Raw genomic sequence first — 42,392 nt, 5'->3', positions numbered from 1 at the left:
ATAATTATGATGTGTGGCAATTAAATCCACTGCTTCTCTAACCTGATTGCCCATGCCGACTTGCAGTAAAGTAAGCCCATAGCGACAATCAAGACAGTTTTAAATGTTGCAGGCAATGCATAAATATCAATCTGGCGTAATAAATCATTTTGTGAGCGGGCAATGACATAGATTAATAAGGCGACAATAACAGCGCGAGTAGCATATGTGCCGTGATCATCAACGGTGCAGATGGGTTTTTACCACGATGGAACCCAGCCAGCCCTGAAAGCCCACTAACAGAAATACAGTCAGGGATAAATAAAACACTGCTTTATCTGTTTTCAGGTAGGCGCGTGATGCCCAGAGTGTTAAGAAAATTAAAAAACCGATTGTCACCCCGGTAAGGCGGTCAGGTATTCAGTCCAGGTTTTGATGACATTAAAATCGGTATTGGTATAGCCAACAGCATAGATTTCATGATAATTGGCGGGCAGCTGAGCTTCGCTAGTTGGCGGGATTAGCTGTCCAAAACAGGTAGGCCAGTCAGGCAGCCCATGCCGGCTCCAGATGCACGGACAATACCGCCTACTAAAATAACAAAATAGACGGCGAAAATTGTCAGTGTACCTAAGCGCCTAAAGCGTCGTGCAATGTCAGGGTTCATTTGTATTGTGCGGCTTTCATTATGATGTTAATTCAGAGTAATTTTATCGCAGGATTGATTAGCAAGTTGGAGATTTACATCATTAACTGCCTGATCATGCAGTACCACTAATAGCTGAGTTATATTGTCTTGCACTGCAACTAATACGACCATGCCCCGTACCTTAGACTCATTATCAGTAACTGAACAGCCAGGGCTAATTTCAGCAGCCGTAGCACAGCGTGCTTGATACATGGTGCGCTTATTCTTGCCTAAATAGTGTGTGCGAGCTACGATTTCCTGGCCGGTGTAGCAGCCTTTTTCAAAGCTGATCGCACCCAGTTTATCCAGGTTAAGCATTTGTGGCACAAATTCTTCACTAGTCCGTGTATATAGCCAGGGAATCCCCGCCTGAATATCCAGGCCTAACCAGGCGCTAGAGCTGATTAAGCTTATGTCTAGCTGCTGGCTTAGCTCTAACCAGAATAAGCGGCTTTGTTCGGGGGCGCCGATAAACAGAAAGCTGTTTTTCTAGTTGCGGGTATGGGTATAACAGCTCTTGTGGATTCAGTTTGATATTTGCAATACCACTAATACATAAGTCATCACTATGATCTGTCATTTTTACGTCAGAACGTAACACATACATTTGCAGCTTTTTTCTAACCGATTCGAGTAACTCGTGCGTAAGGATGAGCTGAAATGAATCTTGATGCCGGATAATGATAAAGCTACTGATTGTACGACCTTTGGCATTGCAATATGCACCCAAAACAGGCTGCGCATCAAGCAATGCTTTAATATCACATGTTGTTTGACCTTGTAAAAAATCTGCCGCATCTTTCCCCGAAACCGTTAATATGCCTAAATGCGTAAGTGGCGCTAAGATTGCCTGCTTATCGGTTGGTACAAAGCTTAATAGTTTTTGTGTAGCCAGGTAGTCTATCCAGTCAGCATGCATAATAGTGTTCTAGGAATTCTTAATAAGTTCATAATAGAGGTCAATATTATAACGGGATATGCTTTTTATTGCCGCGAATTCCTGGCCGTGTAGTCACATAATAATCGAACAAGCAGGAGTAAAAAACTTTAGATTTTTTACTCTGGGTTATTATTAAGAAAAATACGCTTAACTGAAGTTTCCCAATAATTATTTATGGTAAAATTGAAACTATGCTACAACTATATCATCAGTGTTCCCCTATCAATTGATGCCGTGAGACTAACCTCGCCACAAGAGAGCTCATAAAGCACTGTAAAGACATTCCTGTTATTATTGCGTTTTGAACTGCCCGAATGGTATACGAGCTGATACGAGATATTCTTGCCTGGAAAAATAATGGATTCACAAAACGATCTCGTTTTTGAGCCTGTTGCTGCCTTATCTCCAGAGCCTCGCTATATTTTTTATCCGATGGATGAATCAATTCTGGCTGTTGTGTTTTTGAACTCTCTTCAAACACGCGCATTAAATTATAGCTCATTGCAGTCAGGCGCATTTGATTTTCAAGTGAGCGGGTATTGGAAGACCAAGCTTTAGTTTCCTTGAAATTACTTTTAGTGTTATTGAATGTCTTTTCAATCGTCCATCGCTTGAAATACAGCATGGCAATGGTTCCAGGGTTAATAGTCATTGGCAAGGTTGTCACAAACCGGTGAAGTTTTCCGGTTTCTGGATCACGGTAATCCACCACGTTAAATTTGATGCCCTTGTTTTCGTACACACTGTATGCTTCAACCCCTGTATTGATCTCATGGCGGGAGTCAAAAGGGATAGACTCAACGAGAGTCGCAATTGAATTTTCTTTTAGCATTGAAATCATGTAATTAGCATGTCGTTTCTGCCGATCCCACCAGACAAAGTCGGTGACGGCTTTATCGTAGACATAGAGATGTTTCTGAGAGCTGTTATTTCCCTTGTTTTGCTTTTCAATATGATCTCGTAACACAGGTATTTCTTGATGCCTCTGAGTTCCGTTTGTCACCAGACAAAGAAATCTGAGCAACCCACTTCTGAGATTCAACGCGTAAATCCCCCCAGCCGCATAAACTTTCCCCTTGCTGTTTTTTTCAGTATGGCAGGCATGATCAATAAAATGTCCATCCGCTGCTTCTATGGTGTATTCGTCAAGTTCCGGGAATGCTTTAAGATAATCAATGCCTTGCGACAGCAGTGTTTCAGCGTGAAGATGATAGCTCTGCTGTTCAAATGCCTCAAGCATACTTGTTCGTCTATGCGACTTCAGTGATTTAAAATACGTTGAGTGGGGAAGCAGCTGGCCATAAATCTGTTCATTGGTTTGGAGGAAATGGCGACCACTATCGACTACACTGATACAGCGTAATAACCCAAGGCGAATAAAGTCGATATCCTTCAACTCTGGGCATGAACGAGCCCACAAAGGATGACGCTCTGCTAACAGGGAACGTTCCATACTTTCATTGCAGTGTTGGTGAATATGTTCAGAGAGTGGTAGGTCTTTAAGCATGGGTGATATCCGTTTATGAGGTGATTAAAACGGAAATTTTTAGAAAAATTTTTTCGGCAATTGCAAGCTTTATTTGAAATTATTTGTTGTTTTTTTTACGGTGCCTACAGAGTGTCTATTTGCTGTTATAAGTGATTAAAATCAAAAAGATGGAAATATTCGAGTGGTGCTACCTTCAGGTAGGTTATAGGCTGCTTTGTTTAGGTACTTCTTCTTTCAATGGGAACACTGATGACTATGAAAAAATAGTCTTTTCATTCGTTTCAAATGCTATTGCCTAAGGGGAATTAAGTAGGGGTTTGCTATAAACATGGCAAAACCACCTAAAATAAACCTCGATACACCAGCATTGTGTATTTCAGCTACTCAATAATTGGGAAACTTCAGCCCTTAAAAACAATTCAGGCAAAAAAAGAAACCGCCACGATAAGAGGGGAAGTCGTTCCTTTCCAGACCAAGATGACTCAGGCGGCTCAAATGCTGATTGCAATTGCAGAACATTTTTCCACCGCTCCGATATTGACAGTCACTGATAGCTGGTTTGGCAACAATGGCCTATGGAAGCCTGTTTACAACATCAGTGTTCCCATTGAAAGAAGAAGTACCTAAACAAAGCAGCCTATAACCTACCTGAATGTAGCACCACTCGAATATTTCCATCTTTTTGATTTTAATCACTTATCACAGCAAATAGACACTCTGTAGGCACCGTAAAAAAACAACAAATAATTTCAAATAAAGCTTGCAATTGCCGAAGAAATTTTTCTAAAAATTTCCGTTTTAATCACCTCATAAACGGATATCACCCATGCTTAAAGACCTACCACTCTCTGAACATATTCACCAACACTGCAATGAAAGTATGGAACGTGCCCTGTTAGCAGAGCGTCATCCTTTGTGGGCTCGTTCATGCCCAGAGTTGAAGGATATCGACTTTATTCTCCTTGGGTTATTACGCTGTATCAGTGTAGTCGATAGCGGTGTTTTTCAAGATAGTTTTCGCCTAAATTATTTAAGCCGCCTCCGCTGAAAATCCTGGAAACGGAGCTTTAGCGAAGTGAAGATTTTTAGTCCGCGATAGCCGTAGGGCCGTTGTTTTGTCGGAGTCTGAGCGTTAGCGAAGGTGGAGACAAAATAAAAGGCCATCCGACACGGCGTCAAGTCATTTGGAGCCTATGTTCCGACCCCTTGTTGGGTCGGGGACGAGGTGACGAGGACGAATCGGGGCCGCCGGAGGCATAAGTGGTCGCGTTAAGTTTTTGCTGCTTGCTTGGGCTGGGATGCCCAAAACAAGCTTTCGCAAAAATAGCGACTCCCCATGTTTCCTTTAATAGGCTACGCTCAAGTAGTGTAGCGGCATCTTCGCCACTTTCTTGTTCATACACTTCAGCCCGACTATTTTTCGGCTATAAATGTCCTCTATCATATATAAATAGTAGAACTGACCCACGATGGGTGTTGGCATGTAGCTGATATCCCACGTCCATACCTGGTTCGCTTTTTCTGCGATATAACTCGTTGGCTTGGAGGTGTTTTTGCGCTCTCGCTGAAAATCATGGAAACGTAGCTTAGCGAAGTGGTGATTTTTAGTCCCTGATAGGCGACAGGGCAATTCGCTGATTCGACGTGTGCTAGCAGCACGCGAGAGGAGCAAGAATTGCATTCCGAATAGCCGTCCAGCCAGTGAGGTAGTAATGACGAAGCGGCTTTTGTGCGTAGTTGTTGCGGACGCAGGGCGTTCAGGGCATCTCCCATCCGCTGCGTAGGTGAACGAATTATGGCGACAGGAGTCCCGGAACTTCGTGAGGTAGCATGGCGCGCCTGTTAGCCCGCCCTCTATCGCTGAAAATCAGGGAAACGGAGCCTAAGCGAAGTGATGATTTTTAGTCCGCGATAGCCGTAGGGCCGTTGTTTTGTCGGAGTCTGAGCGTTAGCGAAGGTGGAGACAAAATAAAAGGCCATCCGACACGGCGTCAAGTCATTTGGAGCCTATGTTCCGACCCCTTGTTGGGTCGGGACGAGGTGACGAGGACGAATCGGGGCCGCCGGAGGCATAAGTGGTCGCGTTAAGTTTTTGCTGCTTGCTTGGGCTGGGATGCCCAAAACAAGCTTTCGCAAAAATAGCGACTCCCCGAGTGTGACTTGTTCTGCTTTATGCAACACTCGATAAAATGATGATTCGGAGGCAATGTAGATGCCTTTGTCTGCCAGGATAGGGACGATTTGACTCGGTGGTAAATTGGCATACTCGTCCTCATTACACTCGATGTTCAAGTTTTCAGCTATAACTGGGCTAAGAAAAGTAAATTTTTCCGGCTTTGTTTTATAAGTGATTGATTTACAATGATGTTGATGCTTTCTTTGTCAGTAAAATTATCAATAAAATCAATCAGTTAAAAAACTTGAACATCGAGTTACAGGTCATTAAAATAGCGAGTTGCTCATATTCGCTTAATTTATTATTACTCGATGTTCAAGTTTTTCCATCCCATTGCCATCAAACTCTTACCTTCACCCAGCAGAACAATGACGCAACGACTACGCACAAAAGCCGCTTCGTCATTACTACCTCACTGGCTGGACGGCTATTCGGAATGCAATTCTTGCTCCTCTCGCGTGCTGCTAGCACACGTCGAATCAGCGAATTGCCCTGTCGCCTATCAGGGACTAAAAATCAACACTTCGCTAAGCTACGTTTCCATGATTTTCAGCGGTAGCAACCAGTCCCAGGGTATACTTGCTTTACGAAACACCCAGGATAATGCGGCTACTTTGCAATCTCCAAGGCTTGCTCGCTCAAACTTAGCCCAGCAAACAGAGTTCATTAGCAGTATGCCCGTTAAACAAGCGCCCAACCAAGCGGCTTGAATCCGTGTCAAAGCGGCTCCGGGTTTTAGCTGATTGAGCGCATTATTTAAATCGTCAATATAGCTTTGGATAAAGGTGGCTGGGGCATTCATTAACATGGGCTTACACCGATAAAATTACAACAACCTCAGACGCTGTCAGCCCCGGACGGGCTGATAGTCTCCAGAAGGCGCAGGGAAATTTGCCAATCCGAAGTGCGCGATAGCGCGCGAGGGAGGCTAAAATTTTATCCCGAATAGCCGTAGAGCCATTTGTGGTAGCCATGACTGAGCTGCTTTGTGCTCAGTCTGTGGCGGACGCAGGGCGGCTGGAGCATCTCCTATTCGCTGCGTAGGTGAACGAATTACGGCGACAGGAGTCCCGGAATTTCGTGAGGTAGCATGGCGCGCCTGATACCTGATTTTACCTTCTCAATATCAAAAACTTGAACATCGAGTTTTAGGAGATGGGCGTATGGCATCCGACCTTCTATCGGCCTCTACTCCTCCGTTAACTTGCCAGTTTTGTAAGGTACGAATGCTGATACCAACAATATCACAGGCTTTGCCCTTTCTGGCACCTTGTCCAATGGCTTCATTGATCCATGTGACATAATTTACGCGCTCTGAGTGAGGAATTAAGCGTCCTCGTTTTCCTCCCAGAGCGCATCCAGCTTTTTTCTAAGCACCAATAAGGCCGCTGTTTCTGCAAGTGCTTTCTCTTTGCGATTAAGCTCTTTCTTTAATTTTTTGTTTTCACTACGTAATTGTTTTAATACGTTTCTATCTGTTTTTTCTTGCGTCACGTTTTGCTCTGATCCTTTAATAAAATGGGTCTTCCAGGACTCAAGTTCAGCTTTATAAAGCCCGCGTGTACGACAATATTCAGTACCTCTTGCTCGCTCAGGGTACTGTGTCGTATCAGCTGGAAGTGGAGACAAATAGAGGCCATCCGAACGGCGTCAAGTCATTTGGAGTCCCTATGTTCCGACCCCTTGTTGGGTCGGAACGAGGTGACGAGGACGAATCGGGGCAGCCGGAGGCAGAGTGGTCGCGTTAAGTATTTTGCTGTTGCTGGGCGGATGCCGCAAAACAGCTTTGATGCGATAATGTAATGACGAAGCTGTCTTTTTTTCTGCGTCACGTTTTGCTCTGATCCTTTAATAAATGGGTCTTCCAGGACTCAAGTTCAGCTTTGATAAAGCCGCGCGTGTACGACATATTCATGACACTCTTGCTCGCTCAGGGTAGCTGTCGCTTGAATGGCTGATAATTTTTTCTCGGTTGTCCACTGTATAGGAGAATGGCTTGTGTTTTTAGTGTTTTTAGTGTTTTTGCACTCGCTGAAAATCAGGGAAACGTAGCCTAAGCGAAGTGAAGATTTTTAGTCCGCGATAGCCGTAGGGCCTTTTATTTTGTCTCCACCTTCGCTAACGCTCAGACTCCGACAAAAACAACGGCCCTACGGCTATCGCGGACTAAAAATCTTCACTTCGCTAAAGCTCCGTTTCCAGGATTTTCAGCGGGTGTGTATAGCTCATTTGTAGCCTCTGTAAATTGTTTGGTACTCGATGTTCAAGTTTTCAGTTATAACTGGGCTAAGAAAAGTAAATTTTTCCGGCTTTGTTTTATAAGTGATTGATTTACAATGATGTTGATGCTTTCTTTGTCAGTAGAATTATCAATAAAATCAATCAGTTAAAAAACTTGAACATCGAGTGGTACAGGCGCGCCATGCTACCTCACGAAATTCCGGGACTCCTGTCACCGTAATTCGTTCACCTACGCAGCGAATAGGAGATGCTCCAGCCGCCCTGCGTCCGCCACAGACTGAGCACAAAGCAGCTCAGTCATGGCTACCACAAATGGCTCTACGGCTATTCGGGATAAAATTTTAGCCTCCCTCGCGCGCTATCGCGCACTTCGGATTGGCAAATTTCCCTGCGCCTTCTGGAGACTATCAGCCCGTCCGGGGCTGACAGCGGCTGTTTACTTTACACCTATGTCTTGTCTTAATTCAACAGGTGTTAGTCTAGCCAATACTTGCAGAGGGTTATGCACTTATTATACGAATTCAGGCATAAATAATTATTGGGAAACTTCAGTTTATCTACTGACCTTTATAATTTATTCAATCCAGATTTTGCTCCTTTAATAGCGCCATCAGTACCACCATCAACAATAGATCCAGTTACTGCACCGCTTATCGCGCCGTCAACACCACCTGACGCACTTTCAGTTGCTACGTCTTTAGCCATATCGGTGACCGACTTTCCGTCTACCTTTGCTGCTTGCTCAGAGACCTGACCTGCTGTATCAGCAGCTGCATTTGCACTGTTTGCAGCGTTATTGACGTCCTCTAGACCCAATGCCATTGCATTTTGTGTGCTAAAGATGAAAAGACTCGCGAAGATTATTTTTTTAAACATGGTATTTCCTTAAGTTAATGAACAGTTATATCTGGCAGCGAACTGCCAGGTTGGTAAATAAAAATTAATATAAACTGCAGGGTAAATATTTCAATTCCTGGTTTTTGGCAGGACAAGGAATCAACAATGAGTACAACATCCCTTAAAGTTGAAAAACTATGAAACCAGTTAACTGAATGGTAAGCGTAGTTAATTTTATTTAGTGGGCGCCGTATGAATATTAATTAATATTATTTCTTACAAAGCAGTTTTGATGCCAAGAAATATTTTATGTCTGGTTTTGTGAAATTTCACCAACAAATCAAGGGAGTGGGGTGTTTCAATCAGCGGCAAGGTAATTCTAATAATTTTTTGTTAAGTAGCCAATTATTATTTTAAATTTTTGCGTCGTGATATAGCGAATGTTTGTGAGGGTTAAGCCCAGTGATTCAGTGCAATATTGCACTGTGAGCGAGGTTTTATTATGCAGATGACCGCTATAACTATACCATAGAATCACAACTAGTCACCCTAATTAAGAGTCGTCTGTTAGCGACATAAGTGAGTATGGATGAAAAAACCTGATAAAAATTCTGGGCTGTCATATTCCTTTAACAAACGACATGCATGATAAGCATTTTACAAAGTGAAAATATCGATGCATGCAAGCTATTATTTACAAAAGTTAGTCATGGGAAAACAGTCGAATGATGATGAATACCTTGGAGTGGATGCTGAAATAAGCCAGGATGTTATTGATTTAATCAGTTTAAAGTCAGAGCCCTTTGCCTGCCAGAAAACATATCGACCAGAACCTTATCTGATGCAGCTGGATGAATATGAGTTAGCTATGGCGAGCTGAATCGGGTGCTGTTAGCGTGGGAATATTGATAGGGGTGGAGCAATTCTTCTACTGAAGTTTCCCAATAATTATTTATGGTAAAATTATTGGGAAACTTCAGTTGGTAAGTATGTTTATCAAAGCATTTATGCTCATACAGAGAGAGCTGGATGTGAAGTTATCGAATTAAATGTACAAAGGGGTTTTGCTGAGAACGGCCTTTTAGGTCGAATTTAAACCACGTTTTATAAGCGTGGTAGTTAATTTCATTCTGGTGATGACAGTGATAAGATAATAAACTTAAAAATAATAATGAAAAAGAGGTGAAAAACTATGAAATTTAATGTGTTCTTTTTATTTGCTTTACTATTCGTTTTTTCCGGTCAACTATTCGCAGCGAGTGAAGGTCGTGAAGGGGATTGGGTGAAGAAAACTGTTACTGGAGACATCAAAGCAACAGCGGGCTGTAAAGACAAAGCTAAAGCAGAAAAACAGACTATTCCAGGGAGTTATCGCTTTAAAAAATATACCAAAATAATGTGCCAGAATATTGCTTATGGCTGGGGTCGGGATAAGGTTCTGGATGATGGGGAATTAGTTTGTGAAGCTTGTGAGGGCGAATACGAAGGTAAGGAAAAATACCGTTGCTATATGGCGAATGTAAAAGTTCAGTGCAAGATCGTTAAGCGCGGCTTTTAAATCACACTTCCATTAGCGAATTAACTACCAGTTTTTAATGCAACTGGTAGTTATATTTCCGCTTACAGAGTGGGTCACCCCCCCCCTTGCCTTCTTAATGCACATTTTATCCATTTGCGTGCGTCATTGGTATTAGCATAGACGTCCGTCCGACCATAATATCTACGGCCTTGCGTAATCTCTTAAATACCGAATCCTGACGATACGGTATGCCATGTTTTTTACATACCTCGACAACTTTTGGTTGTACATATTGATACTGGTTTAAAGGAATATCCGGCCATAAGTGATGCTCTATCTGGTAATTTAACCAGCCATAAAAAAAGTCATTAAAGTCTGACCCAGTAGGGTAATTCACTGAACCGAGAATTTGACGCAGAAAGAATTCCCCGCGCCCTTTGCCTTTGTCTTCAAACATCATCACATCATCACCAGCGTGGTTAGGGACAATAACCAGGAATGAATGCATATTGGTAAAGGCCTCCGCTAACAACGATGTTAGTAAGACGCTGCTTGCTGCAAAAGTACCTAGCGGTAAAAATAACAAGGGCAACAAAATAAAGCGAAAACCAATATATGGCAAAATACTTTCTAGCCATAATGCACGGCCTTGTTGACTAAATGGGCTCCATGCCTGTATCCGGGTCATTGCCGGTAACACTTCTCGCTTTTTCCTAGCCTGACTAATACGTAATTCTTTATGTGTGCGGGGTGTGTAATACAGGATTTTCCAACTCGTCGTAAACAAGGCAACGATGGCATAACGTAAGCCCATAGGAGTATTAGACTGTCTTAACCATTGCATATTGTGTTGTAAATGGTCAGGGTCGCGTTTTTCACCAAGATTATAATGATGCAGGATGTCGTGCTCTTGATGCCAGCCTGCAGGGGTGATCCAGTCTGGCCAATCAATAAAGCGCCGCCATCCCTGGGCAAATTTCGTACTGGTATAACTGGCGGGAATATTGGCAATTTTATCATAGCCTTTATGCACGATGGGATGCGTCATTTGTGTCCAGCGGGTAAAGCTGCCCTGGCTGATTAATAACGCTGAAATAGGATTAGGGAAAATCCAGGCCGTGCCGTAGCCCAGTAGCGAACATAGCTGTCCCCATCGCTCCATCTTTTTTAAATGCTTAAAGTCCTGCTCACAAACGCGGGCTAATACTTCTTTATGAATCTCATCTAGATCTTTAGCAAGTGCTTCTCTGTCTACGTTTTGGTAACTTTTTAAACTCATATTTTTATGTGTTCTGCTCAGCTAAGGGCTAGCCAGAAAAAAGGTATCACTCCATTATCATTATGCAAGAATAACTTAAACAACTGGCTTGTCTCGTTATCCGTCTTCTGTATTGTAGTCACTTTACCAGGCGCGCCATGCTACCTCACGAAATTCCGGGACTCCTGTCGCCATAATTCGTTCACCTACGCAGCGGATGGGAGATGCCCTGAACGCCCTGCGTCCGCAACGACTACGCACAAAAGCCGCTTCGTCATTACTACCTCACTGGCTGGACGGCTATTCGGAATGCAATTCTTGCTCCTCTCGCGTGCTGCTAGCACACGTCGAATCAGCGAATTGCCCTGTCGCCTATCAGGGACTAAAAATCACCACTTCGCTAAGCTCCGTTTCCATGATTTTCAGCGATAGCTGGCTATGCGCCAGTTTCTACGCCTTGAATACGAATAAAAACCTGCACCTGAGTGGCGGTGTGCTCAATTCATTCAGAGCGCGTTGCTTTGCGTAACTATAATGAAGAAGTGCCTGATTACCCATAACCCTCAGCCATATTCAAATACGCTCGCCATTCCTGCATGTTGTTAGCAGGAATCTATAGGACTAAGCAATAGATTCCCGATAAAAGACTTCGGGAATGACGAGCATGTTTTTATAAAGTAGTGATATTAAATATTTTAGTCATGTTGGCTGAGCCTTGTACGTAATCAGGAAGAAGTATTAGGCAGCCGTTGAACGATAATATTCGATTGCTGCAGCAACTCCGCTACCGGGAACAAGGTCAAAGCCATTATCCAGTAATGCCATTTCCACGCCGGCAATAGCGCCTAGCATAGAGACGTCATTCATATCACCGATATGGCCAATACGGAATACTTTGCCCATAACTTCTGTTAAGCCCGCGCCTAAGGAAATATCGTACTTATCAAAGGCGGTGGCAATCACGTCGCGGGCATCTTTATCTTCAGGTACAACGATAGCTGACACAGTATCTGATTCAAAGCCAGGCTGTGCACAAAGCTTTAAACCCCAGGCTGCAATTGCTTTACGCGTACCCTCGGCTAAACGATGGTGGCGCGCATAAACATTTTCCATGCCTTCTTCTAGTAGTAAATCCAGTGCAGCACGTAGGCCGTGAATCATCGGAGTAGAAGGGGTGTATGGAGTATACCCCAATGCATTTTGCGCCATTTGGTCTTTAAGGTCCAGGAAGCAGCGAGGGAAAGTGGCTGTTTCGGTCAGCGCCAGCGCTTTTTGACTAAACGCAAGAATTGCTAGGCCTGCAGGTAACATAAAGCCTTTTTGTGAGCCGCTGATTGCGCCATCTATGCCCCATTCATCCATACGGAAATCAAGGCTTGCAATTGAACTTACGCCATCAACAAATAATAGCGCAGGGTGATTTGCAGCGTCCATTGCTTTACGTACGCCTGCAATATCACTGGTTACACCGGTTGCTGTTTCATTATGGGTGGCCAGGACTGCTTTAATTTCGTGCGTATTATCTGCCTTTAAGCGTGCCTCTATGTCATCTAACGGAATGCCTTTGCCCCACTCAACTTCATGCATTTCAACATCCAGACCTAGACGCTGTGCCATGTTCATCCATAAATGACTGAATTGGCCAAAGCGATAGATAAGCACTTTATCGCCCGGGTTTAACGTATTGGTTAATGCAATTTCCCAGCCTGCTGTACCTGTTGCAGGGAAGATAAAAGCCTGGCCTGTTTCTGTTCTAAAAACCTTTTTTAAGTCTTCTAAAACCGGCTTAAGTAACAGCGGGAAAGTCGGTGCACGGTGATCTTCCATAGGAAGGTGCATGGCACTTAATACTTCATGTGGGGAGTTAGTTGGACCAGGAATGTATAGGTGGTTACGACCAGCCATTGCGTTGCCTCTTAAAAGGTTAAAATTATCGGAAAAATTCATCAATTATGACATAGATAATGATTAACATCAAGTGGTGAAAAATCAAAGCTGAACCGGCGGATAGAAAAAAATAAGCTGATGGGCTATATGCAGTACTTTCGTCTGCCTAATTACCGTGTTATTATTGGTTTTTTAGACAATACTGGATCATCAGTGTTCCCCTATCAATTGAGGCCGTGAAACTAACCTCGCCACCGCTGTCAGCCCCGGACGGGCTGATAGTCTCCAGAAGGCGCAGGGAAATTTGCCAATCCGAAGTGCGCGATAGCGCGCGAGGGAGGCTAAAATTTTATCCCGAATAGCCGTAGAGCCATTTGTGGTAGCCATGACTGAGCTGCTTTGTGCTCAGTCTGTGGCGGACGCAGGGCGGCTGGAGCATCTCCCGCTGAAAATCAGGGAAACGGAGCTTTAGCGAAGTGAAGATTTTTAGTCCGCGATAGCCGTAGGGCCGTTGTTTTGTCGGAGTCTGAGCGTTAGCGAAGGTGGAGACAAAATAAAAGGCCATCCGACACGGCGTCAAGTCATTTGGAGCCTATGTTCCGACCCCTTGTTGGGTCGGGACGAGGTGACGAGGACGAATCGGGGCCGCCGGAGGCATAAGTGGTCGCGTTAAGTTTTTGCTGCTTGCTTGGGCTGGGATGCCCAAAACAAGCTTTCGCAAAAATAGCGACTCCCCGAGCGTAGGTGAACGAATTACGGCGACAGGAGTCCCGGAATTTCGTGAGGTAGCATGGCGCGCCTGTTAAATAATCCCGCCTATTATCAGGGTAAAAATAGGGCGACCACATATAAATAATTTCGGCTTCATTCGCTGAAAATCAGGGAAACGGAGCCTAAGCGAAGTGATGATTTTTAGTCCGCGATAGCCGTAGGGCCGTTATTTTGTCGGAGTCTGAGCGTTAGCGAAGGTGGAGACAAAATAAAAGGCCATCCGACACGGCGTCAAGTCATTTGGAGCCTATGTTCCGACCCCTTGTTGGGTCGGGACGAGGTGACGAGGACGAATCGGGGCCGCCGGAGGCATAAGTGGTCGCGTTAAGTTTTTGCTGCTTGCTTGGGCTGGGATGCCCAAAACAAGCTTTCGCAAAAATAGCGACTCCCCGATACGCCCGCGACATGTATTTTCCAGTTGTTGTATTAATTTTTATCACTTCACCCGTTTCCAGGTATTCCGGTACTTGAACCTCCATTCCGGTGGGTAAAACAGCGGCCTTTGTGCGTGCGGTAGCCGAAGAGCCTTTAATGCCCGGGGCTGTTTCCATGATTTCCAGCTCAACCGATGCCGGGAGTTCTATACCCAGGATATTACCATCCATAATCAAGGCAGTAATACCCTCTAGGCCTTCGGTAATATAACCAGTCTGTCCTTCCAGTTCATCTTCGTTGAGCATGTACTGGCTATAATCTTCTGAATCCATAAACACATAGCTGTCACCATCACTATAGGAATACTGTACTTTTACGCGAATACAGTCTGCTTCTTTCAGAAAGTCATCGCCTTTATAGGATTCATCCAGCTTTTGTCCTGTTTTAAGATTCGTGTAGCGAATCTTATACAGTGTTGAAGCGCCGCGCGATGATGGACTTCTTGAGTCTACTAGTTTTACGGCATGGGGCGTGTTATTGATTTCAATAATCATTCCACGTTTTAAATCACTGGCTTTGGGCATAATATTTCCTGGTTTTGGAGGAGGGAGGCGATTACCAATCTTCACTTCGGCTGAAAGTTTTTAAGGAACGCGCACGGAATAAGTTTGCCATACCAGTTACGCTGACATAGGATTTATGTTCGTATTCAAGGTGTTAACAGGTTAGGCAACTATTTCTACAACGCAGGGTGACGAGCATAAAGACAAGCAAGTTGTCGAAGTTATTCCGTGCACATTCTTAAGCTATTTGCTGTTGAATAAAGCTAACAATCTGGTCTAATTCAATTTCCTGATTTTCACTTGCAGTACGCGCACGATATTCAACGGTATTAGTATCCAGGCCACGGTCGCCAAGAACAATACGGTGTGGAATGCCGATCAACTCCATATCTGAAAACATAAATCCGGCACGTACTTTACGATCATCAAACAGCACTTCGATTCCAGCATCGCACAGCTCTTGATAAAGTTTATTTGCTGCAACGCGTAAGCGTTCTGATTTATGCATATTCATTGGACATAATGCCACTGTAAAAGGTGCGAGCCTAGTTGGCCAGATGATGCCATTGTCATCATGATTTTGCTCAACGGCCGCCGCAATTATGCGTGATATACCTATACCATAGCAGCCCATAGTCATGGTTTCACTTTTACCTGCTTCATTAATTACATTAGCCTTCATTGTTGCGCTGTAGGTGGTACCTAGCTGGAAGATATGACCGACTTCTATGCCGCGTACTATGGTTAAAGTACCATGACCATCCGGGCTAGGGTCACCTTCGACAACAGAGCGCAAGTCAGCAATTTCACTAGGCATAGGTAGGTCTCGTTCCCAGTTTGTTCCGGTGAAATGCTTCCCTTGCTGATTAGCACCACATACAAAGTTAGATAATACGGTGACACTGCGATCAGCAATAATCCTGATATTTAAGTTGATAGGGCCTATTGAGCCTGGTTTACATTGACAGGCATTAACCACTTCTTCATCACTTGCAAATTCAAGCGGGGTAAGAATGCCGTCAATTTTTTCCGCTTTAATTTCATTTAGATCATGATCGCCTCTTAATAACAGTGCTATCAAGCTATCATCTTCGCCACGTACAATCAGTGTTTTAAGGCATTGCCGGGCTGAAATATTTAAGAATTCAGCCAGATCTTCAATGCTGTGCTGGTTGGGGGTATCAACAAGTGTAAGGGGCAAGGTAGCCTCTGCAGCTTTTTCCGCTGGCATGATTGCTTCAGCTTTTTCTACATTAGCTGCATACTGACTAGCGGATGAAATAGCGAGGGCATCTTCGCCTGAATCTGCCAGCACATGAAACTCATGAGACACCGCGCCGCCAATAGAACCTGAATCGGCAATCACCGCGCGAAAGTCCAGCCCCAGACCCGTAAAGATATTTGTATAGGCCAGATACATGACATCGTATGTTTGTTGCAGAGATTCATTGCTGAGATGAAATGAATAGGCATCTTTCATAATAAATTCGCGAGAGCGAATAATACCGAAGCGCGGACGGATTTCATCACGAAATTTTGTTTGTACCTGGTAATAGGTAATAGGTAATTGCTTGTAACTCTTTAGCTCGTTACGCGCCAGGTCGGTAATAATTTCCTCATGCGTTGGTCCCAGACAGAAATCTCTATTGTGACGATCCTTTAAGCGCGCTAGTTCCGGACCATATTTTTCCCAGCGACCGGTTTCCTGCCATAGTTCTGCAGGTTGCAACGCTGGCATCAGTACTTCCAGCGCACCTGCTTTTTGCATTTCCTGGCGCGTAATTTGCTCAACTTTTCGCAGTACACGCAGGCCTAACGGGAGCCAGGTATACAGTCCAGAAGCCAGCTTGCGTATAAGTCCCGCTCTAATCATTAATTTATGGCTGGCGATTTCAGCATCGGCTGGTGTTTCTTTAACAGTACTAAGTGGAAATTGTGAGGTACGCATGTATCTTTATGAAAGGGTATATGGAAAAAGTGGTCATTTTACCTAGGCAAAGAATGTTTAGCTATGCCTTATAGAATTAAGTGTGCTTTTCAAGCAAAAAAACAGCAGCATATTGTAGGCTGAGGTTGAGGTACGAAACCCAGCAACAAAAAGCCGGGATGATACAAGTTCCATCCCAGCATACAGAACCAAATACACAAAAATTTTTACAGCCACATATAACTGACGTTTTAATCAGGGTATAAATATTTGTCAGCTAAAGATTTCGTTAAGAAAGTTTTTCATGCTTTGCCAGGATCGTTTATCAGCAACTTCCTTGTAAGCAGTACCTAAAGATGGGGTATTCGCTTTAGGATTGGTAAACGCATGTACGGTATTGCCATACTGGTGTAACTGCCAGTCCACTTTTGCATTAGTCATTTCCTGGCAAAAAGCTTGTACTTGATCATCTGATGCCATCGGGTCGTCATGACCATGCAGGGCTAAAACTTTTGCCAGTACGGGTTTAGTAGCCTTGTTTTGAGGCTGGATTAATAAACCATGAAAACCGACAACTCCTTTAATATCAGCGCCCATACGCGCCAGATCCAGTACACATAAACCACCAAAGCAAAAGCCGATAGCCGCAATGCTCTTATCATCAACCCAGGGTAATAATCTTACTGCATACAGTGCAGCATCAATACGTTGCTGTAGTAACAGTCGGTCATCCATAAAGGGCTGCATTAAAGCGGCATTTTCTTCCGGGCTACTGCCTAAAATTCCCTGACCATACATATCCAGGGCAAAAGCAACATAACCTAATTCGGCTAATTGCCTAGCTTTATTATATTCACAAATTCATCGCGCCCGACCCAGGTATGGGCAATTAATACGGCGGGGCGCCTACCTTCAAAGGCATCGTCATAAGCAAAAAAAGCCTGTAATAAGGTGTCACCATCCAGGTAATTGACGGTATTAGAAAATATTGCCATGACAGTCGTTAAATATTGCCGAAATTATAGACTTCGACCCGGTTAACCAGCGGCTTTAAGCGCTTGTGTAACATGTCTTTATGTTGCTGGCTTTGCATATACTTTTTAAGCGCCTGAACATTTTTAAACGTAACAGTGACAGCAATATCGAAGGTATCATTTACATTAGGCTTGTCACTGGAAATAACCGCGCTGACATGACGCGATAAAACGCCAGGTAAGGTTTTCAAAGAGCGTCTAATATTAATAAATTTTTCACGCATTTGCGCATTCCCCGGCTCTTTTAACCAGATCACAACAACATGGCTGACGCGCTGATCTTGCACGGCGTGACTAAGGTACGCAGTACAAAATAAACCCACGAATAATAAGCTTTGTAGTATTTTTTTCATTATATTTCTCATGATTTCTTTAGTTGCTCTAAAAAGCCAGTTGAGGCCTCCTCGATTAAATCCAGCACTGTTTCAAACCCATAGGTACCACCAAAATAAGGGTCGGGTACTTCAGTTGTATTCAGATGTGACGCATATTCCAGAAATAACTTGATTTTATGCTGATGCTCTTCAGGACAGGCTTCTAGCATAATGGCATGATTGTCCTGATCCATGGCTAACAAGTAATCATAGTCTTCAAAATCACCCATAACAACTTTTCGCGCGCGCAACATACTCAGGTCAACCTCGCGATCTTTTGCCGCTCTTTGCGAACGCAAGTCAGGAGCCTCTCCTATATGGTAAGCATGCGTGCCTGCTGAATCAATATCAAAGTTATTCTGTAATTGTTGTTCCTGGATTAATTTGTTAAATACACCTTCAGCACTGGGTGATCTGCAAATATTGCCCATACAGACAAACAGGACTTTTACTTTATTTTGATTACTCATATTATTTTTGGTTATCACTATTTAGGCAACTGAGGTTTCCCAATAATTATTTATGGTAAAATTGAAACTATGCTACAACTACAGGCGCGCCATGCTACCTCACGAAATTCCGGGACTCCTGTCGCCATAATTCGTTCACCTACGCAGCGGATGGGAGATGCCCTGAACGCCCTGCGTCCGCAACGACTACGCACAAAAGCCGCTTCGTCATTACTGCCTCACTGGCTGGACGGCTATTCGGAATGTAATTCTTGCTCCTCTCGCGTGCTGCTAGCACACGTCGAATCAGCGAATTGCCCTGTCGCCTATCAGGGACTAAAAATCACCACTTCGCTAAGCTCCGTTTTCATGATTTTCAGCGTATGAAAAAAATAGTCTTTTCATTCGTTTCAAATGCTATTGCCTAAGGGGAATTAAGTAGGGGTTTGCTATAAACATGGCAAAACCACCTAAAATAAACCTCGATACACCAGCATTGTGTATTTCAGCTACTCAATAATTGGGAAACTTCAGTTTAGGCAATAGACTGTATTTTATTAAATATTGGTATTACTCGATGTTCAAGTTTTTTAACTGATTGATTTTATTGATAATTTTACTGACAAAGAAAGCATCAACATCATTGTAAATCAATCACTTATAAAACAAAGCCGGAAAAATTTACTTTTCTTAGCCCAGTTATAGCTGAAAACTTGAACATCGAGTATTAGGTAACTCGCAACAAATAACCCACTCACCCGCTGAAAATCAGGGAAAGTAAACAGCTACCAAACAATTTACAGAGGCTACAAATGAGCTATACACACCTATGTCCTGAAGAAAGATATTATATAGAAATTGAATTAAAAAAGGGAACTTCACAGAATAAAATAGCAGAAGCCTTAGAACGAAGCCAAAGCAATATTTCACGCGAGATTAAACGCAATACAGGTCAAAGAGGCTACAGGTATAAACAAGCAGAAGATTTTGCCCAAGAACGACACAAAAACAAGCCTAAAGAGGTTAAATTAACGGATGAAATAAAAGGCATTGTTAATGTTCGCATTGAGGATGACTGGAGTCCTGAGCAGATTGCAGGGCGGTTAAAACAAGAAGGTATAATTAGTCTTCATCATGAAACAATCTACCAGCATATTCTGGCGGACAAAAAGGCAGGGGGTGAACTATACAAGCATCTTCGGCATCAGAACAAAACCTATCGCAAGCGGTATGGGTCAGCCCATAATAGGACAGGAATCCCTAATAGAGTCGATATAGATGAGCGTCCTGAAGAGGTCAACAACCGTAAGCGTATAGGTGATTGGGAGGCAGATACAATCATTGGGAAAAATCACAAAGGGGCGATTGTAACGTTGGATGAGCGAGTCTCTAAATTACGGTTGGCCTTCCCTTTAGCGGGGAAAAAGGCTCAATATGTATTAGACGCAACTATTTTAATGCTTGATCCTATAAAAAGCTTTGTTAAAACAATCGCTGTCAGCCCCGGACGGGCTGATAGTCTCCAGAAGGCGCAGGGAAATTTGCCAATCCGAAGTGCGCGATAGCGCGCGAGGGAGGCTAAAATTTTATCCCGAATAGCCGTAGAGCCATTTGTGGTAGCCATGACTGAGCTGCTTTGTGCTCAGTCTGTGGCGGACGCAGGGCGGCTGGAGCATCTCCTATTCGCTGCGTAGGTGAACGAATTACGGCGACAGGAGTCCCGGAATTTCGTGAGGTAGCATGGCGCGCCTGTACTTTTGATAACGGGAAAGAGTTTACCCTGCATGAAAAAATAGCAGAAGCACTAGGTTGTGATACGTATTTTGCGACTCCCTACAGCTCTTGGGAAAGAGGGCAAAATGAGAATGCTAATGGCTTATTAAGACAGTATTTCCCTAAAGTAATGGAGTTGATTGATGTTACGATAAAAGAGGTTTTTATAGCCGTTGATAAGCTAAATAGTCGCCCTAAAAAGTGTCTCAATTACAAAACACCTTATGAGGTATTTGAAGAGCTGACTGGGATAGATATGAAAAATTTATTGGGTTATGTACTTATGACTTGAATTCAGGTCTTTATCAGACAAAAAAACCTTTGCTTTTAACTCTTGCTAATCTGGTGAGTTCATCGGCTAAATCATGGTTATTCGGTAGCGCCTTGTTTTCAGATGAATCTTGTACAACTTCGGTAACAGGGGAGGGTTCACTAAAAATATTGGATAATTTAGTTTCTACTTTCTCTGCTTCGGTTGGCAGTTCTTCTGCAGTATCGGAATCAGGGCTAATAGCTGATTCTAGCAGGTCACACCAGAGCAGAAGATCTTCAGCTGAGCGAGCGAAAGAATGCGGAGATAAACGTAAATCGCCTTCACGATCATCAGTGTTCCCATTGAAAGAAGAAGTACCTAAACAAAGCAGCCTATAACCTACCTGAAGGTAGCACCACTCGAATATTTCCATCTTTTCGATTTTAATCACTTATAACAGAAAATAGACACTCTGTAGGCACCGTAAAAAAACAACAAATAATTTCAAATAAAGCTTGCAATTGCCGAAAAAAAATATTTCTAAACCGGTTTGTGACAACCTTGCCCAGGCGCGCCATGCTACCTCACGAAATTCTGGGACTCCTGTCGCCATAATTCGTTCACCTACGCAGCGGATGGGAGATGCCCTGAACGCCCTGCGTCCGCAACGACTACGCACAAAAGCCGCTTCGTCATTACTACCTCACTGGCTGGACGGCTATTCGGAATGCAATTCTTGCTCCTCTCGCGTGCTGCTAGCACACGTCGAATCAGCGAATTGCCCTGTCGCCTATCAGGGACTAAAAATCACCACTTCGCTAAGCTCCGTTTCCATGATTTTCAGCGAATGACTATTAACCCTGGAACCATTGCCATGCTGTATTTCAAGCGATGGACGATTCAATAACACTAAAAGTAATTTCAAGGAAACTAAAGCTTGGTCTTCCAATACCCGCTCACTTGAAAATCAAATGCGCCTGACTGCAATGAGCTATAATTTAATGCGCGTGTTTGAAGAGATTTCAAAAACACAACAGCCAGAATTGATTCATCCATCGGATAAAAAATATAGCGAGGCTCTGGAGATTAGGCAGCAACAGGCTCAAAAACGAGATCGTTTTGTGAATCCATTATTTTTCCAGGCAAGAATATCTCGTATCAGCTCGTATACCATTCGGGCAGTTCAAAACGCAATAATAACAGGAATGTCTTTACAGTGCTTTATGAGCTCTCTTGTGGCGAGGTTAGTTTCACGGCCTCAATTGATAGGGGAACACTGATGTTCACGATAGTAAAAATTAACTATAGACTTTCAGAAAATTAATTTCCGAACAAACAAAAACGACAGAGGGGAAACTGGCTTATAATTTTCGTCCCAACACTAACGGAAACAGTCAAAAATGGTATCCCTCACTTTTTCAAAGTCAATTGTAGACCGACTAAAAAAAAATATGGCGACAGCTCTCAAGCTAAGTAATATTTGTTTATATCGATTAACTCAAGCTCTACTCTGGTTCAGTGAATGCATGAGAATCAAAGAAATAGCACGCCTAATGTGAGTCTGTGAAAAAACCATTATAAATTGGCTGAAAACATTCATGCATAAAGGTGTCGGTTGGTTAATAGGGCAACACTATCAAGGACGTGGTCGGAAGTCAAAGTTAACTAAAGACCAGAAAAATAAATTGGTTGAGTTGATAAAGAAAGGCCCAGAAGACAATGGATTTCATTGTGGAATATGGAATACTGCGATGATTGCCGAGCTTATTTGGTTAAAATTTGAAGTTCGTTATAACTTGAACTATTTATCAAGCCTAATGAAAAAACTGGGCTTCAGTTATCAAAAAGCTCGTTTTGTGACTGATCGCCAAGAAGAAGAAAAGTACGAGCTTGAAAGAAAAACGTGGCTGGAAGAAACATTGCCTGCCATTATGGAAAAGGCGGTAGAAGAAAAGAGTGTCGTTTTATTCGGTGATGAGGTGTCATTTGCTATGTGGGGTTCATTGGCACGAACCTGGGCTCCAATATCGGGGAGTCGCTATTTTTGCGAAAGCTTGTTTTGGGCATCCCAGCCCAAGCAAGCAGCAAAAACTTAACGCGACCACTTATGCCTCCGGCGGCCCCGATTCGTCCTCGTCACCTTGTCCCGACCCAACAAGGGGTCGGAACATAGGCTCCAAATGACTTGACGCCGTGTCGGATGGCCTTTTATTTTGTCTCCACCTTCGCTAACGCTCAGACTCCGACAAAACAACGGCCCTACGGCTATCGCGGACTAAAAATCTTCACTTCGCTAAAGCTCCGTTTCCAGGATTTTCAGCGGGAGAGCAACCCACAGTGAAAACATCAGGGATTCGAAAAGGGTTGAAAATGTTTGGTACGATCGAACTCGAAGGAGGGAGTTTTCAATACCGAGAATCATTGGCTTATGAGATAAAACCAAAGTCACTTAGACTTTTAAAAGAAGCTGGGCTGCCTCAAGAATTTTTAGCTATTCTTAAAAGCTTAAAAAATGAGAAATATCCAACACAGAAGCTTTTTATGGAAGCGATATATTCTATTGCCGACAACGTCTTAATCGAGAGTTATAAGCCAATGATATTACAACACGCTGAAACATCTGGGCGTTTTAATGGTGAAAGCTATGTTGAGTTTTTAACACAATTGCTGGCTTATTATAAAGGCAAGATTATTCTAATTGAAGATGGTGCCCCGTATCATGGAAGCGGTGTTATTAAGGAATTTAAGTTAGCTAATGTAGATCGTTTGACAGTAGAACGTCTCCCTGCGTTCTCGCCGGATTTTAATCCGATTGAGAAATTATGGAAAAATACGAAACGCGATTCGACTCATATGAAGTATTTTAAAACTTTTGAAGATCTTCATGATTCAGTTGTGCAAACTTTTAACACTTATATGCATGATGCCAGTAAAGTGATTTGTGTTATGCAAAAATTGCGGGAAGATTTCGTTGTTACCGCCTAAGTTTAAGCGCTCCAAATTTGGAAATTATTTATCTGAGAAACTATAGCACTGGTTTAACTTCAGCTTCGCTAAAGATTTCCATGGAAATTCCCCGGGTTGCATCTGCTGGCAGTTTTTCATTTTCCAGATCTTGCAGTGTTGTTAATAAATTTTCTTCCGCTATATCATCAAACACTTGCTCAGGATTTTTGCTGATTTTCATTACGCAGTGCGAGTTTATTGCGACTTCAAATGCGCTTATTGCTGAAAAATCAATCTGCGACTTTTTTTGCCGTAAGAAATATATAATACAGAATTTTACTGATCGAAAATCAGCGTACATAAGCTGATTTTAGAATCATAGAGAACGCTCTCAGAAGAGCCAATTTTGTTATTGCCAGGTAATGACTTTCTGGATTTGTAAAAAAATAAGAGTGCCAGGATGATCAGCACAAATGAAATGATAAGGATGCTAAGTAACATAAGAGAGACTACGTTATTCTGAACGGAAAGCTAGTTTTTCTGGCGGTATTTTAGCAGGCAAAAAAAGCATGGTTGAGTACAGTGCATCAGTTTATCGCGCCATTAAAAGATTAATGACGCGGTAAACTGATGTGATAACAAACGCTTAATTAATACGTACTGCGATTTCGCCGCCGGCATTTGCCTTAACCGCACAGAATTTGAATTCCGGGATTTTAGCGGAGGGGTCTAGGGCTTCATTAGTAATCAAATTAGCACTGGCTTCGTTATAGCAAAAAGCCATAAACAAACTGCCTTTTTGTATACCGATATCGGCACGCGCATAAGCCGCAATCTTACCGCGACGTGACTCAATAGTCAGAATATCACCTGGTTCAATACCTAGTTTCACAATGTCTTCAGGGTGTACCATAACCACCGGGTCTGGCTCAATGGCATCCAGCGTAGTGGAGTGACGTGTCATACTCCCCGTATGCCAGTGTTCCAGTTGACGGCCAGTGATAAAGATCAGTGGGTATTCTTCATCCGGCATTTCATCTGCATGAATATACGATGCTGGTACAAAGCGGCCTTTTCCAGATTCTGTCGGGAAGCCATCGGTAAAGATAACCGGCTCTCCAGGATCACCTACGTTCTCTAAAGGATAGGTTAGTGAATCTTCATGCTTTAATCTATCCCAGGTCATTCCTGCAATACTGCCCATCGCCTGACGCATTTCATTAAATACATCTTCAGGGCCAGTATAAGTCCAGCCACAACCTAGGCGATTGGCGATTTCCTGCAGAATCCATAAATCCTGTTTTGCTTCACCTGGCGGCTTGACAGCTTTACGCCCCATTTGTACGCGTCTATCGGTATTCGAGAATGTACCGTCTTTTTCATAGAAAGCAGAGGCGGGCAGAATAACATCTGCAAAGCCAGCGGTTTCTGTCAAGAAAATATCCTGTACTACCAGGTGCTGCAAATGCGCAAATGCTTCACGCACATGATTTTGATTTGGGTCTGACATGGCAGGGTTTTCACCCTGAACAAACATACCAAATATTTCATTATCTAATATCGCATGGATCATTTCTACGGTGGTTAAACCCGACTTTGGTTCAAGCTTTACATTCCATAATTTTTCAAATTTAGCTTGATTAACCGGATCTTCAACAGGCGCATAGTCAGGGTAGACCATAGGAATCAGGCCTACATCAGATGCGCCCTGTACGTTATTTTGTCCACGCAAAGGGTGCAGGCCTGTGCCGGGCCGGCCAATTTGTCCTGTCATTAGTGCCAGGGCAATTAAACAGCGTGAATTATCTGTGCCGTGTATATGCTGTGAAATACCCATGCCCCAGAGAATCATAGAGTTATTTGATGTTGCGTACAGCCTGGCGACTTCGCGCAAGGTGTCGGCATCAATTCCACAGATAGGTGCAACTTTTTCAGGACTATAATCTTTTAGATGCTGCTGCATAAACTCGAAATCTTCGGTATGCTTTTTGATATAGTCATCATCTTGCAAGCCTTCATCCAAAATGACGTGCATGATGCCATTCAGTAGCGCAACATCGGTATCCGGGCGGAACTGTAAAACATGTGATGCATACTTGGCAATCGCGGTACGATTTGGGTCAATAAGAATAATTTTAGTACCGGTTTTGGTCGCATTTTTCATAAAAGTTGCACCAACCGGATGGTTTACCGTGGGGTTAGAACCAATGATAATAACCACATCGGCTAATTTTACATCTTCAACCGGGTTAGATACCGCGCCAGAGCCTAGGCATTCTAATAGGGCAACGACAGAAGACGCATGGCAAAGCCTTGTGCAGTGATCGACATTATTTGAACCAAAGCCGGTTCTAATCAGCTTCTGAAACAGATAAGCCTCTTCATTACTGCCTTTAGCGGAACCTAGTCCTGCCAGCGCTTTTTTTCCTTTTGCATCACGGATTTTTTTTAGTCCACCGGCTGCAAGGTCTAAAGCTTCATCCCAGCTTGCCTCGCGAAATACTTTATCCAGGTCATTTGGATCCAGTAATGCTGTAGTTTTGGCAACCCCATTACGTCTGATTAACGTCTTGGTTAATCGTAACGGGTTGTGGATATAGTTAAAGCCATAGCGTCCCTTGACGCATAGACGGAATTTATTGGTATCTCCATCCCGGCCTTCGGTGTACAGGATTTTATCGTCTTTAACATGGTATTTGATCAGACAACCTACACCACAATACGGGCAAGTTGAGTTAACTGTTTTATCCGCGATTTCCAGTCCGACATTATTAGCCGGCATCAATGCACCTGTTGGGCAGGCTTGCACGCACTCACCACAGGCAACACAGCTACTGGCAGCCATAGGATCTGCTATATCAAAGACAATTTCAGCATGCGCTCCACGATTCGCAAAGCCGATTACATCATTCATTTGCTCTTCGCGACAAGCACGCAGGCAGCGGGTACACTGGATACAGGCATCCATATTCACTGCAATGGCAGGATGCGATAAATCAGCAGCAGGTTGAACGCGAGATTCAAAGCGTGGCGCACCCACTTGTAATTTTTTAACCCATTGGTCTAATTCAGAATCTAGTTTATAGGGTGATTCCGCTTGTTTAGGCATATCAGACAAAAGCAATTCCAGTACCATTTTTTGCGATTTAACTGCACGTTCACTCTTTGCCTGTACATTCATGCCAGCACTAGGCGAGCGGCAACAAGAAGGCGCCAGGGTTCTTTCGCCCTCAATCTCAACGACACAGGCACGACAGTTACCATCGGCGCGCAAACCTTCTTTATAGCAAAGGTGCGGAATTTCCTTGTTATAGCGCTTTGCAGTCTGCAGAATTGTTTCGTCAGTAAAAGCGGAAACCTCTTCACCATCAAGAGTGAAGTTGATCATCGGTTCGTTTAATGTATCCGGGTTAGCAGTCATAGTTTTTATTCACCTGCAGTTGGGTAAAAATTATCGTCCAGAATCTGAGAGAGTGTCCAGGGGCAAGAGCTTGGGAATGTCTGTTTGTCTAATGCCGTTTCCTGTGATGCTTTGATAACAGATTTCGCATAAGCTTTTTTCAGGATAGTGTCTAGTTGCGGTTTGAGACTTGAATTTTCGTATAAGGTTTCTGAGAAGTTGATACGCTGTCCTTCAATGGTTAATTGCCAGCTACGACCCTGACGGATAGGCTGATATTGCCATTTAAGTAAATGAATTAGCAAAACTGTTAAGCGGCTATCAAGTTCGCGCCTTTCAGACCGTCCCATGGTTTCGACTTCCTCAAGTAAATTATCAATATCCAGCTCAGAGAGCCTGCCTGCTTTAAGTAAGTCAGCTTGCTCCTGTGTCCAGCCATAAAAATCAGAGTCGTAATTGTTCATCAGCGTATTGGTCTAGATTTCCTGCGGAAAGTACTTGATAGCGCAACGTAATGGGTTAGGCGCAGCCTGTCCTAAACCACAAATAGACGCGTCGACCATCACCGAGGATAGTTCTTCCAGTAAATCGGTATCGCAGTTTTCCTGTTGCATCAGTACCGCAGCTTTCGCTGTACCTACACGACAAGGAGTACATTGGCCGCATGACTCTTCTTCAAAGAATTTCATTGCATTAATGGCAAGTTCTTTGGCGCTGTCCTGGTTAGAGAAAACAACCACGGCAGCAGAACCAATAAAACAACCGTATTCGTTTAAGGTGTCAAAGTCCAGCGGAATATCAGCCATAGACTCAGGTAATATTCCACCTGAAGCACCGCCAGGAAAGTAACCATAAAATTCATGGCCTTCCTGCATACCACCACAGTACTCTGCAATCAACTCACGCATAGTGATTCCTGCTGGGGCAAGATGTACGCCGGGTTTATTGATACGGCCAGAGATAGAGAATGAACGTAAGCCTTTACGCTCATGACGGCCAAAGGAGGTAAACCACTCAGGGCCTTTTTCCACGATATCACGTACCCAGTAAACCGACTCCATATTGTGTTCCAGAGTAGGGCGGCCAAATAATCCCACTTCGGCAAGAAAAGGAGGTCGCAGGCGTGGCATACCACGTTTTCCTTCAATAGATTCAACCATGGCTGACTCTTCGCCACAAATATAGGCACCAGCACCTCGGCGTAAATGTATTGGCGGTAAACCGGCAGGCATCCTATTCTGTAGATTGGCAATTTCTTTGCTCAGGATTTCACGGCAACCTGCGTATTCATCGCGTAGATAAATATAAATCTCATCGCAACCTACACACAGAGCCGCAATTAACATACCTTCCAGAAAGCGGTGCGGGTCTGATTCCAGATAATGACGATCCTTAAATGTGCCTGGCTCGCCTTCATCGATATTTACAGCCATCAAGCGTGGACCTTCAAAACTGCTGACGATACGCCATTTTCTACCGGCCGGGAATCCAGCTCCACCCAGGCCACGTAAGCCTGAGTCTTCCATTTTCTTAATTACGATTTCGCTTGAAATAGAACCGTCCAGCACGCCTTTCAGGGTTTGATAGCCTTGATCTGCTAGATATTTCTGCATACTGATGTAATCAGTAATAGCAGCTTTAGTATCTTTATTATTGACCGCTGTGCTGACCAATTCAACGCTCGCATTATCGATAGCTTGTTGTCCAACGACTGCCACCGGTGCATGTTGACAGCGACCGACACAGGGTACTTTTTGTATTCTGACTTGCTCGGTATTTAAGCCATCTTCTAACGCCGTTAATAATTCATCCGCACCTGCCATGGCACAGGATAGTGATTCACAGACGCGAACAGTTAAAGGAGGTGGGGGCGTCTGGCCTTCTTTAACCACATCGAAGTGATGATAAAAAGAAGCGACTTCAAAGACTTCAGCGGGGGAAAGCTTCATTTCGTGTGCGAGTGCCACGAGATGTTTAGAAGATATATGCTGGTATTGATCCTGGATCTTATGCAAATGCTCTATTAATAAATCATGTTGACGAGATTCATCCGCGAGTAGCGATTGAACTTGTTCTAAAGCTACAAGGTCGACAGCATGACCCTTGGGGCCTTTGCGTTTTTTCTTGGTGATCTGATCCGGGCTTATGCTAATAACTGCCACTCGTTTTTCTCCCAACTCTTTATCGTTATTTAAAGAAAGCTATTCTTATACGCCAAAAAACTGTTCTACTAATCCGGCAAATACTGACCACTTTACCAAATCTGTCAGTTGCTATTCAAGTAATCTTTTCTTTAGTTGTACATCACAAATAATGATATTATCACTATTCGGTGTGTTTGACCGTTTTAACCTTGTTAAGGAACAGACTTTGAACCCTCAACATTTATTGACCTTTGCCCAGGCGCGCCATGCTCCCTCACGAAATTCCGGGACTCCTGTCGCCATAATTCGTTCACCTACGCAGTGGATGGGAGATGCCCTGAACGCCCTGCGTCCGCGTCGCCTATCAGGGACTAAAAATCACCACTTCGCTAAGCTCCGTTTCCATGATTTTCAGCGGTTGTTGCCAGATTAAAAAGTATCACATTAACAGCTCAGCAGTTAAATGTGGGGCAGCCTTCTGTTTCAGGCCAGTTAAAATTATTACAGACTTTTGTAGGAGAGCCACTTTATGAACGTAAAGGGAATCAAATCAAGCTGACAGCAGCAGGTGAAGGATTGTTAAGGTACGCTGACAAAATGGATAGCTGTTATAGCAAGGCGCTGGAATATGTACGTAGCTCATCAGTGTTCCCCTATCAATTGAGGCCGTGAAACTAACCTCGCCACAAGAGAGCTCATAAAGCACTGTAAAGACATTCCTGTTATTATTGCGTTTTGAACTGCCCGAATGGTATACGAGCTGATACGAGATATTCTTGCCTGGAAAAATAATGGATTCACAAAACGATCTCGTTTTTGAGCCTGTTGCTGCCTTATCTCCAGAGCCTCGCTATATTTTTTATCCGATGGATGAATCAATGCAGTCAGGCGCATTTGATTTTCAAGTGAGCGGGTATTGGAAGATCAAGCTTTAGTTTCCTTGAAATTACTTTTACTCGATGTTCAAGTTTTTTAACTGATTGATTTTATTGATAATTTTACTGACAAAGAAAGCATCAACATCATTGTAAATCAATCACTTATAAAACAAAGCCGGAAAAATTTACTTTCGCTGAAAATCAGGGAAACGTAGCCTAAGCGAAGTGATGATTTTTAGTCCGCGATAGCCGTAGGGCCGTTGTTTTGTCGGAGTCTGAGCGTTAGCGAAGGTGGAGACAAAATAAAAGGCCATCCGACACGGCGTCAAGTCATTTGGAGCCTATGTTCCGACCCCTTGTTGGGTCGGGACGAGGTGACGAGGACGAATCGGGGCCGCCGGAGGCATAAGTGGTCGCGTTAAGTTTTTGCTGCTTGCTTGGGCTGGGATGCCCAAAACAAGCTTTCGCAAAAATAGCGACTCCCCGATCTTAGCCCAGTTATAGCTGAAAACTTGAACATCGAGTTTTAGTGTTATTGAATGTCTTTTCAATCGTCCATCGCTTGAAATACAGCATGGCAATGGTTCCAGGGTTAATAGTCATTGGCAAGGTTGTCACAAACCGGTGAAGTTTTCCGGTTTCTGGATCACGGTAATCCACCACGTTAAATTTGATGCCCTTGTTTTCGTACACACTGTATGCTTCAACCCCTGTATTGATCTCATGGCGGGAGTCAAAAGGGATAGACTCAACCAGAGTCGCAATTGAATTTTCTTTTAGCATTGAAATCATGTAATTAGCATGTCGTTTCTGCCGATCCCACCAGACAAAGTCGGTGACGGCTTTATCGTAGACATATAGTTTCTCAGATAAATAATTTCCAAATTTGGAGCGCTTAAACTTAGGCGGTAACAACGAAATCTTCCCGCAATTTTTGCATAACACAAATCACTTTACTGGCATCATGCATATAAGTGTTAAAAGTTTGCACAACTGAATCATGAAGATCTTCAAAAGTTTTAAAATACTTCATATGAGTCGAATCGCGTTTCGTATTTTTCCATAATTTCTCAATCGGATTAAAATCCGGCGAGAACGCAGGGAGACGTTCTACTGTCAAACGATCTACATTAGCTAACTTAAATTCCTTAATAACACCGCTTCCATGATACGGGGCACCATCTTCAATTAGAATAATCTTGCCTTTATAATAAGCCAGCAATTGTGTTAAAAACTCAACATAGCTTTCACCATTAAAACGCCCAGATGTTTCAGCGTGTTGTAATATCATTGGCTTATAACTCTCGATTAAGACGTTGTCGGCAATAGAATATATCGCTTCCATAAAAAGCTTCTGTGTTGGATATTTCTCATTTTTTAAGCTTTTAAGAATAGCTAAAAATTCTTGAGGCAGCCCAGCTTCTTTTAAAAGTCTAAGTGACTTTGGTTTTATCTCATAAGCCAATGATTCTCGGTATTGAAAACTCCCTCCTTCGAGTTCGATCGTACCAAACATTTTCAACCCTTTTCGAATCCCTGATGTTTTCACTGTGGGTTGCTCTCCTATTGGAGCCCAGGTTCGTGCCAATGAACCCCACATAGCAAATGACACCTCATCACCGAATAAAACGACACTCTTTCTTCTACCGCCTTTTCCATAATGGCAGGCAATGTTTCTTCCAGCCACGTTTTTCTTTCAAGCTCGTACTTTTCTTCTTCTTGGCGATCAGTCACAAAACGAGCTTTTTGATAACTGAAGCCCAGTTTTTTCATTAGGCTTGATAAGATAGTTCAAGTTATAACGAACTTCAAATTTTAACCAAATAAGCTCGGCAATCATCGCAGTATTCCATATTCCACAATGAAATCCATTGTCTTCTGGGCCTTTCTTTATCAACTCAACCAATTTATTTTTCTGGTCTTTAGTTAACTTTGACTTCCGACCACGTCCTTGATAGTGTTGCCCTATTAACCAACCGACACCTTTATGCATGAATGTTTTCAGCCAATTTATAATGGTTTTTTCACAGACTCACATTAGGCGTGCTATTTCTTTGATTCCCATGCATTCACTGAACCAGAGTAGAGCTTGAGTTAATCGATATAAACAAATATTACTTAGCTTGAGAGCTGTCGCCATATTTTTTTTAGTCGGTCTACAATTGACTTTGAAAAAGTGAGGGATACCATTTTTGACTGTTTCCGTTAGTGTTGGGACGAAAATTATAAGCCAGTTTCCCCTCTGTCGTTTTTGTTTGTTCGGAAATTAATTTTCTGAAAGTCTATAGAGATGTTTCTGAGAGCTGTTATTTCCCTTGTTTTGCTTTTCAATATGATCTCGTAACACAGGTATTTCTTGATGTCTCTGAGTTCCGTTTGTCACCAGACAAAGAAATCTGAGCAACCCACTTCTGAGATTCAACGCGTAAATCCCCCCGGCCGCATAAACTTTCCCCTTGCTGTTTTTTTCAGTATGGCAGGCATGATCAATAAAATGTCCATCCGCTGCTTCTATGGTGTATTCGTCAAGTTCCGGTAATGCTTTAAGATAATCAATGCCTTGCGATAGCAGTGTTTCAGCGTGAAGATGATAGCTCTGCTGTTCAAATGCCTCAAGCATACTTGTTCGTCTATGCGACTTCAGTGATTTAAAATACGTTGAGTGGGGAAGCAGCTGGCCATAAATCTGTTCATTGGTTTGGGGGAAATGGCGACCACTATCGACTACACTGATACAGCGTAATAACCCAAGGCGAATAAAGTCGATATCCTTCAACTCTGGGCATGAACGAGCCCACAAAGGATGACGCTCTGCTAACAGGGCACGTTCCATACTTTCATTGCAGTGTTGGTGAATATGTTCAGAGAGTGGTAGGTCTTTAAGCATGGGTGATATCCGTTTATGAGGTGATTAAAACGGAAATTTTTAGAAAAATTTTTTCGGCAATTGCAAGCTTTATTTGAAATTATTTGTTGTTTTTTTACGGTGCCTACAGAGTGTCTATTTGCTGTGATAAGTGATTAAAATCAAAAAGATGGAAATATTCGAGTGGTGCTACCTTCAGGTAGGTTATAGGCTGCTTTGTTTAGGTACTTCTTCTTTCAATGGGAACACTGATGACGTAGCTTGCAAAAAATAAGTACCGGGGTTCTGCATATCAGCGCTACCATGACCATTGCTAGTTATTATTTGCCTAAATTTGTTGTTGAATTACAGAAAAATCATGAGGGTGTCCAGGTGTTTATGAAAACCCTGGATACAGCTTGGACGTTAGATGATTTGTATAGTCTGGACCTGGGTTTTATTGAAGGCTCGTTACAAGGCGTTGAACTTCCCAGTAATTATCAGTTTATTCCCTGGCAGCAAGATGAAATCGTACTGGTAATACCTGAAAATCATGAGCTTACCATGCAATATAATGAATTTGTTCCGCTGGACGTATTTACCCAGCATCAGGTTATCTGGCGGGAGCAAAGCTCAGGTGGCCGACAGGTCGTTGAAGCGGCTCTGGCTGCTGCAGGCATAAATGCTCCGGTTAATATCGAAGTAACCGGCGTTTCTGCTGTAAAAGAGTCGGTCAGAGCCGGGTTAGGCATCGGTTTTTCATCATCGCTTGCGTTAAAAAATGAAACCAGGGGACTTGTGTCACGCAGAATAGGATCGCAACAGGGACTTACCTGGCAATTAAATATTATTGCGCCAAAGCCTGCCTTGCAATCTCGTGCAACCAAAGCTTTTCTAAAATTATGTATGCAAGAAAACACCCTAAGTTGATTCACTATTTCTGGAGTAAGTGCGTGTCTGTTGTATTACTGATTATATTGTCATTAGCGGTAAGTCCTGCATGGGCCGTGTTTAATATTAAACAGGTTACGCAAGGCATCTATGTGCATCAAGGGCTTATAGAACTCCCCAATGTACATAATCATGACGCCATCGCCAATATAGGTTTTATCGTTGGTAAAACCTGTGTTGCCGTGATTGATAGTGGCGGCTCGCCTGCACAAGGTAAGCAATTAAAACACAGCATAAAGAAAGTCACCTCAGTGCCGATTTGCTATGTTATTAATACCCATGTTCACCCTGACCATATCTTTGGTAATAGTGCCTTTAAACAGATAGCCAATATAAAATTTGTCGGGCATAAAAAACTTGCCAGGGCAATGGCTGAACGGGGGGCTTTTTATATTGCGCGCTCTCAAGAGCAGATTGGCGTCAAATTGAACAGGCACGATATCGTTATCCCGACTCTTACAGTCGCTAATAGCTTAACTCTAGATTTAGGCGGACGTAAGCTGGTATTAACCGCGCATACTGACAATGATTTAAGTGTACTAGATAAAAAAACCAATACAATCTGGTTATCAGATTTATTATTTATCGGCCACTTGCCGGTATTAGATGGCAGTTTGCTGGGCTGGCTTGCTGAACTAAACAAACTGGAGCACCGCCAGTTTGATGTGGTAATTCCAGGGCATGGCCCCATCGTGCGTGACTGGCCGGAGGGTATACAGGCAGAAAAACACTATTTGCAATATCTGCAAAAAGTTGTGCGCAGCAAAATCCAGCAAGGCGTTTTTCTGGAAGAGGTTTTGCAGACAGTTAGTTACCCGGATAAACAGCAGTGGCAATTATTCAATGACTTTCATAAGAAAAATCTGAGTAGCGCTTATGCTGAGCTCGAATGGGAAGACTAAAGCGGCAAAATATTAGCAAGAGCCTGCGTTATCAGATAAATCTACGGATTTTTTTTTCTGCTTTATTTATTCTGCTACTAGGCGGGTCGATTTCTATCTGGCATGCGCGCAATGCTATCGAGACAGAAGTTGCCTCTTCTGTTAAGTTAGCTGTTCAGTTGATCGAATTGAGCTATGAAAATAATACTGCATTAAGCCTGAATAACCGTGCCTGGATTATGCAATTGAATTCACTTAATGCGCTCAACTCAATACGCCACTTAAATATCCAATTAAAGAAATCTTCGGGCAAGGTGATTAGCCTGCTCAAGGAAAATTACCCAGATGAGCAACAGGGAACGCCGCCCAGCTGGTTTATCAATCTAGTCGGCAAGTCCTACCCGCCCACTGAGTATCCAGTTATCAGCGCAGATGATCAGCAGATTATCCTGATGATCCAGGCGAACCCAATGGATGAAATTACCGAAGCCTGGCAAGAAACCATCTTGTTTTTTATTTCTTTATTATTATTTACCTTGCTAGCATTTATTACCGTCAATCTGGCATTTAATCGCTCGCTTAAATCTATCGAGCAGATTGTTGCCGGCTTAAAAGCTATCGAGACAGGTAATTATCAGCAGCAATTACCTGCGTTTAATACCCAGGAATATGCCAGCATAGCCAATGCTATCAATCATATGACCGCTGAATTAAGGTTTGCACAGCAGGAAAATAGCGCGCTAACAAAACACCTGTTAAATATTCAGGAAAAAGAGCGCCAGCTACTTGCGCAGGAACTGCATGATGAACTGGGCCAATCCCTGACAGCGATTAAAGTCATGGCGGTGACCGCACGGCACCCCAAATCCGATACCCAGAAAATCACCCAGACGATTACCGAGATCTGCGACCATTTAATCCAGGTGGTACGTACTATGATGTATCAGTTGCATCCTTTGATATTAACCGAGCTGGGCTTAAAAGCAGCACTGGATAATATGCTGAAACAATGGCAGGGCAGACACCCGGATTTAAGTGTATCAGTAGAATGCTCTGACAGCGTAGATGCTCTGCCGCCCGAAGTGACCATCCACCTGTTTCGAGTGATCCAGGAATGTCTGACAAATATCGTACGCCATGCGGTAGCGCGGCATGTGCAAGTCGAGTTAAACATCAACAACAATACCGTTTTTTTAATGGTCAAAGATGATGGTCAGGGATGTGATATGGATAAAGTAAATTCGGGATTTGGGTTGCGCGGTATGCGCGAGAGAATAACGACGCTAGGCGGGGAACTTAATATTAGCTCATGCGAACAGCAGGGAATGACTATTATGGCGAAGATACCGCTATGAAGAAAATTAAAATAATACTGGTCGATGACCATGCCGTAGTGCGGGCAGGGTTCAGAATGTTACTGGCAACTAATGATCAGGTCGAAGTGATAGCTGAAGCCGAGCGTGGCGAGGAAGCCATGCAGCTATATAAAGATCTGCAACCTGACATAATGGTGATGGATATTTCCATGCCTGGAATCGGTGGGCTAGAGGCTATCCGGCGTATATGCGCACGCGATTATCAGGCGAAGATTCTGGTATTCAGCGTACATAATGAGCAGGTCTTTATTAATCAGGCGATCAAGGCTGGGGCAAAAGGCTTTATTAGTAAAAACAGTGCAGCTGATATATTAATTGATGCCATACAGCATATTATTAGCGGCAAATCTTATATGGAAGAAGGCTTAACTCAGGCTGAAATGCAGGAGAATAAGGCATTGCCTATCGACCATCAAACAATAATCGATACCTTGTCTAGCAGGGAGTTCGATGTATTTTTATTATTAGCCAAAGGAAAAACAGCACATAAGATTTCGCAAGAGCTGTGTTTAAGTTATAAAACTATCGCTAATTACAGTACCCAGATTAAGAAAAAATTAAATGTGGAAACAGTTGCAGAACTCACTCATATTGCGTTATTGTCTGGCGTAATCAATCACTAAATTCTTATATAGGTGTTTTATGAAAAGATCAAAAAATTGTTTGTTGCTACTTATTGCTTTTGCCTTGCCAGGTCTGTGTTTTGCTGCAAAGGATGAAAAGACCTGGAATCAGGTGTTAAAACCGCAGTTCTTTGCTGGGAAAACGATAAAAAAAGGGAATGATATTATCCAGCTTACGCTGAAAATCAGGGAAGGTGACAGCAAGCCTACCCCAGACTAAAGAAAAATATATTAAGCGAATTATATTACTGATTGATAAAAACCCGGTGCCTTTAATTGGCGAATTTGAATTTACGCCTGAGAGCGGCAAGGCTGATATTGCTATGCGCGTAAGGGTCAACACCTATAGTTACATACGAGCGATTGCCCAAATGAATAACGGTGATTTGTATATGGTGAAAAAATTTGTCAAAGCCAGTGGCGGTTGCTCTGCACCGATAGGCGCAGATTATGATGCCGCCATGCAACGCCTGGGTAAAATGAAATTCAGACTGGATAAGGATATACAAAATGGCAAGCCGACCATGGCGCAATTACTGATCAGTCATCCCAACGTCACCGGTATGCAAATGGATCAGGTCACACGATTTAAGAGAAGAGCGCATTTTATCAAGCAGATTCAGGCGCGCCATGCTACCTCACGAAATTCCGGGACTCCTGTCGCCATAATTCGTTCACCTACGCAGTGGATGGGAGATGCCCTGAACGCCCTGCGTCCGCAACGACTACGCACAAAAGCCGCTTCGTCATTACTACCTCACTGGCTGGACGGCTATTCGGAATGCAATTCTTGCTCCTCTCGCGTGCTGCTAGCACACGTCGAATCAGCGAATTGCCCTGTCGCCTATCACTCGATGTTCAAGTTTTCAGCTATAACTGGGCTAAGAAAAGTAAATTTTTCCGGCTTTGTTTTATAATTGATTGATTTACAATGATGTTGATGCTTTCTTTGTCAGTAAAATTATCAATAAAATCAATCAGTTAAAAAACTTGAACATCGAGTAATAGGCTTTCCGTTTTGATTATTGCCGCAGCTGCTGCGCTGGCATTACCTGTCGCGGTTAAATTGATTATTGATCAGGGATATTTACTACAGCAGAGTGATAAACTGAATCAATACTTTCTCCTGCTACTGGGTATAGTTACCCTCATGGCGGTATTTTCTGCTACTCGATATTATTTGGTTATGTGGCTAGGTGAGCGCATTGTTGCCGATATACGCGCAAAACTATATCAACATATTCTACAGATGGAGCCTGCTTTTTTTGAGTCTACTTCCACTGGCGAAGTGCTGTCGCGGCTGACGACGGATACCACAATAGTTCAATCCGTAGTCGGTGCAGGTATTTCAGTCACCTTGCGTAGTACTTTGCTACTCGTCGGTAGTTTGATCATGTTATCAGTGACTAATCTGCAATTGACCGGTTTAATTTTAATTATCGCCCCACTCATTATTCTGCCATTAATCATTTTCGGACGTAAAGTCAGACGCCTATCCAGAAAAAACCAGGACTGCATCGCCGAATCCAGTGGTATAGCTGGAGAAACCTTTAATGCGATACATGTATTACAATCCTATAATCTGGAGAAATTTTATGCTCAGCGTTTTAACGCCTCCGTTGAAAATTCATTTGCTACCGCCAGGCACCGCTTAACCCATCTTCGTCACTTTCATCCGCTGTCAGCCCCGGACGGGCTGATAGTCTCCAGAAGGCGCAGGGAAATTTGCCAATCCGAAGTGCGCGATAGCGCGCGAGGGAGGCTAAAATTTTATCCCGAATAGCCGTAGAGCCATTTGAGGTAGCCATGACTGAGCTGCTTTGTGCTCAGTCTGTGGCGGACGCAGGGCGGCTGGAGCATCTCCTATTCGCTGCGTAGGTGAACGAATTACGGCGACAGGAGTCCCGGAATTTCGTGAGGTAGCATGGCGCGCCTGTTTCTAAGCCATTGATTCATCGGTTTAAGCGATTTTTTGTCGAAAAATTCTCTTTAAAATCAATGGTGTTTTTTTTGAAAGTTTTGTAGTGTCATTTATATTATTTTTGTCGATAAATTCATTGACTTTTGTCAAAAAAATCATCATTATTTGAGTGTAATTTACATGCGACAAAAATACTCTAAAAAATCCAACGTTTTATACAAAAACACAAAATCTGTAGTGCCAACTGGCTACTTTTTAAAATTTCAACCAATTGATTTATAACAACTACATCATCAATAGTGACGAAGATGGGTTAACTGCCCGAGCCTTGCTGGCTGCTTTTGCCATATTCACAGTGTTCGCTGGCTTAATGGCAATTATCTGGTTAGGTGCCCAATGGGTACAAGCAGGAAAAATGTCGCTGGGTGAGCTCAGCCAGTTTTTGCTTTATGGCGTGATGGTTGCCACCAATTCTGCGGCATTAAGTGAAGTCTGGGGCGATATCCAACGGGCTGCTGGTGCTATGGAGCGTATTTTAGAATTGTTAAAATCTCAACCGGGCATTGTTTCAGCGCAAAACCCTGTTGCTATCCCCCTTGCTAAACCTCAAGCCATCAGCTTACAGAATGTCTTTTTTAATTATCCCTCAAGACCAGAACAGCATGCACTGCATAATTTTACACTGGATATTACAGCTGGCGAAACAGTCGCACTGGTAGGCCCTTCAGGTGCAGGTAAAAGTACCGTTTTTCAATTGTTATTGCGTTTTTATGCAATGCAGCAGGGGAAAATCTGCATCAATGGAGTTGATATTGCGCAAGCTGATACCACCCAACTTCGACAGCACATTGCCATCGTTCATCAGGAAACCTCAATATTCGCCACTAGTGTGCTAGAAAATATCCGCTTTGGCAAACTGGATGCCAGTGATGAAGAAGTCAGAATGGCTGCCAAAGCCGCAGCAGCCGATGAATTTATCCAGCACTTACCCGAGCGCGTTATGATACTTTTCTAGGTGAACGAGGGCTGCGGTTATCTGTAGGCCAACGTCAACGAATTTCAATTGCCCGCGCCATTCTCAAAAATGCGCCTATATTATTACTGGATGAGGCCACTAGTTCGCTGGATGCTGAAAGTGAAAAACTGGTTCAGGATGCGCTACAGCATTTAATGCAAAATCTCACGACTCTGGTTATTGCACATCGCCTTGCGACCGTGCTAAAGGCGGATAGAATTGTCGTGATGAACCACGGTAAAATTGATGCTATTGGGAGTCATCAGCAATTACTTGAGCAAAAGGGGCTTTATGCCAGGCTAGCGACGTTGCAGTTTAGTGAGATGTTGTAATCAAACATTCATTACAGTAGGTACATGCTGAATTAATTTAAGATAAAATGTGCACCGACAGTGACACCTTCAACCTAATTTATAAAACCACATTCTACTGATTTAATCATCAGTGTTCCCATTGAAAGAAGAAGTACCTAAACAAAGCAGCCTATAACTCGATGTTCAAGTTTTTGATATTGAGAAGGTAAAACCAGGTATTCTGAGGTTGTTGTAATTTTATCGGTGTAAGCCCATGTTAATGAATGCCCCAGCCACCTTTATCCAAAGCTATATTGACGATTTAAATGATTCGCTCAATCAGCTAAAACCCGGAGCCGCTTTGACAAGGATTCAAGCCGTTTGGTTGGGCACTTGTTTAACGGGCATACTGCTAATGAACTTTGTTTGCTGGGCTAAGTTTGAGCGAGCAAGCCTTGGAGATTGCAAAGTAGCCGCATTATCCTGGGTGTTTCGTAAAGCAAGTATACCCTGGGACTGGTTGCTACGGGTGAGTGTGGTCTTAATTTTAAAACGTTATGGCATTACTGAAGGTGTGTTGGCCTTTGATGAATCAGACCGAGCACGATCTAAGTCTACAAAACGTATTTATAAAGGTTACAAGCAGAAACACAAAGGCTCCGGCGGGTATGTTAATGGACAAACGATAGTATTATTGCTGCTAGTTACCTCATCCATTACAGTGCCTGTCGGTTTTTTCTTTTATATGCCGGATCCAGCCTTAAAGCAGTGGGATAAAGAAGATAAACGGTTGAAAAAGAGCGGTATAGCAAAAAAAGATCGGCCTATTAAGCCTGAACGTGACAGTGCCTACCCGACCAAAACAGAGATTGCATTAGGCTTATTAAAAGAGTTTAAAGTTGCGCATAGCCTGATTAAAATTAAAGGCGTACTGGCTGATGCGCTGTATGGTGAAAAGCCTTTATGGACGAAGCCGCTAAAGAATCTGGAGGCTCGCAGGTGATTAGCCAATTACGTAAAAACCAAAAAATTGAATATAGAGGTAGAATAAGGTCAGTCGAGAGCTACTTTAATTCGATTAACAAAGGCATTGATCAGATAATACGTGTACGTGGCGGCAAAGAGATTAAAGTGACTGTCAGCAGTGCACGATTAAAGGTGAGTTCTCACAGTAAAAAACGCTTTGTCATTGCCTTAAAATATGACGGTGAAAACGACTATCGCTATTTAGTGGCGACAGACCTGACTTGGCGCACACAAGATATTATTCAAGCCTATACGTTGAGATGGCTGATTGAGGTTTTCTTTGAGGACTGGAAGCTTTATGAAGGATGGGGGCGTGAGGCCAAACAATTAGATGAAGAGGGATCAAGCCGTGGCCTGGTTCTGAGTCTTTTGTTTGACCATTGCCTTCTCCTTCACCCAGAGCAAATAGCCCGCATTGAAAGCAAACTACCTGCGTATACCGTAGGAAGCTTACAGCGCAAGTCTCAAATGGATGTACTGCTTGAGTTCATCACGTCATTGCTAGAGTTTCCAGATCCTGGTGATAAGCTGAAAGAGTTAGGTGAATTAATAAAGGATGTGTTTCAACTGATGCCATCAGGAAAACATATGACTGGCAGAGATTTAGGGCGCTTAGGGCCAACAGCATCATTAAAGTATTGTTCTGCTGGGTGAAGGTAAGAGTTTGATGGCAATGGGATGGAAAAACTTGAACATCGAGTATCAGGGACTAAAAATCACCACTTCGCTAAGCTCGTTTCCATGATTTTCAGCGAAAGTCACCTTTAACGATAAACCTATCCTGACGGCTAAAACAGATATTGCAATCAGCGCTGATCCTAATTTTCGTTTTTATTTTGTACCCACTGAAAAAGGAGTCTTAAAAGCTGAGTTTACCGATACCTCCTGCGAAAGCCCGGTGAGCCGTAGTGTTTGTCAGTCGGGCAAGACTTATACCAAATCCTATACTGTTTCACCTTGAGCGTATTGTATTTTTCATGCCGGCTTAAAACCAGTCTTTTTTGAGGGGTAAAAAATGCACACATTATTCCGCCTGTTTTTATTTGTAATATTAAGTCAAATAAGCTCGGTAGTTAATGCCGCGCCTTTTGCCTATATTACAAACTTCGATAGCGACACGGTATCAGTGATTGATACTGTGAGTAATACGGTTGTCGACACAATACCTGTTACTGGTAAGCCCTATGGTGTTGCAACTAGCTCTGACGGCAAACGTGTGTATATTGGCAGCCTTGGTAGCGGCACGCTGTCTACAATAGATGCTGTTAATAATACGCTTATCGGTACTGCTGTCACTGTTGGTTCATTGCCTATAGGTGTCGCAATTACCCCAGATAATAGCCGCGTGTATGTTGCCAACTTTGGCAGTGATACAGTGTCTGTTGTTGATACTGCCAGTAACCCTGTTTCGGGGAGTCGCTATTTTTGCGAAAGCTTGTTTTGGGCATCCCAGCCCAAGCAAGCAGCAAAAACTTAACGCGACCACTTATGCCTCCGGCGGCCCCGATTCGTCCTCGTCACCTCGTCCCGACCCAACAAGGGGTCGGAACATAGGCTCCA

Annotated in this window: 64 protein-coding genes and 9 pseudogenes; 33 read left to right on the top strand and 40 right to left on the bottom strand. The window is 43.2% G+C overall.

Annotated features, from left to right (window positions below):
* From K6984_RS17590 to K6984_RS17575, 4 genes and pseudogenes are all read right to left on the bottom strand, one after another.
* A pseudogene (locus tag K6984_RS17590) lies at positions 1 to 646 on the bottom strand (COX15/CtaA family protein); the annotation flags it as partial.
* Between the two features lie 27 nt (positions 647 to 673).
* The gene (ygfZ, locus tag K6984_RS17585; RefSeq protein ID WP_230988157.1) at positions 674 to 1,030 is read right to left on the bottom strand and encodes a CAF17-like 4Fe-4S cluster assembly/insertion protein YgfZ; all 357 of its coding nucleotides are present in this window, start codon (positions 1,028 to 1,030) and stop codon (positions 674 to 676) included.
* Positions 1,031 to 1,061: 31 nt separating this feature from the next.
* Positions 1,062 to 1,586, bottom strand: coding sequence for a YgfZ/GcvT domain-containing protein (locus tag K6984_RS17580; protein ID WP_221896701.1), 525 nt, complete (start codon positions 1,584 to 1,586; stop codon positions 1,062 to 1,064).
* A gap of 229 nt (positions 1,587 to 1,815) precedes the next feature.
* Entirely contained in the window at positions 1,816 to 3,114 is a 1,299-nt protein-coding gene (locus tag K6984_RS17575; RefSeq protein ID WP_221893851.1) for a transposase, read from the bottom strand.
* 808 nt (positions 3,115 to 3,922) lie between these two features.
* Here K6984_RS17575 and K6984_RS17570 point away from each other — a divergent pair.
* Positions 3,923 to 4,144, top strand: a complete 222-nt coding sequence (locus K6984_RS17570; protein WP_221896146.1) for a hypothetical protein — start codon at positions 3,923 to 3,925, stop codon at positions 4,142 to 4,144.
* On the opposite strand, the gene K6984_RS17565 is transcribed toward K6984_RS17570, so the two are convergent.
* From K6984_RS17565 to K6984_RS34050, 5 genes and pseudogenes are all read right to left on the bottom strand, one after another.
* Positions 4,123 to 4,260 (bottom strand): hypothetical protein, encoded by a 138-nt coding sequence (locus K6984_RS17565; RefSeq protein ID WP_221896145.1) that lies wholly within the window; start codon positions 4,258 to 4,260, stop codon positions 4,123 to 4,125. The genes K6984_RS17570 and K6984_RS17565 overlap by 22 nt on opposite strands.
* A gap of 16 nt (positions 4,261 to 4,276) precedes the next feature.
* Positions 4,277 to 4,417 carry a hypothetical protein gene (locus K6984_RS17560; RefSeq protein WP_221896714.1) on the bottom strand — a complete coding sequence of 47 codons (141 nt, stop codon included), beginning with the start codon at positions 4,415 to 4,417 and terminating at the stop codon, positions 4,277 to 4,279.
* Positions 4,418 to 4,436: 19 nt separating this feature from the next.
* A pseudogene (locus tag K6984_RS17555) lies at positions 4,437 to 4,648 on the bottom strand (DDE-type integrase/transposase/recombinase); the annotation flags it as partial.
* 302 nt (positions 4,649 to 4,950) lie between these two features.
* Positions 4,951 to 5,076 (bottom strand): hypothetical protein, encoded by a 126-nt coding sequence (locus tag K6984_RS34055; protein ID WP_263458605.1) that lies wholly within the window; start codon positions 5,074 to 5,076, stop codon positions 4,951 to 4,953.
* A gap of 27 nt (positions 5,077 to 5,103) precedes the next feature.
* Complete coding sequence (locus tag K6984_RS34050) at positions 5,104 to 5,232, bottom strand: hypothetical protein (protein WP_263458596.1); 129 nt, start codon at positions 5,230 to 5,232, stop codon at positions 5,104 to 5,106.
* A 351-nt stretch (positions 5,233 to 5,583) separates the two neighbouring features.
* On the opposite strand from K6984_RS34050, the gene K6984_RS17550 reads away from it, so the two are divergent.
* Complete coding sequence (locus tag K6984_RS17550) at positions 5,584 to 5,982, top strand: hypothetical protein (RefSeq protein ID WP_221896700.1); 399 nt, start codon at positions 5,584 to 5,586, stop codon at positions 5,980 to 5,982.
* A 102-nt stretch (positions 5,983 to 6,084) separates the two neighbouring features.
* On the opposite strand, the gene K6984_RS17545 is transcribed toward K6984_RS17550, so the two are convergent.
* Positions 6,085 to 6,246, bottom strand: a complete 162-nt coding sequence (locus K6984_RS17545; protein WP_221896699.1) for a hypothetical protein — start codon at positions 6,244 to 6,246, stop codon at positions 6,085 to 6,087.
* Between the two features lie 352 nt (positions 6,247 to 6,598).
* Positions 6,599 to 6,901 (bottom strand): LapA family protein, encoded by a 303-nt coding sequence (locus K6984_RS17540; RefSeq protein WP_221896698.1) that lies wholly within the window; start codon positions 6,899 to 6,901, stop codon positions 6,599 to 6,601.
* 474 nt (positions 6,902 to 7,375) lie between these two features.
* On the opposite strand from K6984_RS17540, the gene K6984_RS34045 reads away from it, so the two are divergent.
* Positions 7,376 to 7,507 carry a hypothetical protein gene (locus tag K6984_RS34045; RefSeq protein WP_263458791.1) on the top strand — a complete coding sequence of 44 codons (132 nt, stop codon included), beginning with the start codon at positions 7,376 to 7,378 and terminating at the stop codon, positions 7,505 to 7,507.
* Positions 7,508 to 7,650: 143 nt separating this feature from the next.
* On the opposite strand, the gene K6984_RS17535 is transcribed toward K6984_RS34045, so the two are convergent.
* The gene (locus tag K6984_RS17535; protein ID WP_221896697.1) at positions 7,651 to 7,800 is read right to left on the bottom strand and encodes a hypothetical protein; all 150 of its coding nucleotides are present in this window, start codon (positions 7,798 to 7,800) and stop codon (positions 7,651 to 7,653) included.
* A 12-nt stretch (positions 7,801 to 7,812) separates the two neighbouring features.
* Between K6984_RS17535 and K6984_RS17530 the strand changes: the two genes are divergently transcribed.
* Entirely contained in the window at positions 7,813 to 8,115 is a 303-nt protein-coding gene (locus tag K6984_RS17530) for a hypothetical protein (protein WP_221896696.1), read from the top strand.
* Here K6984_RS17530 and K6984_RS17525 read toward each other — a convergent pair.
* Positions 8,081 to 8,389 (bottom strand): hypothetical protein, encoded by a 309-nt coding sequence (locus tag K6984_RS17525; protein WP_221896695.1) that lies wholly within the window; start codon positions 8,387 to 8,389, stop codon positions 8,081 to 8,083. The two genes, K6984_RS17530 and K6984_RS17525, sit on opposite strands and share 35 nt — an antisense overlap.
* A 625-nt stretch (positions 8,390 to 9,014) precedes the next feature.
* Between K6984_RS17525 and K6984_RS17520 the strand changes: the two genes are divergently transcribed.
* Together K6984_RS17520 and K6984_RS17515 are read left to right on the top strand one after the other, a co-directional pair.
* Positions 9,015 to 9,230, top strand: coding sequence for a hypothetical protein (locus tag K6984_RS17520; RefSeq protein ID WP_221896694.1), 216 nt, complete (start codon positions 9,015 to 9,017; stop codon positions 9,228 to 9,230).
* Between the two features lie 312 nt (positions 9,231 to 9,542).
* Positions 9,543 to 9,908, top strand: a complete 366-nt coding sequence (locus tag K6984_RS17515; protein ID WP_221896693.1) for a hypothetical protein — start codon at positions 9,543 to 9,545, stop codon at positions 9,906 to 9,908.
* Between the two features lie 106 nt (positions 9,909 to 10,014).
* Here the strand turns inward: K6984_RS17515 and K6984_RS17510 are convergent, their stop codons facing one another.
* Complete coding sequence (locus tag K6984_RS17510) at positions 10,015 to 11,148, bottom strand: fatty acid desaturase family protein (protein ID WP_221896692.1); 1,134 nt, start codon at positions 11,146 to 11,148, stop codon at positions 10,015 to 10,017.
* Positions 11,149 to 11,344: 196 nt separating this feature from the next.
* Here K6984_RS17510 and K6984_RS17505 point away from each other — a divergent pair, with 196 nt between their 5' ends.
* Positions 11,345 to 11,656 (top strand): hypothetical protein, encoded by a 312-nt coding sequence (locus K6984_RS17505; protein WP_221896691.1) that lies wholly within the window; start codon positions 11,345 to 11,347, stop codon positions 11,654 to 11,656.
* A 209-nt stretch (positions 11,657 to 11,865) separates the two neighbouring features.
* Here the strand turns inward: K6984_RS17505 and K6984_RS17500 are convergent, their stop codons facing one another.
* The 11 genes and pseudogenes from K6984_RS17500 to K6984_RS17460 form a co-directional block, all read right to left on the bottom strand.
* Positions 11,866 to 13,032, bottom strand: a complete 1,167-nt coding sequence (locus K6984_RS17500) for an aminotransferase class V-fold PLP-dependent enzyme (protein ID WP_221896690.1) — start codon at positions 13,030 to 13,032, stop codon at positions 11,866 to 11,868.
* A gap of 192 nt (positions 13,033 to 13,224) precedes the next feature.
* Positions 13,225 to 13,401, bottom strand: a complete 177-nt coding sequence (locus K6984_RS17495) for a hypothetical protein (protein ID WP_221896689.1) — start codon at positions 13,399 to 13,401, stop codon at positions 13,225 to 13,227.
* Positions 13,364 to 13,579 (bottom strand): hypothetical protein, encoded by a 216-nt coding sequence (locus K6984_RS17490; protein ID WP_221896688.1) that lies wholly within the window; start codon positions 13,577 to 13,579, stop codon positions 13,364 to 13,366. Before K6984_RS17490 ends, K6984_RS17495 begins: the two co-directional genes overlap by 38 nt.
* 27 nt (positions 13,580 to 13,606) lie before the next feature.
* Positions 13,607 to 13,735 carry a hypothetical protein gene (locus K6984_RS34040; protein ID WP_263458596.1) on the bottom strand — a complete coding sequence of 43 codons (129 nt, stop codon included), beginning with the start codon at positions 13,733 to 13,735 and terminating at the stop codon, positions 13,607 to 13,609.
* A gap of 297 nt (positions 13,736 to 14,032) precedes the next feature.
* The gene (locus K6984_RS34035; RefSeq protein WP_263458596.1) at positions 14,033 to 14,161 is read right to left on the bottom strand and encodes a hypothetical protein; all 129 of its coding nucleotides are present in this window, start codon (positions 14,159 to 14,161) and stop codon (positions 14,033 to 14,035) included.
* A gap of 19 nt (positions 14,162 to 14,180) precedes the next feature.
* A pseudogene (efpL, locus tag K6984_RS17485) lies at positions 14,181 to 14,744 on the bottom strand (elongation factor P-like protein EfpL); the annotation flags it as partial.
* Between the two features lie 217 nt (positions 14,745 to 14,961).
* Positions 14,962 to 16,671, bottom strand: coding sequence for a proline--tRNA ligase (locus K6984_RS17480; protein WP_221896686.1), 1,710 nt, complete (start codon positions 16,669 to 16,671; stop codon positions 14,962 to 14,964).
* A 252-nt stretch (positions 16,672 to 16,923) separates the two neighbouring features.
* Positions 16,924 to 17,645 (bottom strand): annotated as a pseudogene (locus tag K6984_RS17475) (dienelactone hydrolase family protein).
* 8 nt (positions 17,646 to 17,653) lie between these two features.
* The gene (locus K6984_RS17470) at positions 17,654 to 18,037 is read right to left on the bottom strand and encodes a Dabb family protein (RefSeq protein ID WP_221896685.1); all 384 of its coding nucleotides are present in this window, start codon (positions 18,035 to 18,037) and stop codon (positions 17,654 to 17,656) included.
* An 8-nt stretch (positions 18,038 to 18,045) separates the two neighbouring features.
* Positions 18,046 to 18,528, bottom strand: a complete 483-nt coding sequence (locus K6984_RS17465) for a low molecular weight protein-tyrosine-phosphatase (RefSeq protein WP_263458792.1) — start codon at positions 18,526 to 18,528, stop codon at positions 18,046 to 18,048.
* A gap of 50 nt (positions 18,529 to 18,578) precedes the next feature.
* Positions 18,579 to 18,722 (bottom strand): hypothetical protein, encoded by a 144-nt coding sequence (locus K6984_RS17460; RefSeq protein WP_221896684.1) that lies wholly within the window; start codon positions 18,720 to 18,722, stop codon positions 18,579 to 18,581.
* Here K6984_RS17460 and K6984_RS17455 point away from each other — a divergent pair.
* Together K6984_RS17455 and K6984_RS17450 are read left to right on the top strand one after the other, a co-directional pair.
* Complete coding sequence (locus tag K6984_RS17455; RefSeq protein WP_221896683.1) at positions 18,679 to 18,894, top strand: hypothetical protein; 216 nt, start codon at positions 18,679 to 18,681, stop codon at positions 18,892 to 18,894. The genes K6984_RS17460 and K6984_RS17455 overlap by 44 nt on opposite strands.
* A 425-nt stretch (positions 18,895 to 19,319) precedes the next feature.
* Positions 19,320 to 20,018: pseudogene (locus K6984_RS17450) on the top strand (IS30 family transposase); the annotation flags it as partial.
* Here K6984_RS17450 and K6984_RS36345 read toward each other — a convergent pair.
* The gene (locus K6984_RS36345; RefSeq protein WP_420831681.1) at positions 19,937 to 20,131 is read right to left on the bottom strand and encodes a hypothetical protein; all 195 of its coding nucleotides are present in this window, start codon (positions 20,129 to 20,131) and stop codon (positions 19,937 to 19,939) included. The pseudogene K6984_RS17450 and the gene K6984_RS36345 sit on opposite strands and share 82 nt — an antisense overlap.
* A gap of 129 nt (positions 20,132 to 20,260) precedes the next feature.
* Between K6984_RS36345 and K6984_RS17445 the strand changes: the two are divergent.
* Positions 20,261 to 20,572, top strand: a pseudogene (locus tag K6984_RS17445) (IS30 family transposase); the annotation flags it as partial.
* A gap of 13 nt (positions 20,573 to 20,585) precedes the next feature.
* On the opposite strand, the gene K6984_RS17440 reads toward K6984_RS17445, so the two are convergent.
* A complete protein-coding gene (locus tag K6984_RS17440; protein ID WP_221896680.1) occupies positions 20,586 to 20,984 on the bottom strand; it encodes a hypothetical protein in 399 nt (132 codons plus the stop codon).
* The gene (locus K6984_RS17435) at positions 20,985 to 21,212 is read right to left on the bottom strand and encodes a hypothetical protein (RefSeq protein ID WP_221896679.1); all 228 of its coding nucleotides are present in this window, start codon (positions 21,210 to 21,212) and stop codon (positions 20,985 to 20,987) included.
* Between K6984_RS17435 and K6984_RS17430 the strand changes: the two genes are divergently transcribed.
* The 7 genes from K6984_RS17430 (at position 21,169) to K6984_RS17405 (ending at position 23,518) form a co-directional block, all read left to right on the top strand.
* A complete protein-coding gene (locus K6984_RS17430) occupies positions 21,169 to 21,384 on the top strand; it encodes a hypothetical protein (protein WP_147636564.1) in 216 nt (71 codons plus the stop codon). The two genes, K6984_RS17435 and K6984_RS17430, sit on opposite strands and share 44 nt — an antisense overlap.
* Before the next feature lie 18 nt (positions 21,385 to 21,402).
* Positions 21,403 to 21,813: a hypothetical protein gene (locus K6984_RS17425; RefSeq protein ID WP_221896191.1), complete on the top strand. Its 411-nt coding sequence runs from the start codon at positions 21,403 to 21,405 to the stop codon at positions 21,811 to 21,813.
* A 120-nt stretch (positions 21,814 to 21,933) separates the two neighbouring features.
* Complete coding sequence (locus K6984_RS17420) at positions 21,934 to 22,092, top strand: hypothetical protein (protein WP_221896678.1); 159 nt, start codon at positions 21,934 to 21,936, stop codon at positions 22,090 to 22,092.
* Positions 22,093 to 22,131: 39 nt separating this feature from the next.
* Complete coding sequence (locus tag K6984_RS17415) at positions 22,132 to 22,629, top strand: winged helix-turn-helix domain-containing protein (RefSeq protein ID WP_221896677.1); 498 nt, start codon at positions 22,132 to 22,134, stop codon at positions 22,627 to 22,629.
* The gene (locus K6984_RS34030) at positions 22,578 to 22,706 is read left to right on the top strand and encodes a hypothetical protein (RefSeq protein WP_263458596.1); all 129 of its coding nucleotides are present in this window, start codon (positions 22,578 to 22,580) and stop codon (positions 22,704 to 22,706) included. Before K6984_RS17415 ends, K6984_RS34030 begins: the two co-directional genes overlap by 52 nt.
* 27 nt (positions 22,707 to 22,733) lie before the next feature.
* Positions 22,734 to 22,874 (top strand): hypothetical protein, encoded by a 141-nt coding sequence (locus tag K6984_RS17410; protein ID WP_221896676.1) that lies wholly within the window; start codon positions 22,734 to 22,736, stop codon positions 22,872 to 22,874.
* The gene (locus K6984_RS17405; RefSeq protein ID WP_221896675.1) at positions 22,871 to 23,518 is read left to right on the top strand and encodes a transposase; all 648 of its coding nucleotides are present in this window, start codon (positions 22,871 to 22,873) and stop codon (positions 23,516 to 23,518) included. The genes K6984_RS17410 and K6984_RS17405 overlap by 4 nt, the downstream gene beginning before the upstream one ends.
* 40 nt (positions 23,519 to 23,558) lie before the next feature.
* Here the strand turns inward: K6984_RS17405 and K6984_RS17400 are convergent, their stop codons facing one another.
* The 4 genes from K6984_RS17400 to K6984_RS17385 all read right to left on the bottom strand — a co-directional run bounded on the left by K6984_RS17400 (position 23,559) and on the right by K6984_RS17385 (position 29,041).
* Positions 23,559 to 23,720 carry a hypothetical protein gene (locus tag K6984_RS17400; RefSeq protein WP_221896674.1) on the bottom strand — a complete coding sequence of 54 codons (162 nt, stop codon included), beginning with the start codon at positions 23,718 to 23,720 and terminating at the stop codon, positions 23,559 to 23,561.
* Between the two features lie 405 nt (positions 23,721 to 24,125).
* A complete protein-coding gene (fdhF, locus tag K6984_RS17395) occupies positions 24,126 to 26,900 on the bottom strand; it encodes a formate dehydrogenase subunit alpha (protein WP_221896673.1) in 2,775 nt (924 codons plus the stop codon).
* Between the two features lie 5 nt (positions 26,901 to 26,905).
* Positions 26,906 to 27,343 (bottom strand): DUF29 domain-containing protein, encoded by a 438-nt coding sequence (locus tag K6984_RS17390; RefSeq protein WP_338024544.1) that lies wholly within the window; start codon positions 27,341 to 27,343, stop codon positions 26,906 to 26,908.
* Positions 27,344 to 27,355: 12 nt separating this feature from the next.
* The gene (locus K6984_RS17385) at positions 27,356 to 29,041 is read right to left on the bottom strand and encodes an NAD(P)H-dependent oxidoreductase subunit E (protein WP_221896710.1); all 1,686 of its coding nucleotides are present in this window, start codon (positions 29,039 to 29,041) and stop codon (positions 27,356 to 27,358) included.
* A gap of 447 nt (positions 29,042 to 29,488) precedes the next feature.
* Here K6984_RS17385 and K6984_RS17380 point away from each other — a divergent pair, with 447 nt between their 5' ends.
* The gene (locus tag K6984_RS17380; protein WP_230987945.1) at positions 29,489 to 29,695 is read left to right on the top strand and encodes a LysR family transcriptional regulator; all 207 of its coding nucleotides are present in this window, start codon (positions 29,489 to 29,491) and stop codon (positions 29,693 to 29,695) included.
* Here the strand turns inward: K6984_RS17380 and K6984_RS17375 are convergent.
* The 7 genes from K6984_RS17375 to K6984_RS17355 all read right to left on the bottom strand — a co-directional run bounded on the left by K6984_RS17375 (position 29,666) and on the right by K6984_RS17355 (position 32,788).
* Entirely contained in the window at positions 29,666 to 29,917 is a 252-nt protein-coding gene (locus K6984_RS17375) for a hypothetical protein (protein ID WP_221896672.1), read from the bottom strand. The genes K6984_RS17380 and K6984_RS17375 overlap by 30 nt on opposite strands.
* Positions 29,918 to 30,086: 169 nt before the next feature.
* Positions 30,087 to 30,215 carry a hypothetical protein gene (locus tag K6984_RS34025; RefSeq protein WP_263458690.1) on the bottom strand — a complete coding sequence of 43 codons (129 nt, stop codon included), beginning with the start codon at positions 30,213 to 30,215 and terminating at the stop codon, positions 30,087 to 30,089.
* Between the two features lie 27 nt (positions 30,216 to 30,242).
* A complete protein-coding gene (locus tag K6984_RS34020) occupies positions 30,243 to 30,371 on the bottom strand; it encodes a hypothetical protein (RefSeq protein WP_263458596.1) in 129 nt (42 codons plus the stop codon).
* Positions 30,372 to 30,399: 28 nt separating this feature from the next.
* Positions 30,400 to 30,816: a hypothetical protein gene (locus tag K6984_RS17370; protein ID WP_221896671.1), complete on the bottom strand. Its 417-nt coding sequence runs from the start codon at positions 30,814 to 30,816 to the stop codon at positions 30,400 to 30,402.
* Entirely contained in the window at positions 30,803 to 31,588 is a 786-nt protein-coding gene (locus tag K6984_RS17365; protein ID WP_221896670.1) for a transposase, read from the bottom strand. The genes K6984_RS17370 and K6984_RS17365 overlap by 14 nt, the downstream gene beginning before the upstream one ends.
* Positions 31,589 to 31,627: 39 nt before the next feature.
* Positions 31,628 to 31,894, bottom strand: a complete 267-nt coding sequence (locus K6984_RS17360; protein WP_221896669.1) for a helix-turn-helix domain-containing protein — start codon at positions 31,892 to 31,894, stop codon at positions 31,628 to 31,630.
* 273 nt (positions 31,895 to 32,167) lie between these two features.
* Positions 32,168 to 32,788 carry a hypothetical protein gene (locus K6984_RS17355; protein ID WP_221896668.1) on the bottom strand — a complete coding sequence of 207 codons (621 nt, stop codon included), beginning with the start codon at positions 32,786 to 32,788 and terminating at the stop codon, positions 32,168 to 32,170.
* Positions 32,789 to 33,028: 240 nt separating this feature from the next.
* Between K6984_RS17355 and K6984_RS17350 the strand changes: the two genes are divergently transcribed.
* From K6984_RS17350 to K6984_RS36340, 8 genes and pseudogenes are all read left to right on the top strand, one after another.
* Positions 33,029 to 33,676, top strand: a complete 648-nt coding sequence (locus tag K6984_RS17350; protein ID WP_230988156.1) for a LysR substrate-binding domain-containing protein — start codon at positions 33,029 to 33,031, stop codon at positions 33,674 to 33,676.
* Positions 33,649 to 34,599 carry a quinoprotein relay system zinc metallohydrolase 2 gene (locus tag K6984_RS17345; protein ID WP_221896667.1) on the top strand — a complete coding sequence of 317 codons (951 nt, stop codon included), beginning with the start codon at positions 33,649 to 33,651 and terminating at the stop codon, positions 34,597 to 34,599. The genes K6984_RS17350 and K6984_RS17345 overlap by 28 nt, the downstream gene beginning before the upstream one ends.
* Positions 34,587 to 35,933, top strand: a complete 1,347-nt coding sequence (locus tag K6984_RS17340) for a sensor histidine kinase (protein WP_221896666.1) — start codon at positions 34,587 to 34,589, stop codon at positions 35,931 to 35,933. The genes K6984_RS17345 and K6984_RS17340 overlap by 13 nt, the downstream gene beginning before the upstream one ends.
* Positions 35,930 to 36,577: a response regulator transcription factor gene (locus K6984_RS17335; protein WP_221896665.1), complete on the top strand. Its 648-nt coding sequence runs from the start codon at positions 35,930 to 35,932 to the stop codon at positions 36,575 to 36,577. The genes K6984_RS17340 and K6984_RS17335 overlap by 4 nt, the downstream gene beginning before the upstream one ends.
* 19 nt (positions 36,578 to 36,596) lie before the next feature.
* Positions 36,597 to 36,797, top strand: coding sequence for a hypothetical protein (locus K6984_RS35785; RefSeq protein ID WP_338024542.1), 201 nt, complete (start codon positions 36,597 to 36,599; stop codon positions 36,795 to 36,797).
* A pseudogene (locus K6984_RS35780) lies at positions 36,772 to 37,152 on the top strand (quinoprotein dehydrogenase-associated SoxYZ-like carrier); the annotation flags it as partial. The gene K6984_RS35785 and the pseudogene K6984_RS35780, both read left to right, overlap by 26 nt.
* A gap of 114 nt (positions 37,153 to 37,266) precedes the next feature.
* Complete coding sequence (locus tag K6984_RS31305; protein WP_221895567.1) at positions 37,267 to 37,494, top strand: hypothetical protein; 228 nt, start codon at positions 37,267 to 37,269, stop codon at positions 37,492 to 37,494.
* A gap of 101 nt (positions 37,495 to 37,595) precedes the next feature.
* Positions 37,596 to 38,162: pseudogene (locus K6984_RS36340) on the top strand (ABC transporter transmembrane domain-containing protein); the annotation flags it as partial.
* Positions 38,163 to 38,211: 49 nt separating this feature from the next.
* On the opposite strand, the gene K6984_RS31300 reads toward K6984_RS36340, so the two are convergent.
* A complete protein-coding gene (locus K6984_RS31300; protein WP_230988155.1) occupies positions 38,212 to 38,385 on the bottom strand; it encodes a hypothetical protein in 174 nt (57 codons plus the stop codon).
* A gap of 12 nt (positions 38,386 to 38,397) precedes the next feature.
* Between K6984_RS31300 and K6984_RS34015 the strand changes: the two genes are divergently transcribed.
* The 7 genes and pseudogenes from K6984_RS34015 (at position 38,398) to K6984_RS34005 (ending at position 42,386) form a co-directional block, all read left to right on the top strand.
* A complete protein-coding gene (locus K6984_RS34015) occupies positions 38,398 to 38,520 on the top strand; it encodes a hypothetical protein (protein ID WP_263458790.1) in 123 nt (40 codons plus the stop codon).
* A gap of 300 nt (positions 38,521 to 38,820) precedes the next feature.
* Positions 38,821 to 39,845, top strand: a pseudogene (locus K6984_RS36335) (ATP-binding cassette domain-containing protein); the annotation flags it as partial.
* A 235-nt stretch (positions 39,846 to 40,080) separates the two neighbouring features.
* Complete coding sequence (locus K6984_RS31295) at positions 40,081 to 40,809, top strand: transposase (RefSeq protein ID WP_230988154.1); 729 nt, start codon at positions 40,081 to 40,083, stop codon at positions 40,807 to 40,809.
* Positions 40,770 to 41,486 (top strand): hypothetical protein, encoded by a 717-nt coding sequence (locus K6984_RS31290; protein WP_230988153.1) that lies wholly within the window; start codon positions 40,770 to 40,772, stop codon positions 41,484 to 41,486. The genes K6984_RS31295 and K6984_RS31290 overlap by 40 nt, the downstream gene beginning before the upstream one ends.
* Before the next feature lie 124 nt (positions 41,487 to 41,610).
* A complete protein-coding gene (locus K6984_RS17310) occupies positions 41,611 to 41,793 on the top strand; it encodes a thiosulfate oxidation carrier complex protein SoxZ (protein ID WP_221896707.1) in 183 nt (60 codons plus the stop codon).
* Between the two features lie 54 nt (positions 41,794 to 41,847).
* A complete protein-coding gene (locus tag K6984_RS17305; RefSeq protein ID WP_221896663.1) occupies positions 41,848 to 42,309 on the top strand; it encodes a YncE family protein in 462 nt (153 codons plus the stop codon).
* A complete protein-coding gene (locus K6984_RS34005; RefSeq protein ID WP_263458596.1) occupies positions 42,258 to 42,386 on the top strand; it encodes a hypothetical protein in 129 nt (42 codons plus the stop codon). Before K6984_RS17305 ends, K6984_RS34005 begins: the two co-directional genes overlap by 52 nt.
* The last annotated feature ends 6 nt before the right edge of the window (positions 42,387 to 42,392 follow it).

The organism is Bathymodiolus japonicus methanotrophic gill symbiont (assembly GCF_019721995.1).
GTDB lineage: Bacteria > Pseudomonadota > Gammaproteobacteria > Methylococcales > Methylomonadaceae > Methyloprofundus.
This window is presented reverse-complemented; position numbering and strand designations above follow the sequence as displayed.

What these genes read in the sequence shown, in the direction of transcription:
- K6984_RS17415 (WP_221896677.1), top strand. Translation starts at nt 22,132, where the DNA reads ATGCATAAAGGTGTCGGTTGGTTAATAGGGCAACACTATCAAGGACGT.
- K6984_RS17480 (WP_221896686.1), bottom strand. Translation starts at nt 16,671, where the DNA reads ATGCGTACCTCACAATTTCCACTTAGTACTGTTAAAGAAACACCAGCC.
- K6984_RS17345 (WP_221896667.1), top strand. Translation starts at nt 33,649, where the DNA reads ATGTATGCAAGAAAACACCCTAAGTTGATTCACTATTTCTGGAGTAAG.
- K6984_RS17580 (WP_221896701.1), bottom strand. Translation starts at nt 1,586, where the DNA reads ATGCATGCTGACTGGATAGACTACCTGGCTACACAAAAACTATTAAGC.
- K6984_RS17500 (WP_221896690.1), bottom strand. Translation starts at nt 13,032, where the DNA reads ATGGCTGGTCGTAACCACCTATACATTCCTGGTCCAACTAACTCCCCA.
- K6984_RS17530 (WP_221896696.1), top strand. Translation starts at nt 7,813, where the DNA reads ATGGCTACCACAAATGGCTCTACGGCTATTCGGGATAAAATTTTAGCC.
- K6984_RS17410 (WP_221896676.1), top strand. Translation starts at nt 22,734, where the DNA reads ATGGCCTTTTATTTTGTCTCCACCTTCGCTAACGCTCAGACTCCGACA.
- K6984_RS17505 (WP_221896691.1), top strand. Translation starts at nt 11,345, where the DNA reads ATGGGAGATGCCCTGAACGCCCTGCGTCCGCAACGACTACGCACAAAA.
- K6984_RS17465 (WP_263458792.1), bottom strand. Translation starts at nt 18,528, where the DNA reads ATGAGTAATCAAAATAAAGTAAAAGTCCTGTTTGTCTGTATGGGCAAT.
- K6984_RS17340 (WP_221896666.1), top strand. Translation starts at nt 34,587, where the DNA reads ATGGGAAGACTAAAGCGGCAAAATATTAGCAAGAGCCTGCGTTATCAG.
- K6984_RS17455 (WP_221896683.1), top strand. Translation starts at nt 18,679, where the DNA reads ATGGGAGATGCCCTGAACGCCCTGCGTCCGCAACGACTACGCACAAAA.
- K6984_RS34025 (WP_263458690.1), bottom strand. Translation starts at nt 30,215, where the DNA reads ATGGCCTTTTATTTTGTCTCCACCTTCGCTAACGCTCAGACTCCGACA.
- K6984_RS17420 (WP_221896678.1), top strand. Translation starts at nt 21,934, where the DNA reads ATGGTATCCCTCACTTTTTCAAAGTCAATTGTAGACCGACTAAAAAAA.
- K6984_RS17525 (WP_221896695.1), bottom strand. Translation starts at nt 8,389, where the DNA reads ATGTTTAAAAAAATAATCTTCGCGAGTCTTTTCATCTTTAGCACACAA.
- K6984_RS17335 (WP_221896665.1), top strand. Translation starts at nt 35,930, where the DNA reads ATGAAGAAAATTAAAATAATACTGGTCGATGACCATGCCGTAGTGCGG.
- K6984_RS17570 (WP_221896146.1), top strand. Translation starts at nt 3,923, where the DNA reads ATGCTTAAAGACCTACCACTCTCTGAACATATTCACCAACACTGCAAT.
- K6984_RS17355 (WP_221896668.1), bottom strand. Translation starts at nt 32,788, where the DNA reads ATGCTTAAAGACCTACCACTCTCTGAACATATTCACCAACACTGCAAT.
- K6984_RS17375 (WP_221896672.1), bottom strand. Translation starts at nt 29,917, where the DNA reads ATGCGCCTGACTGCATTGATTCATCCATCGGATAAAAAATATAGCGAG.
- K6984_RS31305 (WP_221895567.1), top strand. Translation starts at nt 37,267, where the DNA reads ATGGGAGATGCCCTGAACGCCCTGCGTCCGCAACGACTACGCACAAAA.
- K6984_RS17515 (WP_221896693.1), top strand. Translation starts at nt 9,543, where the DNA reads ATGAAATTTAATGTGTTCTTTTTATTTGCTTTACTATTCGTTTTTTCC.
- K6984_RS17430 (WP_147636564.1), top strand. Translation starts at nt 21,169, where the DNA reads ATGGGAGATGCCCTGAACGCCCTGCGTCCGCAACGACTACGCACAAAA.
- K6984_RS17495 (WP_221896689.1), bottom strand. Translation starts at nt 13,401, where the DNA reads ATGGCTACCACAAATGGCTCTACGGCTATTCGGGATAAAATTTTAGCC.
- K6984_RS17550 (WP_221896700.1), top strand. Translation starts at nt 5,584, where the DNA reads ATGTTCAAGTTTTTCCATCCCATTGCCATCAAACTCTTACCTTCACCC.
- K6984_RS34055 (WP_263458605.1), bottom strand. Translation starts at nt 5,076, where the DNA reads ATGGCCTTTTATTTTGTCTCCACCTTCGCTAACGCTCAGACTCCGACA.
- K6984_RS17400 (WP_221896674.1), bottom strand. Translation starts at nt 23,720, where the DNA reads ATGAAAATCAGCAAAAATCCTGAGCAAGTGTTTGATGATATAGCGGAA.
- K6984_RS17360 (WP_221896669.1), bottom strand. Translation starts at nt 31,894, where the DNA reads ATGCATAAAGGTGTCGGTTGGTTAATAGGGCAACACTATCAAGGACGT.
- K6984_RS17545 (WP_221896699.1), bottom strand. Translation starts at nt 6,246, where the DNA reads ATGGCTACCACAAATGGCTCTACGGCTATTCGGGATAAAATTTTAGCC.
- K6984_RS17565 (WP_221896145.1), bottom strand. Translation starts at nt 4,260, where the DNA reads ATGGCCTTTTATTTTGTCTCCACCTTCGCTAACGCTCAGACTCCGACA.
- K6984_RS17575 (WP_221893851.1), bottom strand. Translation starts at nt 3,114, where the DNA reads ATGCTTAAAGACCTACCACTCTCTGAACATATTCACCAACACTGCAAT.
- K6984_RS31295 (WP_230988154.1), top strand. Translation starts at nt 40,081, where the DNA reads ATGTTAATGAATGCCCCAGCCACCTTTATCCAAAGCTATATTGACGAT.
- K6984_RS17390 (WP_338024544.1), bottom strand. Translation starts at nt 27,343, where the DNA reads ATGAACAATTACGACTCTGATTTTTATGGCTGGACACAGGAGCAAGCT.
- K6984_RS17490 (WP_221896688.1), bottom strand. Translation starts at nt 13,579, where the DNA reads ATGGCCTTTTATTTTGTCTCCACCTTCGCTAACGCTCAGACTCCGACA.
- K6984_RS36345 (WP_420831681.1), bottom strand. Translation starts at nt 20,131, where the DNA reads ATGGCTACCACAAATGGCTCTACGGCTATTCGGGATAAAATTTTAGCC.
- K6984_RS35785 (WP_338024542.1), top strand. Translation starts at nt 36,597, where the DNA reads ATGAAAAGATCAAAAAATTGTTTGTTGCTACTTATTGCTTTTGCCTTG.
- K6984_RS17305 (WP_221896663.1), top strand. Translation starts at nt 41,848, where the DNA reads ATGCACACATTATTCCGCCTGTTTTTATTTGTAATATTAAGTCAAATA.
- K6984_RS17470 (WP_221896685.1), bottom strand. Translation starts at nt 18,037, where the DNA reads ATGAAAAAAATACTACAAAGCTTATTATTCGTGGGTTTATTTTGTACT.
- K6984_RS31300 (WP_230988155.1), bottom strand. Translation starts at nt 38,385, where the DNA reads ATGGCTACCTCAAATGGCTCTACGGCTATTCGGGATAAAATTTTAGCC.
- fdhF (WP_221896673.1), bottom strand. Translation starts at nt 26,900, where the DNA reads ATGACTGCTAACCCGGATACATTAAACGAACCGATGATCAACTTCACT.
- K6984_RS31290 (WP_230988153.1), top strand. Translation starts at nt 40,770, where the DNA reads ATGGACGAAGCCGCTAAAGAATCTGGAGGCTCGCAGGTGATTAGCCAA.
- K6984_RS17510 (WP_221896692.1), bottom strand. Translation starts at nt 11,148, where the DNA reads ATGAGTTTAAAAAGTTACCAAAACGTAGACAGAGAAGCACTTGCTAAA.